The following is a 54435-nucleotide window of genomic DNA, read 5'->3' as shown; positions in this document are numbered from 1 at the left end:
CGCTGGCCGGTTTCCACGATGCCAAGCGCAAGGTGCACCGCCTGTTGCAGGAACTCGATCGCGAGAGCCGCGCGGTCATGAAGACCGAATGATAACCAGCCTCAGGCGCTGGGCTTGAGCTCCTGCGCGGCCGCATCGACGGGGGCGGGATGGTTGACCGGCGACTCCAGCGAGGTGCGCCGCCAGCGCCAGGTGAGCTCGAACTCGCGAATCTCCGAAGGCGCCATCGGCCGGGCGATGTGGAAGCCTTGCGCCTCGTTGCAGTCGAGCTGGGCCGCGAACTTCAGCGCATAGGCATCCTCGATGCCTTCGATCACGCAGTGCATCTCGAGATTCTGCGCGAGCTGCACCAGCGATCGCACGATGACCGCATTCTCCGCCGAGCGCTCGAGGTTGGTGACGAAGGAACGGTCGATCTTCAGTTCCGAGAACGGCATCTGCCGCAGGCGCACCAGCGAAGAATGGCCGGTGCCGAAATCGTCGATCGAGAGGCGGAAGCCCATCAGCCGCAGGCGGGTCATGGTCTCCATCGCCACCAGGTTATCCCGCTCCAGCGCGCGCTCGGTCATCTCCAGGATAATCGCGGTGTTGGGAACCTTGTGTTCGGCGCAGATCGCGGCCAGGCGGTCGGGCAGGTCGTTCTCGAAGGAGACGCTGGCGCAAAGATTGATGGCGACATCGAGCTCGCGCCCGCTTTCGCTCCACTGGCGGCGCTGCTCGACCGCCGCGCGGAAGATGCGGTCGTTGAGCGCGGGCATCAGCCCGGCTTCCTCGGCGATCGAGATCGCGAGCTCGGGTGAGACCGGCCGGTCGGCGGCGTCGCGGCAGCGCAGCAGCGCCTCGACGCCGATGAAGGCGGCATCGCTCAACCGGATCTTCGGCTGGTAGTGCAGGATCGGCGCATCGCCGTCGATGATCCCGCGCAGAGTGGCCGCCGAGAACGGCATGGTGGTGCTGTAGAGATCGGAGAGGGTGCGCCGGAGCTCCTCGAAGCGCACCGGCTTGTGCAGCACCGCGCCGATGTCGAGCCCGCGCTGCCGCGCGATCTCGGCGCTCACTTCCAGCAGGCGCGTGTCGGCGCCGGAGATGATCACGATCTTGGCCTGGATGCCGAGCCCGGCCAGGCCCTGGATCAGCTGCACGCCGTCGCCATTGGGCATCTGCATGTCCATGACGATGATGGTCGGCGAGAGGGTCTTCAGCTTGTTGAGCGCATCGCTGCCGGAAACCGCGCCCACGGCCTGCATGCCGACGGATTCGGCGACATGCTGGACGAAGTTCCGGATTCCCGGCTCGTCATCGACGATCAAGGTGATTGGACGATTCTGGCCGGCTGCTTCCATCGGGGACCCGCCTCGGTTGTCTTCGATGCGGGGTCCAGGCTAGGGGCGCGAATCTTAACAACTTCTTATCATCGATAGCATCGCCGAGGATCGTGCTCCTAGCGCGAAGCCTCGCGGATACCGATAAAATCCCCGAAGATTCGCGTCTGGAATCAACGCGAAAGGCTAACGCGCTGAGACTCCGCCGCTTTACCGGAACGCACAGTATTCGCGCGGCGCTGGCGTTAATCGGCCGCGCCAACCAAACGCCGCTGGCATGATGTGAAACAGCACAAATATTTATTTCGACGCGCGCGGAACCGGATTTCGCAGCGCCGAATGGTAGTAGAACTCAGCTCCCTGAGCGGTCAACCGTTCAGCTTGGCCAGATCCTCCTGGATCTCTTGCTTGCGGCCGGCATCGGCATCCTCGCGGCCAGGCCGGGCCGGCGCCTGCAGCGCCTTCTCGAGGAACTCCCGCGCCTTCGCTTTCTCGCCCTGCTCGATCATGAAGTCGCCGTAGAAGTAGTTCACGTCGAGCGCGCCGGGCGCGATGGCCAAGGCGCGGTCGAGATATTCCTTCGCCTTCTTGTCGCTGCCGAAGCCGATCGGCCAGCCCGGGACCTTGTAATAGAGCACGCCGAGCGAGGTGAGTGCGCCGGCGTCCAGCGCCTTCTCGTCGATCTTGACGGCGGCCATGGCGATGTCGCGCGCCTTTTCGGCGAGGTCGAGTGCCCCGAGCCCACCTTTCGCGCCGGCGTAGGAGCTGAGGATGATCGCCTGCCAGACCATCGGCTCGGCTTTGGCGGGATATTGCCGGGCCAGCGCGTCGGCCTGCGCGACCAGCGCCGGGTATTGCGCCTCTCGCTGCTTCTCTGGGGTCAGGTAATAGACTTTCGCCCAGGCATGGCCGAGATCGGAGATCGCGGTCCCCATCTCCTCGGCCGCGGCGGCGGCGCCGACCTGCAGCAACGTGGCCAGGCCGATTCCCGCCAGCAAAATGCGCTTCTTCATGCTCAGGCTCTCCTCTCGACAATCCCCCCGCTTCATCGGCATGGTCGAGCATGCGCCGATTGAGCGTGGCCAGGGAACGGTCCACAACGCCGGGCAGCAGCCCGTTGATGCGGACCAGCAGGCGCTCCATGGCGCCGATGGTGTGCTCGGTCTTGGCACCGAAAATGGCGGCGGAAATGGCGCCGGCCGCGGTCTCCGGTGCATCGGTGTTCATGCGCACGTCTTGCGCCATGCGGTCCATGGCTGCGGTGTTGAGCGTGGTCCGCGTGTAGCGCGGCGCCACATAGGCGACCGAGATCCCGCTGCCCTTGAGCTCGCGGCGCAAGGCTTCCGAGAAGCCGCGCAGGCCGAACTTGCTGGCGCAATAGACGCCGAAACCGGCAAAGCCGACACCGCCCATCACCGATCCCACGTTGACGATCCGGCCTCGGCCATGCGCCAGCATGCCCGGCAGCGCGGCGCGGCAGAGCTGGATCGGCGCCAGCAGGTTGGTCGCGATCAGCGCCTCGATCCGCTCCGGCGCGGCAAAGCTGAAGCGGCCGAAATCGTTGACGCCGGCGCAGTTCACCAGGACGTCGATCCCGCCCTGCATCTCCGTCGCCTGCGCGATTACCCGCGCCGCGGCCCCGGAAACGCCGAGGTCGGCGGCGATCACGGCCGTGCCGGCGGCGTGCGGCGCCAGCCGATCGGCCAGCCGCCGCAGCCGCGCCGGGTCGCGCGCGACCAGGGTCAGCCGGCTGCCTCTAGCGGCCAGGGCGCCGGCGGTCGCGGCGCCGATACCGCCGCTGGCGCCGGTCAGCAGGATATGCGGATGCGTCTCGGCCACGGCTCGGCTCATGCGATCGATCGAAAGATGTCGCCATAGAGCCGGAAGAAAGTCTTCGCCGAGCGGATCACATCTGCGCGATCGTCGTCGTCCTCCAGCCGGTTCATCAGCTGCGCGAAGTTGGCGGTGTGGTCGATATCCAGCACGCCGTGCGAGGTGAGATAGGTGAAGGCCTGGTCGGGCAGGCCGAGCGCCGCCTGCAGGGCGCCGGCGGCGCGGGTGGCGAGTGCCACGCTGGTGCCTTCCAGCACATGCGCCATGCCGAAGAAGCCGAGCGGATTGCGCCGCTGCACGGTGTCGAAGGCATAGCCGACCATCACGTCGGTGGCCATGCCGGGACCGCCGCGCTTTGTCGCGCCTGCATCGGCACCGCAGGCCGCGATGTCGGCGAGGATCCATTCGTCGTGGCCGATCTCTTCCTCGATATAGTCGACCGCCGCCTTGCGCAGCCAGTCCAGGCGCTCCGGCAGTCGCGCGGCGCAGAGCATCAGCAGCGGCACGGTGTGCCGCACGTGGTGATAAGCCTCGGTCAGAAACGCGATGTACTGGTCGCGCGTCACCTGGCCGGCGAGCGCCGCCTGGATGATCGGCGTCGCCAGCAGCGCATTCCGGTCCGGCGCCGTCTGCGTCACCAATTCGTCATGAAACATGGACTGCCTCGCCCTCATAAAGCCTCTCCAGCCGCGTGCGATAGCGCGCGAAGATCGCGTCGCGCCGCAGCCGGCCATTCGGCGTCGCCATGCCGTTCAGCGGCGAGAAGGCCTCGTCCGCGACGATCCAGCGACCGACCCTGGCATAGTCGGGCAGACTGTCATTCACCTTGCGGAGGTCAGCTTCCACCGCCGCGGTGAATGCGGCATTCCGCGGCACCAGCACGGCGGCGTTGAAGGGGCGCGCCTCGCCGAACACCGCGGCCTGCGCGATCGCCGGGCGCGCGGTCAGCTCGCTCTCGACCCATTCCGGCGCGACGTTGCGGCCGAAGGCGGTGATGAACATGTTGGTCTTGCGGCCGTCGAGATGCAGATAGCCGTCTTCGTCGAGATGGCCGATATCGCCGGTCGGCCAATAGCCGTCCGTCGTTTGCGCCGCCGCGCCGCCGACATAGCCTTCGAGCACCGCGCCCTTGGCCAGGATCTCGCCGTCGGCGGCGAAGCGCAGATCGGCATGCGGCAGCGGCTTGCCGACGCTCCCCAGGCGATTGGCGCCGGGGCCGTTGAAGGCGACCACCGAGCTCAGCTCCGATAGGCCGTAGCCTTGATAGACCGGGACGGCGAGCCGCTCGGCCTGCTGCAGCAGCGCCGGCGCGATCGGCGCGCCGCCGACCGCCACCAGGCGCAGCTGCTGCGGCTGCCGGCCCGCCTGGGAGATCGCGAACAGCAGGCCGGCCAGGGTCTGCGGCACGGTGACGATGCTGGTCGGCGCGTATTTCTCGATCGCGGTCAGCATGGCCATGGTATCGAGCTGCGACGAGCCGCCGAGGCCGACCTCCGCCAGGCTCGGGATGCAGGTCGCGGCGCCGGCCAGGATCGGCACGTCGATTCCGGCGATGTTCTCGAGCAAGGTCGCCAGAGGCAGCAGGCAGAGATGGCGGTCCTCGGCGCTGCCCTGGCTCACCTCGAGCAGCGACTGCGCCACCCGATCGGTCGCCGCATCGGCGAGGCAGACGCCCTTCGCCGCGCCTGTCGTCCCGGAGGTATAGGTCACCTTCGCGGTCCGTCCCGGCAGCACCGCGGAGCGCGCTGGCTGCAGCCGCAGGCAGGCGGCGCGCTGCCCGATCAGGCCGCCGATTTCCTCGCGCCGGATCGTCTCCAACTCCGCCAGCGGCCGGTCGGTGATCAGGGTGTCGATGCCCGAGCTTGCAATCACATGCGCAAGCTGCTGCGGGCTGAAGAAGGTCGGGATCGGCACCAGCGGCGTGCGGGTCCAGCGGGCGGCGAGATCGCAGACCGCCCAGCCGATGCCGTTGTCGAGCAGCAGACCGCAGCGGCGGGTGCGGCCGGCGAGCAGGGTGGAGGCGACGGCGAGCACCCGCTCGGCGAGGCCGGCATAGTCGAGCGCGCTGTCGCCGCCGATGATCGCCGTCGCACGCGGCCGCTCGGCGGCGTGACGGCGCAGCGCCTGCAGGACCGCGCTCATGGCGCGGTCGCCTCAGCCGCTGCGGCCAGCAGTGCGCGCGGCTGGCTGCGGAACAGCGCGCGGAAGCCGCTCGGCACATGCCCCGCCATCACGATCGGCCGGCTCTCGAAGTAGCGGCCCCAGGCGCGGCGCTCGCTCTCGCTGAGGCGCTCCGGCGTCGCCCGCGCGATCTCCAGCGGATGCAGTCCCAACCGATGGAAGGCGGAGCGGAGGCGCGCCACGCCGGTGAAGGTCACCCATTCGAAGTCCTGCTCGTAGAGATGCCGGGTCAGCAGCGCGATCATCGCCCGGGCGCCGCCCGGCCGCGAGGCGAGGTTGCCGGCCTCGACGATGCCCGCGCGCGCGACCGAACGTCCCGCGAGCCTGGCGATCCGCGCCTCGACCGGCTCGTCGAGATAGCATTCCATGAACAGCCGCGAATGTGCCGCCTCGCGCAGGCCGAAGCCGGCGATCATCTGCCCCGCTGCGCTGGAGAGCGAGAACAGCCGCGGCATCAGCTGCGTCAGCTGCGCCTGATGATCCTGCATGAAGCGGTTGCGGATGAACTCGGTCACCGCCGCGCGATCATGCGCGTGATGCTCGGCGAGGGTGAGATCGGACTGGGGTCGCGTTTTGCGGCGCATCGCTGCCATCATGTCGTTGTCGATGGCCAGGATGCTAACGGCGGGGACTTACCGCACACTGTCCCTGCGTCGGTACCGCGTCCTCTCGACGCTTGATCCGCGTCAGCCCTTGATCGGCATGGGGCGGCCGCTATGGTGGCGGCTCCTTCAGGTTGGCTTAAGGTTGGCATGACATCACTGCAGCATCGGCTCTTCCAACGCCTGCGCGGACCGGCCTCGCTGCTGTTCTCGCTGGCGGTGGTGGGACTTGCCTTCTATGGCCTGCATGGCGCGCTGCGCCATGTCGAGCCGGAGAAGGTGCTGCAGGCACTGCGCGGCCTGCATCTGCACGCGATCGCGGTCGCTCTGCTCTTCACCGGCGGCAGTTTCATTGCGATCGCCGGCCAGGAGTATTTCGCACTGAAGACCGCGCGGCGTCCGCTGGCCTTTCCGGTCGCGGCGCTCGGCGGCTTCATCGCGCAGTCGATCGGGCATTCCAGCGGTTTCTCGGTCGCGGTCGGCGGCGGCCTGCGCTATCGGCTCTATTCGATGTTCGGCGCGCGCTTCGCCGAGGTGGCGAAGGTGCAGGCCTCGTTCAGCGGCACGCTCGCGCTGGCGCTCTGTCTGCAGATCGCCGCGGCGATGATCCTGCATCCCGGACTGCTCGATCATGAGATCCTGTTGCCGCACAGCCTCACCCGCGACATCGGGATCGGCCTCGCGCTGATCGGCATCGGCCTGCTCGGCCTGACGCTGCGCGCGCGGCCGTTGCATCTCCTCGGTCGCCGGATCGAGACCCCGCCGTTCCGCACCGTGCTGCCGCAAGTGCTCTGCTCGGTGATCGACATCGCCTGCCTCGCTGCCGTCGCCTATGCGCTGCTGCCGGCGGACCTCAATGCCGACTATCCGAGTGTGCTCGGCATCGCCGTGGTCTCGCTCACCCTCGGCATCGCCAGCAGCGTGCCGGGCGGGCTCGGCGTCTTCGAATCCAGCGTGCTGCTGCTGATGGCGCCGTCGCCCGCTCTGGACGACGCAACGGTCGGCGCGCTGCTTGCCTTCCGCGCGCTCTACTATCTGCTGCCGCTGCTGCTCGGGCTGATCACGCTCGGCGTGGTCGAGCTGTGGCGGCGCAAGCGTCAGAGCCGGCCGGCCTGATAATCCGCGATCGCTTGGTGGATCTCCTCGGGCGTGTTCATGACGAAGGGGCCGTATTTCGTCACCGGCTCGCGCAAGGGCCGGCCGGCGACCAGGATCAGCCGCGCCGGCGCAGCTTCGGCGGTGACGCTGAAGACCTCGCCCTGTGAGAGCACGGCGAGCTGCTGCTTCTCCACCTCTTTGACACCGATCATCCCGGCGCCCTCGAACATATAGGCGAAGGCGTTGTGCTCTTTCGGCAGGCGGTGCGAGAAGCCGGCGCCTTTCTCGAGCGAAATGTCGAGATAGGTGGGGTCGGTGGCGACGCCGCCGATCGGGCCTTTAGTGCCCGCGACTTCACCGGCGATGACCTTCACCGAGACGCCGGGCGCGGGCTTGGCGACCGGGATCTTGTCCGGCGCGTATTCCTGGTAGCGCGGCGCGCACATCTTGTCCTTCGCCGGCAGGTTGATCCAGAGCTGGAAGCCGCGCATCAGCCCGTCTTCCTGCTCCGGCATCTCGGAATGCACCAGGCCGCTGCCGGCGGTCATCCACTGCACCGAGCCCGGGACCAGCAGGCCGGAATTGCCCTTGTTGTCCCAATGCCGCATCCGCCCGTCGAGCATATAGGTCACGGTCTCGAAACCGCGGTGCGGATGGTCGGGGAAGCCGCCGATATAGTCGGCGCCCTTCTCGGAGCCGAACTCGTCCAGCATCAGGAAGGGATCGAGGTCGGGGAGGGCGCGCTGGCCGATCACGCGGGTGAGCTTCACCCCGGCGCCGTCCGAGGTGGGCACGCCGCGGATCACCGCGACGACGCGGCGCTCGGTGCCGGTTTCGACTTCAGCCAGGTTGGTGCTCATTGCGTCGTCCTCATCGGTGTCAGCATGGCCGGGAAAATGCGCCCGGCACCCCGCCGGCGCCAGGGCCGGACAGCAAGATGGGCTGTTCGCGGCCGGTTAACAATGTCCGGGCCGGGGCCCGCTTGCACCTGTCTGCGTCCGTGTCCGTGTCTGCGTCGGGGAAGACAGTTTCTCGTCTGCGTCCTGTCTGGGTTGGTCGGTCGAAAAATCTTCTCGTTGCAATCGGTTAGGTGGCGTGGTCGACACAGACGCCGGGGGCAGGGCCTTCGCTGTGCGTTCCGCAGAATTGGATGGGCCCTGGTTCCGGTCTGCGTCCTGTCTGCGTGACCTGCGCCTTGCGCAGGGCTTCGCGTTCAGTCCTGCGAAAACAGATAGAGTCTTTTTCCGGTCGGGGCCCTGTCGGGGTTGATGCGTGCGGAAAATCTTCGGCCGGGGCTGGCGCGTTCTTACGCGGCGCGTGACGAAGATTTCACGGTGTCAATCAGCGCGCCGACTATACCACGATCGGCGCAGCTTGTCCGCGTGGCGCTGCGCGAATTCGAGTTTATTTCTGCAGCGGCCTACGTCGCCTTCCATTTGATCGAGCAGCCGATCGACGGCGTCTGCTCGGCGGGTTCGCGGCCGGCGGCGATGGCGCGCATCGCCTCGACCAGCTCGCGCTTGGCACTCGGCGCCGGGGTCGCGCGGCCGCCTTCGTCGAGCCGGCCGCGATACTTCAGGCGGCGCTCGGCGTCGTAGCCGAAGAAGTCCGGCGTGCAGACCGCGTTGTAGGCGCGCGCCACCGCCTGGGTCTCGTCGTGGAGATAGGGGAAGGTGAAGCCGTGCAGCCGCGCGAATTCCTTCATCTTCGGGAAGGAATCGTCGGGATGGGTGCGCGCGTCGTTGGCGCAGATCGCGGCGACGCCGATCCCCTCGGCCTGCAGCAGCCTCGCATCCGCCACCAGCCGGTCGATCACCGCCTTCACATAGGGGCAGTGATTGCAGATGAAGACGATCACCGTGCCGTTGGCGCCGGCGATGTCGTCGAGCGTGTAGCTCCGCCCGTCGGTGGCGGGGAGGGAGAAGGCGGGGGCGGGGGTGTTGAAGGCGATGTCGGTCGGGGATGAAGCCATGGGCGGGGTCCTTCGTCGGATGGCGACCGGAAAACGGGCTCCAGCATGCGCAGTCCGGGCGCCGCGATCAAGCCGGGCGGGACCCGACTTCGGAACGACGGCGCGGGCGCGGGGTTTTCTCTCATTCCAGAAACCGCAACGCCAGAGGTCCGCCCATGTCCTATGCCCGCTTCGCTGCGATGATCGCGACCTCGACCGTGATCATGTACGGCCTGATGTATCTCAACACCTTCGCGCTCGACCATGTCTGGTTCAGCCAGACGCGGGCTTGGATGGCGCTGCTGATGGGCGCGGTGATGGCGGTCGTCATGCTGGGATTCATGCTGAAGATGTACCCGAGCCGCCGCGCCAATGCCGGCATCGCCGCGGGCGCGGTCGTCGTCTTCGCCGCCTCGCTCTGGCTGGTCCGGAGCCAGGAGACGGTGGACGACGTCTCCTACATGAAGGCGATGATCCCGCACCACTCGATCGCCATCATGACCAGCGCCCGCGCCCATATCCGCGACCCCCGCGTGCGCAAGCTTGCCGACGGCATCATCGAAGCGCAGGTGCGCGAGATCGGCGAGATGGAGCAACTGATCGCCGACCTCCAGCGCAATCCAGTGCCGGCGGGGGCGGCGGATTTGCCGGCGACCGCAAGCACGGAGGGAAGGTAGGTATGGACCTTAGATTTTTCCGAGAAGGACTCGTGGTTGTGTTTCTGGTATAGATGTAGTGGGAGTGGCCAGAGTCATGGTTTAGGGTACGAGTCGTATCCGCCTTCGGGTCACTACTAGCTTCTCTGATCTGGCCACTCCCACCTCCTTAATTCTTGGTCACTAGCGTGGTGCACCAAAAGCCGTTACCGATTGACTTTGCAAAGCCCGCCAATATTTCGGAATTGGCGCTCTATATCGGTATCGATGTTGAAACACTCCACCATTTGACCAATCGCGACGAAAAGAAGGCGTTTTTTCTCCGGCATCGAATTCCCAAACGCAATAGAAGCCGCCTTGGGTCCTTCCGCGAAGTTTGGCAAGCCAGCACACTAATTGAGGACGAGTACAAGAGTTTTGGTCGCCGCTTCGATCTATATGCGCGCTGGAAAGATCCTCGGCACCCTCATCCTTCGTCCTACGGTTACGTGCGTGGCCGTAGTACGATTGAGAATGCAGGTCCGCACTGTGGCTCCCGCCGCGTCTTACATGCGGACATCAGAAACTTCTTTCCGACTATCAGCCTCAGCCGGCTCAAGCTTCGGTTTGAAGAACTTGGTGTTCAAAGTGGCGTCGCAGAGCTGCTGGCACGTTTCGTCTGTATCGACGATTGCCTTCCGTTGGGTCTTCCGCCTAGCCCAATGCTGGCCAACGTGGTTAGCCTCGACATGGATGGCAAGTTGAGCGCCTTAGCGAACCAATATGACTGCGTTTACACCCGCTATGCAGATGACATTACTTTCTCTGGTAAGAAAAGTATTCCTGACAAGATCGAAATCTCCAAGATACTAAGCGAATGTGGTTTCGAACTTAACGAACAGAAGTTTTACGTGTCTGTTCCGGGGCAATCGCACTATGTGACCGGTCTCAGCGTTTCTGACGGACGGGGCCCAAGAGCCCCGCGTCGGATGAAGCGAAGGCTTCGCCAAGAACTCTACTATTCTAGAAAGTATGGGATCATTGACCACATCGACCATATTGATCGCTTTCAAGATTGGCCCGAATACACGCCACAAATGCACGTCAATCGGATTGACGGGTTCGTCCGATATGTGTCGCACATCGAAAAAGAGTTCTGGCCCAAGCTGAAAGAAAACTGGGAAGAGCTACTCAAGAGAGACGATTGCGGGCCGAACTACGCGACAGTGCCAGGCCAAACCCCGCGTTTCATTGCGCTCTACTTAGATGAATCGCAGATAGCCTACCTGAACAAGCAGTACATGGCTGTTGCGATTGCGCAGACTGAGGATCCAAAAACTGTAAGACACTCAACGCTTACGATACTGCGGTCTTATCTGGCAGATCCATTTGCGGAGGCGAGAACAACAAAGCTTGAAAAGAAGGGCTTGCACTACACAGACGCCAATGAAGACCTGCGAAAGAAATACGTCGAAAAACTATCTACGCTACCTATCAAGGCGTATGTCGCCTACGGCGAACTCAAGTCGCCGGACAACTATGAGAACCTATACTTCCAATTGGTTTCGGCGCTCATGCGGGACCGCCTCATGGGTTGCGATGGAGCCTTCGTATCAGTTTTCGTCGAACAGAACAGCCAAGTGGGTGCGCAGAAACTTGAGAGCACGATCAAGACTTTGTTCGACAATCTAAGTGTCGCGAACAACCGACGCCCACAGAAGATGACGGTAACCGTCGGGAGCAAGGATGAATTTCCAGGTTTCTCCGTACCTGACTTCATGCTTGGCGTGTTTGGAGGCTACTCAACAGCGGTGGTCCGCGAGAATGCGGGAAGAGTCGCGATGTTCTTCGAGCGGCTTCGTGACAAGTACAGGGTGATCCTCGATGCCGATCGAGGCATCGTTTACTCGCGAAAGCGACCGTACGTTCCCTGGGGGAAACTCCAATAGCCCAGTGAAGCCCGCCCAGAGTTCCTCTCTGCGACGAAGGCGACCCAACCCCTTGCCCCGCCAGAAAAAACCCTAAATACTAAGGAGTTGCGCTCGGTCCCCCGGTCCGGGCGCCTTGATCTGCGCCCAGACCAAACCGCCGCTAACCCACTGACCAACCACCGAGATCGGACGCCGCTGCCTATGCATACTGCCAACGAAATTCGCCGCGTGTTTCTGGACTACTTCCGCAAGGAGGGGCATGAGGTCGTGGCCTCGTCGCCGCTGGTGCCGCGGAACGATCCGACCTTGATGTTCGTGAACTCCGGCATGGTGCAGTTCAAGAACGTCTTCACCGGGCAGGACCCGCGGCCCTATACGCGCGCCTCGACCGCGCAGAAATGCGTGCGGGCCGGCGGCAAGCACAACGACCTCGAGAATGTCGGCCATACCGCGCGGCATCACACCTTCTTCGAGATGCTCGGCAACTTCTCCTTCGGCGATTATTTCAAGGAGCGGGCGATCCCGCTCGCCTGGAACCTGCTGACCAAGGAATACGGGCTGTCGCCGGACAAGCTCACCATCACCGTCTATTCCGAGGACGACGAGGCGCGGGCGCTGTGGAAGAAGGTGACCGGCTTCCCGGACAGCCGCATCATCGGCATCTCGACCTCGGACAATTTCTGGTCCATGGGCGATACCGGGCCCTGCGGCCCCTGCTCGGAAATCTTCTACGACCATGGCGACAAGATTTTCGGCGGGCCTCCGGGTTCGCCTGATGCCGACGGCGACCGCTTCGTCGAGATCTGGAACCTCGTCTTCATGCAGTTCGAGCAGGTCACCAAGACCGAGCGCATCAACCTGCCCAAGCCCTCGATCGACACCGGCATGGGGCTGGAGCGGCTCGCAGCCGTGCTGCAGGGCAAGCATGACAATTTCGACATCGATCTGTTCCGCAAGCTGATCGAGGCCTCGGCGGAGATTTCCGGGACCGAGGCGGACGGCGTGCACAAGGTCTCGCACCGGGTGATCGCCGACCATCTGCGCGCATCTTCGTTCCTGATCGCCGACGGCGTGCTGCCCTCCAACGAGGGCCGCGGCTATGTGCTGCGGCGGATCATGCGCCGCGCGATGCGGCATGCGCATCTGCTCGGCTACAAGGAGCCGCTGATGTGGCAGCTGGTGCCGGCGCTGGTGCTGGAGATGGGCCAGGCCTACCCGGAGCTCGGCCGCGCACAGGCGGTCATCACCGAGACCCTGAAGCTCGAGGAGACCCGCTTCAAGCAGACGCTGGAGCGCGGGTTGAAGCTGCTCGACGAGGAGACCGCGGGGCTGAAGCCGGGGCAGAAGCTCAACGGCGAGACCGCGTTCAAGCTCTATGACACCTTCGGCTTCCCCCTGGATCTCACCCAGGACGTGCTGAAGGGGCAGAACCGCGAGGTCGACCAGGCGCAGTTCGACGCGGCGATGGAGCGCCAGCGCGAGACCGCGCGCAAGGCCTGGGCCGGCTCCGGCGAGGCGGCGACCGAGACCATCTGGTTCGACCTGAAGCAGAAGGTAGGCGCCAGCGAGTTCCTCGGCTATGAGACCGAGAGCGCGCAGGGCATCGTCACCGCTTTGGTCAAGGCCGGCAAGGAGGTCGATGCGGCGGGCAAGGGCGACGAGGTCGCGATCGTCACCAACCAGACCCCGTTCTACGGCGAGAGCGGCGGCCAGATGGGCGATACCGGCCGCATCACCACGGCAGAAGGCGGCGTCATTGAAGTCCATGATGTGCAGAAGAAGCTCGGCGAGCTCTTCGTGCATCTGGGCAAGGTCGTGCAGGGCTCGATCTCGAAGGGTGAGGCGGTGGAGATGAAGGTCGACGGCAAGCGCCGCTCGGGCCTGCGCGCGCATCACTCGGCGACGCATCTGCTGCATGAGGCGCTGCGGCGCCGCCTGGGCGAACATGTGACCCAGAAGGGCTCGCTGGTGGCGCCCGACCGGTTGCGCTTCGACTTCAGCAACAACAAGGCGCTGACGCCCGAGGATATCGCCTGGATCGAGCATGAGGTGAACCGCCGGATCCGCGCCAATGCCGATGTCGGCACGCGGCTGATGACTCCCGATGCCGCGATCGAGGCCGGCGCGATGGCGCTGTTCGGCGAGAAATACGGCGAGGAAGTGCGCGTCGTCTCCATGGGCGGCCGCGATGAGGAAGAGTTGAAGGAATTCTCGACCGAGCTTTGCGGCGGCACCCATGTGCGGCGGACCGGCGATATCGGCTTCCTGAAGATCGTCGGCGAAAGCGCGGTCGGCGCGGGGCTGCGCCGCATCGAGGCGGTGACCGGCGCCGCGGCGGAGAAATTCGTCGAGGAGCAGCAGAAGATCGTCCATGAGGCGGCGGCGGCCCTGCGCGCGACGCCGCAGGATCTCTCCGCCCGCATCGTCTCGCTGCTGGAAGAGCGCAAGAAGCTCGACCGCGAGCTGGCCGAGGCGCGCAAGCAGATCGCGACGGGCGGAAGTTCTTCGAGCGGCGGCGACACCAAGAGCGTCAACGGCGTGAAGCTGGCGGCGCGGCTGCTGCCTGACGTGCCGGCCAAGGAACTGAAGAGCATGGCCGACGCGCTGAAGAAGCAGCTGGGCTCGGGCGTGGTGGCGCTGATCGCCACCGCGGACGGCAAGGCCAGCGTGGTGGTCGGCGTCACCGACGACCTGACCGCGAGACTCTCGGCGGTCGACCTGGTGAAGGCGGGCAGCGCGGCTTTGGGCGGCCAGGGCGGCGGCGGGCGACCCGACATGGCGCAGGCCGGCGGTCCCGACGCGGCCAACGCGCAGAACGCCATCGCCGCGATCGAAGCCGCGATCGGCGACCGCATCAAGGCGGCTTGAGGTTGGCGGTGGCGGCGCGCTGGATACGGGACGCTCAGGCTGCATCAACCCCCTCCCTAGCCCTCCCCCGATCTCGGGGGAGGGGACTCTGTGATGATGCAGCGGCCCGAGAACGCGAAGGCTGCATAAGAATGCGAAGGTTCCAACTCTCTTCCCTTCCCCAAGATTGGGGGAGGGTGAGGGAGGGGGTTGATGCAGCCGTGATGCATTTGATCCAGCGCTGGGGTCCTTCCTGCGTGAGAAGGATCTGACGCACTTTGCCCCATCCCGCCGCCTTTCCCCCGATCCTGGCCATCGTCGCGGTGCTTGCCTGCGCCGGGTTGTTCATCTGGTTCTATCAGGCGCTGTTTCCGCGGCCGGCGCGGTGGCTGCTGGTGGGGCTGGCCTTTCCGTTGGGCATCGGGGTCACGGCGCTCTACGTCTGGCTGCTGGCACCGCGTGCCGCGGGGCTGGGCGCGATCACGGATACCTGGAGCGCCTTGCGCATGATGGTGCTGGCCGCCGGCCTGCCGGAGGAGGCCGTGAAACTCACCGCGACGGCGGCGGCGATGCTGGTCTGCTTCCGCGGACTGCGACCGGCGGAGGCGTTCCAAGCGTCGCTCTTCGCGGCGCTGGGATTTGCGGCGATCGAGAATGCGCATTACGCGCGGATGTTCCCGGAGATAGCCCTGCCGGTCGCCATCGGCCGCGGCATCGCTGCGAGCTTCGTGCACAGCATGATGGGCATGATGCAAGGCTTCTTTCTGGCCGAGCTGGTGCGTAGCGGCTGGCGCAGATGGCATCTGCCGGTGCTCGGCTATCTGGTCGCAGCGGTGGCGCATGCGCTGTTCAATTGGGGCTTGATACGGCCGGTGCTCGAATATCTGCAGACCAAGCAGATGCGTATCGAGACCATCACGCAATCACTGTGGGTGGCCGTGCCCTGCATACTCGCCGTCATCGCGCTGTCGATCACGCTGTTCTGTTGGGAGCTGCGCCGCAGCGCCCGTGAGGATCCGATCACCAGCGAGGCCGCGCATCAGAAGAAGGTGGCGCGCTGGCACCGCACCGGGGACGTCATGATCGTCGTCGGCGGCATGGGATTCATCGGCTCGCTGGTTCTGGCGTTCTTCATGGCGCGCGCGCTGGAAGGCCAGCCGCAGCCGACCGAACTCGCCGACGTGACCCCTGAGAACCTGCGAGCAAGTGCCATCATGACGGTGGCTGTCGCCGTTTCGCCGGTGGTGGCGTTGTTCGGCGTGCTGGTGCGCAACAAGCAGTAGCCCGCCCGTGCTGGTCCTCGCCACCTTCCTGACAGCGACTTTCCCGCCGCTGCTGCTGACCGCGTTCTTCCTGACGCATTACCGGCACCGCCTCGGCTTCCGGCTCGGCATCAAGTCGTTCGGGCTCGGCCTGGTGGCGGCGGCGCTGGCGATCCTGATGGGAAGCGCGCTGGAGGCGGCGGCGATCCTGCCGCGCTATGCGATCGACGACGGGCTTCAGGGCGCGCTCTGGCAGGCGCTGATCGATGCCGGCGGCCGCGCGGCGATCCCGGAGGAGATCGCGAAGTTCCTGATGGTCTGGCTGGTGATCCGCCTCAGCAAGGACTGCGATTCCGGCGGCGATCTGTTCTGCGGCGCGATCCTGGTGGGCTTGGGCTTCGCCGCCCTGGAGAACGTGCTCTACGTCGCGCGGGCCAGCGGCAACTGGGCGGTGATCGGCACCATCCGCGGCATGATGGCGATCCCCGGCCATACCATCGACGGCATGTTCATGGGCTATTTCCTGGCGCTCTGGTGGCGCAAGGCACTGCCCGCCGTGATCGCCGTGCTGCTGGCGCTCATCCTGCCGATCGCCGCGCATACGCTCTACGACTTCCCGCTGATGGCCCTGGACAACGTAGCGCTGCTGGTGGTCCGCACCGGGCTTGCGCCGGAGCCGCTGGAATACCTGCGCTTCATGCAGTTCGGCGTGATGCTGGTCTCGGCGCTGGGTGCGATCTGGGTGGCGCGGCAGGAGCTGATCGAGGTCTGGCGCACGCCGACGCCCGACGGCGATCTCCATCCCGCCGATCCGATCGCGGTCGGCTGGTGGCGCCGCGCCGGCTGGGCGCTGGCCGGCTTCGGCGCCGCGGTGGCGGCGCTCGGCATCGCGCTCTGGATCACCGACACGCAGTTGCTGCCGGCGGCGCGCGGCGTGCTCGACGATCAGTCGTTGCAGAGCTTCGGCCGCTGGCTGGTCTGGCTGTTCAACCGCCAGACCGGGCAGTTCCTGTTCGGCCTGGCGCTGTTCCCGCTGGCCTTCGCCGCGATCCTGCAGATGCGCGCGCCGAAGCGGATTGGGAATCCTTTCGCAATCTGGCCGAGCCGGCGGCCCTGGGCGTGAGGCCGGGCGTGTCGGCATGGCCGAACGCCTTGCGTTGAGCATGCTGCGTGCCGATAGCCGCTTGCGCCTCCAGCGCAGGACAGCTTAAAAGTTCAATCGAATCATCGAAGAGGGCTCGCCGCATGAAGATCCGGAACTGGCTGTTCGCGCTGGGCGCGTTGGCACTGGCGTTCACGTCGCAGAAGCCAGCGGCTGCATCCACCATCGACTACACGGTCAATTTCGGCGCCTCCAATTTCAGCGCCTTCAACGGGAATCCGGTGCCGGCGAATTTCGTGCTCGGCCAGTTCACCCTCACCTTGGATCCCAGCGCCGCAGTCTTCGACGCCGGGACGATCGCGCTCGATTTCCTGACACCCCTGGGCTCGAGCTCGCCGCTGCTCTTCTCCTATAACCCGGCGTCGGACGTGCTGAATGTCGGTGCGCTGGGTTCGGCGGGCGGGCTGACCTTCGGGACCTCCGATTTCTATCTCCGGATCAGCAACTTCACGTCCGGCACCCCGACCTTTGCCCAATTCCTCTACTCGATCTCGGGCACGACCGACGCGTTTACGACCAGCTTCGGCCTGGTTTACGTGACCTCGGTTGCGACGACGCCGATCCCGGCCGCACTGCCGCTGTTCGCCGCGGCGCTGGGCGGGTTGGGCCTGGTCGGCTGGCGGCGACGGAAGTCCGCCGCCTGACGCCGCCGCCCGGCGTTCCTGCATATCGCCGAGCCGGGCTGCGCCGCGATCCTGCGGAGGCATTCGCACGCAGGATTGAAGACCTGTTCGCGCTCCGGTCGTCGATAAGCGCCTGTGATGGATGGCCCAGGCGTTCGGCGCTGCCGACCTTAACCCTGTTTCGCGGACGCCTTCACCTCATTGCGGTTGTTGCAGCCTGGGGTTGATCTTAAGATCCGCGCCGGCATTTGAATCAAATGGGATGAATCGATGATCAGGCGTCTGCTGCTGGCGATTGCCGGCATCGTCCTGCTGGCTGGCGCGGCGCGCCCGGCGGCGGCCACCACCATGGACTACACGGTGACCATTTCAGCCTGGGACTTCACCGACGTTCTCGGCGGCGCCGACCCGTTGCCCGCCCCGGCCGTGCTGGCCGAGTTCAAGTTCACGGCCGACCTGGTGAACTTCGCGAGCGGCGCGGTGGACGCGAGCTTCATCAACCTCAACGTCGGCACGCTGGGATACCGCTACTTCTTCGACCAGCTGCGGATCGGCGGGCTCGCCAACGGGGCCGGCGTGAACGGCATCCATGTCGGCACCGACGACCTGGTCTTCGATATCTCCAACTTCTCGCTCGGCGGTTTCCAACCGATCTACGCGATGTACATGCAGGCGGGATACGGCGGCCTCTACGAGACCTATCACGGCATCGCGCATATCACGGCCACGCCGGTCGCCGTCGCGACGACGCCGCTGCCCGCGGCGCTGCCGCTGTTCCTCTCGGCGATCGGCGGAATGGGATATCTCGGCTGGCGGCGGCGGAAGTCCGCCGCCGCCTGAGCCGGCGCTACTGCATATCGCCGAGCGTCGCCTTCAGGAGCTTGTCCGGGTCGTCGACCACGCCGTTGTTCTCGCGGGTGCCGGCCTTGATCTTGTCCACGACCTCCATGCCCGCGGTGACTTTTCCGAAGGCGGTGTACTTGCCGTCGAGATAGTCGTTCCGCGCGAACATGATGAAGAACTGGCTGTCGCCGCTGTTCGGGTCCTCGGTCCGCGCCAGGCCGACCGTGCCGCGCTCGAACGGGGTCGGGCCGAACTCGGCGGGGACGGTGGTGCCGGAGCCGGGGCCGCCGCCGGTGCCGGTCGGGTCGCCCATCTGCGCCATGAAGCCGGGGATGACGCGGTGGATCGGCGTGTTGGTGTAGAAGCCCTTCCGGACCAGGTCCTGGATATGCGCGACGGTCTTCGGCGCGGCGACCGGATCGAGCTGGATCGTCACGCGCCCGTCCTTGAAGTCGAGATAGAGCGTGTTGGCGTCGGCGCTTTGCGCAAACGCAGAGGGGGCAAATGCGGGTGCCGCCGCGCTGAACATCAGCGCGGCGGCAATCACGAAGCGGCGGGTGACGTTCATGACGCTCACCCCATCGCCTTCTTCAGGTTCTCGTCCAGCTTATCGAGGAACTGCTCGGTGGTCAGCCACTTCTGGTCGGGGCTGATCAGCAGCGCCAGGTCCTTGGTCATGAAACCGCTCTCGACGGTCTCGACGCAGACCTTCTCCAGGGTCTCGGCGAAGGTCTGCAGTGCGGCATTGCCGTCGAACTTGCCGCGGTAGTAGAGGCCGCGGGTCCAGGCGTAGATCGAGGCGATCGGGTTGGTCGAGGTCGGCTTGCCCTTCTGGTGCTCGCGATAATGCCGCGTCACCGTGCCGTGGGCCGCTTCCGCTTCGACCGTCTTGCCGTCCGGCGAGAGCAGCACCGAGGTCATCAGGCCCAACGAGCCGAAGCCCTGCGCGACGGTGTCGGACTGCACGTCGCCGTCGTAGTTCTTGCAGGCCCAAACGAAGCCGCCGGACCATTTCAGCGCCGAGGCCACCATGTCGTCGATCAGGCGGTGCTCGTAAGTGATCTTCTTCGCCTTGAACTCACTGGCGAATTCCTGGTCGTACACCTCCTGGAAGATGTTCATGAAGCGGCCGTCATAGACCTTGAGGATCGTGTTCTTGGTCGAGAGATAGACCGGCCAGCCGAGCGAGAGCCCGTAGTTGAAGCAGGCGCGCGCAAAGCCACGGATCGAGTCATCGAGGTTGTACATGCCCATGGCGACGCCGGCGCCGGGGAAGTTGAAGACTTCCTTCTCGATCGGCGCGCCGCCGCCTTCCGGCACGAACTTCATGGTGAGCTTGCCCTTGCCGGGCACGATGAAGTCGGTGGCGCGATACTGGTCGCCGAAGGCATGGCGGCCGACCACGATCGGCTGGGTCCAGTTCGGCACCAGGCGCGGCACGTTCTTGCAGATGATCGGCTGGCGGAACACGGTGCCGTCGAGGATGTTGCGGATCGTGCCGTTCGGCGACTTCCACATCTGCTTCAGCCCGAACTCCTTCACCCGGCCTTCGTCCGGGGTGATGGTGGCGCATTTGACGCCGACGCCGTATTGCTTGATCGCGTTCGCGGAATCGATGGTGATCTGGTCGTTGGTCTCGTCGCGCTTCTCGACGCCGAGGTCGTAGTATTTCAGGTCGATGTCGAGATAGGGCAGGATCAGCTTCTGCTTGATGAAGGCCCAGATGATCCGGGTCATCTCGTCGCCGTCCAGCTCCACCACCGGCGTCTTGACCTTGATCTTCGCCATCTCGATATCCTCCGTTTGAAGAACTAAATGCGTTCCGGGTGTTCTGTGACCTGGATGTCGGCGGGCTGCTCGAGCAGATCGAACATCCGCCCGACCGAGTTCACCACCGAGAAATACTGCCGCGAATCCTCGCGCGCGAAGCCTTCGCCGATCAACTGGTCGATCAGCTTCTGGAAGGGATCCCAGTAGCCGTCGATGTTGAGCACCACGACCGGCTTGTCGTGCAGCTTCAGCATCCGCCAGGTCACGATCTCGAACAGTTCGTCCAAGGTGCCGTAGCCGCCGGGCAGCACCGCGAAGCCGTCCGAGAGATCGAACATCAGCTTCTTGCGGACATGCATGCTCTCGACGACCTTCAATTCGGTGATGCCCGAATGGCCGACCTCGCTGGTCTGCAGATGCTCGGGGATGACGCCGATCACCTCGCCGCCGTTCTTCATCACGGCGTCGGCGACCTCGCCCATCATGCCGATGCGGGCGCCGCCGTAGATGAGGCGGATCTTGCGCTCGGCCATGGCTTCGCCGAGCTCGCGGGCGGCGGCGACATAGCGCGGCGAGCGGCCGCGCGCCGAGCCGCAATAGACACAGATGGATTTAATCAAGGTCATGGGTGTGGAGAGGCCCGTTTGGCCCCGGTCCAATGGAGCCGGGAAGGGAGGGGTTTTTAAACCTTTTCAATGCGGCTGTTTTGGGGCCTATTCCGCATGCCGTCAACCCGATATTGCGCCGCGGGAGACCCAGGAAATGGCTGGGTAAAGTGCCGGCGGAGCTGCCTACGGGAAGCCCCTTGATTGCGCGGATTCGGGTTCCGCATTACGGTGTGACGGAACTGTAATGAGACGAATCGAGCGATTTTCATGAACCGGCTGACCTTGGTCGCAACCATCGGTGCCGTCCTGGTTGCGGCGATCCTGGGCCTGATCTACGCGGTGTCGAAGCAGGACGTGGACGAGACTCCCGAGCCGCCCGCCGCCCAGACTTCCGGCGCGCAGCCGGCGGCCCCGGCCACCACCACGCCGCCCGCCAATCCGGCCCCGGCCGAGCAGCAGCCCGCGGCCAGCTCGAGCGAAGCGCCGGCCACGCCGCCGGCCGCCGCCGAGCAGCCGGCACAGCAATCGACCATCACCGGCGCGACCGAGCCGCAGCCGATCAACCCGCCGCAGACTCCAGCGACGACCACCGAGACTCCGGCCGTCCAGGCTCCGGCAGCCCAGACCCCGGCAGCCCAGACCCCGGCGGCAGGCGGCGAGCAGGTCGCCGCGGCCGCGCCGACTCCGACACCAGCACCCGCGCCGGAAGTGAAGCCGAGCTTCGACGTGGTGCGCGTCAACCCGAACGGCGATGCGGTGATCGCCGGCCGCGCCGCACCCGGCACCAAGATCACGCTGCTCGACAACGGCCAGCCGGTCGGCTCGGCGGAGGCCGACGATCGCGGCGAATGGGTGCTGCTGCCGGATTCCGCGGTCGATCCCGGCCAGCACAAATTCTCGGTGCGCGCCACCGACGAGGGCGGCAAGAGCCTCGATTCCGAGAAGGAAGTCATCGTCGTGGTGCCGAAGCCGGCCGAGGACATCGCCGGCCAGCCGGTGACCAAGCCCTCGGGCGCGCTGGCGCTCGAGGTGCCGAAGGACGGCGAGGGGCCGACCCAGCTCTTGAACTCGCCGGGTGCCGCTTCGGCGACGCCGCCGGCGCCGGTCACCGCGGCCGCGCAGGAGGGTTCCGCGGCGCCCGAGCCGCAGGCGCCGCCGTTGAGCCTCGACACCATCGACTACACCCAGGACGGCCGCGCCATGCTGAGCGGGCATACCCTGCCCGGCGGCGATCTGCTGCTCTATCTCGACAACGGGAGCATGGGCAACGCCAAGGCCGACAGCGCCGGCCGCTGGACCTTCGTGCCGGAGCAGAAGTCGCCGGCCGGCGACCATAAGCTGCGCGTCGATCTGGTCGACGGCAGCGGCAAGGTGCAGGCCCGGGTCGAGGTGCCGTTCTCGCAGCCGGATTTCTCGAGCGTCGCCCTGACCGACGACAGCGTCATCGTGCAGCCGGGCAACAGCCTCTGGCGCATCGCGCGCCGCACCTATGGCAACGGCGTGCAGTACACGGTGATTTACGAGGCCAACAAGGATCACATCCGCGACCCGGATCTGATCTATCCGGGCCAGATATTCAACCTGCCGAAGAAGCAGAACTGAGGTTCAGTGCGCCTTCAGGGGGCGCGGCGGCAGGGCTTCCTGCAGCATGACGAGATAGGGTTTCACCTCGAGCACCAGCCGGGTGGCCGCGGTGATGACGTCCTGCGGCTCCCAGTTGCCCGGCAGTGCCGCCTTGCCGATGCAATAGATCCAGCGGTGCTTGCTGATCACCAGCCGCGCCTCGTGCAGCGTCTGCGACGCATCGATGATGGCGACGACGGCGCGCCGCGTGGCGACGCCTTCGGCCGAATAGGGCAGCGGCGCGATCTCGGCCGCGAGCTGCACCACGGTGCCGTGAGCGGTCGGCCGCGTGTTGGCCTCGAAGATGATGCCGAGATAGTTGAAGGCAAACTCGATCTGGCCGTCCTTGCGGCCGATCTGCAACGAGCCATCGGCATTGATCCGCAAGCGCGGCTCTTCCGGTGGCAGCTGTTGCAGCTTCAGCAACGGGAGGGCTTTCAGGTTCACGAGGGTATGCCGGGTCCTAATTCCTGGGCTGGGAAAGTACCCCGGACCCTCTTAACGATCTGTAAAGCGCGTTGGCGTTACCCGGAAGATCCGCCCAGTCTGGGGTGACCGGTGGGGCGAAGTGTGGCATTTGAAGGACTTGGGGGCGCTCCCCATATTCCTGACAGCCCAGACCACCGATCCGAAGAGGCGCCATTGTTCGAGACTGTGTTAACCCCGATCCACCGCAAGGGCTGGCCCCTGATCGCGGTCTTCGCCGCAGCGACCGTCCTGCTCTGGTGGCTCTGGACGCCGCTGGGCCTGCTGGGCCTGGTGCTGACCGCCTGGTGCGTCTATTTCTTCCGCGATCCGGACCGGGTGACGCCGACCCGCGCCGGGCTGGTGATCAGCCCCGCCGACGGCGTGGTGCAGATGATCCAGCCCGCTTCGCCGCCGCCGGAAATCAACATGGGCGGCCGCCCGTTGATGCGGATCAGTATCTTCATGAATGTGTTCAATGTTCATGTGAACCGGATTCCGGTCGATGCCGAGGTGGTGACCTTGGCCCACCGGCCGGGCAAGTTCGTCAACGCCTCGCTCGACAAGGCAAGCGAGGAGAATGAGCGGCAATCGGTGCACCTGCGCCTCCCCGACGGCCGCGATGTCGGCCTGGTGCAGATCGCCGGCCTGGTGGCGCGGCGCATCCACTGCGACCTGACCGCCGGAAGGCGGGTGCGGGCCGGGGAGCGGTTCGGTATCATCCGCTTCGGCAGCCGGGTCGATGTCTATCTGCCGGACGGCGTCCAGCCGCTGGTGGCGGTGGGACAGACCACGCTGGCCGGCGAGACCGTGATCGCCGACCTGAATTCCGAGGAGCCCGTAAGGCTCGGTGAACGCCGCTGACGCGGCTGGAGAAGTGACGATGCGCAAGGACGGATTGATGCGGATGCGGCGCAACCGGTTGAAGGATCACTCGATCAACCGGCTGATCCCGAACATGCTGACCCTGTTCGCGCTCTGCGCGGGCCTGACCAGCATCCGTTTCGCCATGGACCAGCGCTGGGAACATGCGGTGCTGGCGATCCTGTTCGCCGCGGTGTTCGACGCGCTCGACGGCCGGATCGCGCGGCTGCTCGATTCCTCCTCCAAGTTCGGCGCCGAGCTCGACTCCCTGAGCGACTTCGTCAGCTTCGGCGTGGCGCCCGCGGTGGTGCTCTTCATGTGGACCATGCAGGACGTGAAGGGCATCGGCTGGGCGCTGACCCTGCTGTTCAGCGCCGGCATGGCGCTCAGGCTCGCGCGCTTCAACACCAAGCTCGACAATGCGGATCTCCCGGCCTGGCACAGCCGCTTCTTCACGGGCGTCCCGGCGCCGGCCGCGGCCGGCCTGGTGCTGCTGCCGCTGGTCGCCTCGTTGCAATTCCCGGATCTCGAGATCCTGCGCAGCCCCTATGTGGCCGGCCCGGTCATGCTGGCGGTTGCGGGGCTGGCGGTCAGCCGCATCCCGACCTTCTCCTTCAAGCGGCTGAAGATCAGCCAGGCGCTGGTGCTGCCGACCATGATCGTGGTCGCGGTGCTGACCGCGCTCGCCCTGGCCGAGCCCTTCGCGACGCTGCTGCTGATCCTGGTCGCCTACATCTGCAGCATTCCCTTGAGCGTTGCATCACATCGCCGCCTGCAGCAGCAGCGCCCGATGCCGAGCGCCGCGGCACCGGTCAACGACGCGGACGCGGATCATCTCTGATCGCGGCGGCGCTGGATCTTCCAGCGCGCGTAGGCCGAGGCACCACGGCTGCATGCCCCCACCCAACCCTCCCCCTAAAGGAGGGAGGGCTTTTTCATCGAGCCGCTGCACGATCGCACTCCTTCCCCCTTCAGGGGGAAGGTCGGGATGGGGGTACGTGCAGCCGGTGATGGTTCAGAAATCGCGCTGAGGGAAGATCCAGCGACCGCAGCAATCAGCGGTGCAGGTGGTGGGCCTGCAGCGATTGGACGATCTCTTCCAGCTTCGAGCGGTCCATGATGTAGAGGTTGCGGCCTTTGCGCTTCAGCACGCCGCTGTCATAGAGCTGGCTGATCGCGCGGTTGACCGTCTCGCGCGTGGTCGAGGTCATGCTGGCGATCTCGTGCATCGGCGGCAGCGGCCGCACCACGAACAGGCCCGGCACCGCGGCGTCGGGCTGCGCCATGCGCAACAGCTCGGCATAGACGCGCTGGGCCGCCTGCAGGGTGGAAAGCTCCAGGATGCGCAAGCCGCTCGCCCGCACCATGCGCGCCAAGCGCTGCATCAGCTGGAAGGCCACCGTCGGATGGCCGCGCACGACCTCCAGGAACATCTCCGGCGGCATGATCGCGATCTCGCTCTTCTCGATCGCGGTCACGCTGGCGGAGCGCGGCTGGCCGTCGATCGCCGCCAGCTCGCCGAAGAAGTCGCCGGCCTTGACCGCCGCCAGGGTGACTTCGCGCCCGGCCGGCGAGAAGGTGATGACCGAGACCGAGCCCTTCAGGACGAAGAAGACCTCGCGGCTCTGCGAGCCCTTGTCGAGGATGGTCTCGTTGCGGGAATAGGTGCGCTTGTGACAGCGCTGCTCGATGCCGCGCTTCTCCTGCTCGTTCAGCTCCTCGAGCAGGCTGAAATCCCCCAGCCGTCGGCTGGCCTCCGGCGTTGCTGCAATCGTCCCCATGGCACCCACCCTAGCAGAAATTCACCTTAACGGAACCGCTGCAAACAGCCAATCACCGCGGATTCATGCAACGGGCGGCGCCGCAATTTAATCCTTGGCGCGGAATTGCACAAAAGAAGCAAGGATATAGGCCGGACTTGTCTCCGGCGGGGCTTTTTGGCAAAGGGGTTTGGGAAGATAAGGAGTGCAGGGCGCGAATGGCCAGCGAGACCAACGCCGCCGCCGATGATGACGAAGAGACCGAGTCGGTCCCCGGCGGCAAGAACTACATCACCCCGGACGGGTTCGAGCGGCTGAAGACCGAGCGCCGCCAGCTCTGGTCCGTGGACCGGCCGGAAATCGTCCGGGTGGTCGAATGGGCCGCCGGCAACGGCGACCGCTCGGAGAACGGCGACTATATCTACGGCAAGAAGCGGCTCCGCGAGATCGACCGCCGCCTGCGCTTCCTGGACAAGCGGCTGGCCGCCGCGGTCCCGGTCGATCCCGCGCGCCAGACCCGCCGCGACCAGGTCTTCTTCGGCGCGACCGTGACCTATGTGCGCGAAGACGACAGCGAGACAACCGTCACCATCACCGGCATCGACGAGACCACCTTCGCGCCCGGCCGGATCAGCTGGACCTCGCCGGTCGCCCGCGCGTTGATGCAGAAGCGGGTCGGCGACACCGTCAACGTGCGCACGCCGTCGGGCCCGGAACAGCTCGAGATTCTGTCGATCGTGTATCCGGACTGAGCGCTACTGCACCACGCCGCAGGCGATGCGCGGGCCGCCGCCGCCGAGCGGCTTCGGCTGGTCCGAATAATTGTCGCCGCCGGCATGGATCATCAGCGCATGGCCGATCATGTCGGCGAGCTTGAGATGCGGTGCCGTCAAGGTGCCGGTGGCGCTGCCGTCGTCGGCCACCTTCAGCACCGGCAGGTCGCCCTGATGCCCATCGCTTGCCGTGGGACCGAGATGCTTATGCGTCTCGTGCGGATCGAAATGGCCGCCGGCGGCGATGCCCGCGGCGATCTTGCCGTCCTGCTCGCCCGGCGCGCAGCTCGGGTTGGCGTGGAGATGGAAGCCATGCTCGCCCGGCGGCAGGCCTTTGAGGTTCGGCTTCAGGATCAAGCCATCGCCGGAATCCTCGAGCGCGATCGTGCCGATCGGGGCGCGGCCGCCTTCCGCCGAGATCAGGTTCATGGAAACCGTCTTGGTCTCCGCATGGGCGAGGCCGGTGCCGGCGGCGAGGAGGATGGCGCCGGCGGCAAGATGGCGGAATCGGGTCATTCGGATCTCCGGATGTTTCCGTTTGAGAGCAGGACCTGCACATCGTCCCAGATGATGATCTGGTTCCGTGACCGCCAGAGCGGTCCAGGATCGATGTAGGAACCCGCCAGCCGTCCGCCAAGTTTCAAATAGAAGTCGATCGCCGATTGATTGCCCTCGACCACGCCGAGGGCGACGCGGTCGTAACCCTGCGCCTGCAAGGCTTGCGCAAGATGGCGCATCAAAGCGCGTCCAATCCCCGCGCGCGCATAGGTGGAGTCCACGTAGAGATAGAGAATCTCGCCGTGGCCGCCGAGCTCCGGCACGGTCGCCGCGCCCGCGGTGCCGATGCCGACGATCCGACCATCGCGCTCCCCCACCAGCACGCTGCGTTCGGCTCTCGCGATCATCTCGACCCAGCGCGGCAGGCGCTTCGAGACGTCGAGGGCAACCATGACTTCGGGCGGCGCGAGATCGCGATAGGCCTCGCGCCAGACGGCGACATGCAACTCGGCGATGGCGCGCGCGTCTTCCAGCCGCGCAACGCGGATCGTCACCTCAGCGCCGCTCACGCGTGGTCGTCTCACGCGTCGCACGGGCGAACCAGATGACCGAGAGCACCTGCACCGCCAGCATCGACCCGAGCACGGTGGTGTAGCGGATCTCGGCCCCGGCGCCGAAGCCGATTGCGTCCAGGAGGTCGAGGGCCCAGCCGATGCCGGATTGGATCAAGGCCGCGGCCAGGAACAGCAGCAGGTTGAGGCTGGTCTGCGCCCGGCCCGCCAGCGCCGGGCCGAACTGATCGCCGAGGGTCACATAGGCGAGGTTGGAGCCCGAACCCGCCAGGCCCAGCACGCCGACCAGCAGCCAGGCCGGCAGGGCTACGTCGAGGATGATGCCGAGCTCGGCGCAGGCGAGGATCACGAAGCAGCCGATCATCACCGCCTTCAACCCGATGCCGTTGCGGTGCGCCCAGTCGGCGACGAAGCCGGTGATCAGCGAGCCGCCGGAGAAGGTGATCGCCATCGCCATCAGGTCGAAGGCGACATCGGCGCGGTCGAGGACGCGGACGTCGGTCAGCCAGCGCGCGATCCACAGACTCTGGATCGCGATGAAGCCGCCGGTGACGAAGGCGACCATCGGCGCGATGCCCCAGAAGGTTGGGGTGCTGAGGATCGGCCCGATGTCTTTCAACTGCGCGCGCCAGCCTTTCGGCGCGGCGGTCGCGTGTTCCGGCTGGCCGTTGCCCTGCGGTGCGAGCCAGTAGACCAGCACCGCCGTCAGCAAGGTCACCGCCGCCAGCAGATAGAACAGGCTGCGCCAGCCGAACTGGCTCGCCACCCAGTCCGACGGCCCGGTCGCGGCGAAGACGCCGAGCCCGCCGAAGGCGACGACGATCGAATTGGCCAGCGGCACCCGCGCGGCGGGCAGCCAGAGCGCATTCGCCTTGAAGGCCGCCATCAATCCGCCGGAAAGCCCGATGCCGATCACCGCGCGCGAGAGCGTGAGGGTGAGCGGATCCGGCCCGATGGCGAACAGCAGGCTGCCGAAGGCCGCGATGGCGAGCAGCACCGCATGGGTCCGTCGCGGCCCGTAGCGGTCGAGCAGCAGCCCGAGCGGCAGCTGGAACAAGGTGAAGGCATAGAGATAGGAGGAGGTGATGAGTCCGAGGCCGGCCTCGTCGAGGTTGAGCTCGGCGATCAGGTCCGGCGCGATCACCGAGTTCACGGTGCGGAAGAGATAGGAGATCAGATAGCCGCAGGAGAACGGCAGGATCACGCCGGCGATCAGGCGGGGGGTGATTTTGGCTTGATGGTGTTGATGCGTGATCATGCTTGAAGCTGCGTGAGGCTTCCCCGCGTCGCTTTCCGCGTCACCGCTATCAAACCGACCCGCCGACCGGGCTCTTCGCCAGGCTGCGGGCGGCGCGGCTGGCGCGGGCCATGTCGTAGAGCGTGTTGCCGGCGACCGCGGCCAAGGTGAGCGCGCCGCCGATCAGTGCCTGCGCGCCCGGGTCCTCGTCGAGGAACAGCCAGACCCAGAGCGGGCCCAGCACGCATTCGAGCAGGCCCAGCAAGGCCGCTTCGCCGGCGGGAATCAGCCTGGCGCCGGTCGAGAACCAGATGAGACCGATGGCAAGCTGGATGGCGCCGAACAGGAACAGCAGGCCGATATCGTTGATCGAAACCGGCAGCGGGTCGGGGCCGACGGTATAGCGTCCGACCAGTCCGACGCTCATCAGGATCGTCGCCGCGATGCACATCGCCGGAGTCATGCGGATCGAATGGTAGCGGCGCACCATCACGGTCGCGAGGCCGATGGCGAGCGCGATCACGCAGGAGAGCGCGATGCCGAGCGGGGTGCCGCGGCTTTCACCGCCGGACACCATGTACCAGACGCCGAACAATGCGACGAGCATGGCGAGGCTGCGGATCCAGCCCGGCGATTCCCGCATCCAGATCCAGGCGATGACGGCGGCGATGAACGGCGCGGTGCTCTGGATCACCAGGATCAGCGCCACGGTCGTCTCCCCCAGCGCAATCACGAAGGAGATCGACGCGGAGGCGAAGCAGCAGGCCACGACGAGCCCGGGAATTCCCAGCGCCTTGAACAGGGACCAGGTGTTTCGTCCGTCACGCACCAGCAGGAAGAGGAAAAGCGTGATCGCGGCGAAGAAGCCTCGCCCCGCGACCTGGGTCCAGACGTCGGCCTCGATATGCCGCGCGATCAGGCCACCGCTGCTCCAGCAGAAGGCCGCACCCAGAACCAGAATGGCACCCTTGCGATGCGCCTCGATCGCGCCCGACATCTTTCACCCCTGCAACGTCGCCGCGGAGATTAGCAGGGGAGGGGCGTGGGGCCGCAAGCGGCGGCGGCTCATGGCTGATATGCGAAGCGCGGTCGCGCGCGGTCGACGACTGGAGCTATTCCTGCACCGCCGCCAACCATTCCAAAAACACCAGGAACGGTGTTTCCTTCTCCGCGCCCGGGCGGTGGATGACATACCAGGCGCGCCGTTCCTCTTCGACGGTGAGCTCGAACGGCTTGACCAGTCGCCCCGCGGCGAGGTCGTCGGCTACGTAAGGCGCCCGCGCCAAGGCGACGCCCAATCCATCCAGCGCCGCCTGCAAGGCAAAGGCCGAATAGTCGAAGGACAGGCGCCGCCGGAGCTTGGCCGGATCGACCCCGGCCGCCGCCAGCCAGCGCGGCCAGTCCTGCGGCGAATGCTCGACCTCGAGCAGGGTCTGGCGCGCGAGATCGGCCGGCTTCTTCAACTGCGCCGCCAGCGCCGGTGCGGCGACCGGGAACAAGGCGGCGGTGAACAGCTGCCGGCCGGCATGGCCGGCGCCCGGCCCGTCGGCCAGGCGGATGGTCGCGGTCCAATCGGGCCGGAGCTCGGTCGGATCGCCGATCGCGGTCACCACCCGGACTTCGATCCCGGGATGGGCGCGCTGGAAGCCGGGCAGGCGCGGGATCAGCCAGCGCATCGCAAAGGTCGGCCCGACCGCGATGGTCACCGCGGGTCCGCCCGGCCGGCGCTGCAGGCTGGAGACCGCCGCCTCCAATTCGCGAAAGGCGTCGGAGAGCCGCGGCCCGAACACGCGTCCGGATTCGGAAAGCTCCAGCGTGTTGGCGCGGCGCTCGAACAGGCTGTGGCCGAGCCAGAGCTCCACTTCGCGCACCAGCCGGCTGATCGCGGTCTGGGTGACGTTGAGCTCATCCGCCGCCCGGGTGAAGCTGCCCAATCTGATGGCGGCCTCGACTGCTCTAAGTCCCTTTAAACTTGGAAGATTCATCAGTCTGTCCAACTTTTCCTCGGGCTATTCTGCCATAACCGCGCTGGCGGGCAAGCAGCGCGACGGGCAACACTCCGATCCGAACTTGGATGGGGTCGGATCATGGCTTCGATCGGGGTCTCGCTCGGAATGCTGCTGGGCGCGGTCTTTCCCAGCGTGCTCGCGACATCGTTCCTCTCCGGCATCTTCGGCATGGTGGGCGGGCTGATCCTGATGGGGATCCTGCTGATGGTGCTCCCGGTGCCGCTGGCGATGAGCCTGCACGCGATCACCCAGATGGCCTCGAACGGCTGGCGCGCCTTCCTCTGGCGCGCGCATGTGAAATGGAGCGTGCTGCCGGGCTATCTCGCCGGCTCGGGGGCGGCCTTCGCGCTCTTCGCCTGGATCGCGCTCTCGCCGCCGACGGAAGCGGTCTACATCGCGCTCGGCATGCTGCCTTTCGCCACCGCGGCGCTGCCGCAGCGTTGGTCGCTCGACATCGAGCGGCGCGGCGCGCCGACGCTGGTCGGCTTTCTGGTGATGGGCCTCAGCGTCTTCGCCGGCGTGTCCGGTCCGGCGCTCGACGTCTTCTTCGTGCGCACGGCGCTCGACCGCCGCACCATCGTCGCCACCAAGGCAATGACCCAGACCCTCGGTCATTGCTTGAAGTTCGCCTATTTCGCGCTGGTGATCGGCAGCGATCCCGCGGATCCGGTCCTGCCGCTGGCGGTCTATGCCGCGGCGGTCGGAACGGCGTTCATCGGCACCAGCTCGGCCCGGATCGTGCTCGATCGCCTGTCCAACCAGACCTTCCTGCGCTGGAGTCGTCGCCTGGTCCTGGGCGTCGGCGCCGCCTATCTCGGGCGCGGCCTCTGGCTGGTATTCGCCCATGGTTTTTAGCGATGATTCCAGACTATTCTGCCTGCCTTGGGAGTCGACCGGGAAGAAGGGTTCCGATGCGAAAGATTGCACTGCTTGGCGCGCTGCTGCTGCTCGCCGCCTGCGCCACGCAACAGCCGCCGGCGCCGGTGCAGCCGGCCGGGCCGATCCCCGCCAAGGACCGCTACGCCTTCACCAAGATCGACCAGCAGAGCTGCCCGACCGAGGCCAAGAGCTTCCTCGAATGGGTCGAGCGCTATGAGGCCTTCGCCTACAAGAACGGCCAGCCGAAGGAGCTGATCGCCGACGCCTTCGAGCAGGTGAAGGAGAATCCCGACATCACCGTGAAGCAGTCCAAGCAGCCGGAATTCGTGACCCCGGTCTGGACCTATCTCGCCAAGGCCGTCTCCGAGGACCGGGTGGCGCGCGGCCAGCAGCAATACATGCTGAACCGCGCCGTGGTCGACCAGGCGGCGCGGCAATACGGCGTCGATTCCGGGACCCTGATGGGGATCTGGGGCATCGAGACCGATTTCGGGCGCAACTTCGGCGACGTCAACGTGTTCGAGGCGCTCTCCAACCTCGGCTACGGCGCCAAGCGCACCGACTTCGCCTGCAAGGAACTGGCGGCGGCGCTGACCATCGCCAACCGCGACAAGATTCCGGTTTCGAAGATGGTCGGGTCCTGGGCCGGGGCGATGGGCCACAGCCAGTTCCTGCCCAGCAACTATATCGAGCTCGGCGTCGATGCCGATCGTTCGGGTGCCCCGGACCTCTGGACCTCGATGCCGGACGTCTTCGCCTCGACCGCGAACCATCTGACCAAGGCGGGCGGCGGCTGGATCGCCGGCGTGCCCTGGGGCATGGAAGTGAAGCTGCCGGCCGGCTTTCCCTATCAGGAGGCCGAACTCGACCTCGAGCAGCCGATCGCGCATTGGCGCCAGCTCGGGGTGAAGACGGTGGGCGGCATGAGCTTGCCGGAATATCCCGGCGGCACCTCGATCATCGTGCTCACGGGTTACAAGGGGCCGGCGTTTCTCATCACCAAGAACTTCAAGGCGATCCTGCGTTACAACAACTCGACCTCCTACGCGCTGTCGGTCGCCTATCTCGGCCAGCGCATCCTGGGCGGGCAGGGCGTGCAGGCGGCCTGGCCGACGGCGGAGCCGCCGCTCAACCTCGCCGAGCGCGAGGAGCTCCAGACGCGGCTTGCCGCGCAGGGCTTCGACGTCGGCAAGGTCGATGGCGTGCTTGGCTTGAAGACCCGCAAGGCCGCGCGCCTGTTTCAGGCCAAGGTCGGCCTGCCGCAGGACGGCTATGCCAACAAGGCGCTGCTGGAAGCCTTGCGCCGGCAGCCTTCCGTCTGATGAGCACCGCGGCGACCGTCGAGCGCATTCTCGAGCGGATCGGTCACCGCCAGCCGAAACTCGCGATCGTGCTGTCGACCGGCCTGCAGGCGGTGGACGGCGATGTCGAGGACCCGACCATCTTCGCCTATGCGGAGCTGCCCGGCTTTCCGAAGAGCGCCGTCGCCAGCCATCGCGGCCGCCTGCTGCTCGGCAAGCTCGCCGGCCACAGCGTGGCGCTGCTGGAAAGTCACGAGGACTACTATCGCGCCGGCCGGGTCGATGCGATGCGTGAGCCGCTCGAGGTCGCTTCCGCACTAGGCTGCGGCAAAGTCCTGCTCACCGCGGCGGCGCATTCGCTGCGCACCGATCTCGGTCCTGGACGCCTGGCGCTGGTGACCGGACATGCCATGCTCGGCGACCCCATGTCCTTGAGCCAGGGCTTCGGCACGCGCTATCCGATCGACTGGCATGCCGCCTATGAGCCCGTGCTGACCGAGCGGCTGGTCGCGGCCTCGGCGCGGGTCGAGGTGCCGCTGGCCTCCGGCTGCTTCGGCTGGGGCGCGGCGTCGCCCGCGGCGGCGCGCGACCAGGGCGCCGAGATGGTCGGCGTCTCGCTGATCCCCGAGGCAATCATCGCCCGCGCGCTCGGCATGCGCAGCGTCGCCATCGCCAATATCCTCGACTGGGCGCCCGGCGCCGCACCCGCCGGTATCTCGCCGGACCTCGCCCGCCAGCGCGCCGATTTCGGCGCCATCCATCTGCGCCGCATCCTCGCCGATTATCTGCAGCACGGCGGCGCCGACTGACGTCCCTTGACGCGGCCAGTCCGCGTTAACACTTCCGTCATCTGCGTTGCTTTTCCAGGACTGATCGGTATAGTCCCGGCCGCGGCGTCCGCGCCCGGGTTCCGCCAACGATATGGGATGAAAAAATGTTTGTTTCCGAGGCTTTAGCGCAGACCGCCGGTGCCGCCGCCCCGGCCAGCCCGCTGGGCGATATCGGCTTTTTCGTGCCGCTGATCCTCGTCTTCATCGTCATGTGGTTCTTCATGATCCGGCCGCAGCAGAAGAAGCAGAAGGCCCACCAGGCCATGGTCCGGGCCGCCAAGCGCGGCGACCGCATCGTCACCTCGGGCGGGCTGATCGGCACCATCTCCAAGGCCAACGAGGCCGACAACGATGTCGAGGTCGAGATCGCCAAGGACGTGAAGATCCGCGTCATGCGCCACGCCATCGCCGACATCATGAACCGCAACCCGGAAGCGGCGAAGCCGGCGGCCAAGGAAGCCAAGGAAAGCCCTAAGGATTCGAACAAGGAGGGTGCGAACGACGCCTGATTTAAGGCCAAGCTCGCAGTTCCGAAAACACGCCCGATGCTCCAGTTCTCGAAATTCAAAGTCACCATCATCCTCGGCATCATCCTGCTGGGGATCATCTTCTCCGCACCCAACCTGGTGCCTGAGGACAAGCTCGAAAGCTTGCCGGGCTGGCTGCCGAAGACGGTGATCAGCCTCGGCCTCGACCTCCAGGGCGGCTCGCACCTGCTCTACGAAGTCGATACCGGGAAATTCCTGAAGGAGCGCCTGGACGCCGTCGAGAACGACATCCGCGACAAGCTGACCAAGGGCGAGACCAAGTTCGGCTATCTCAATCTGCAGGCGAGCGCCGACACGGTGTCGCTGACCTTGCGCGATCCGACCCAGATCGACGCCGCGCGGCCGCTGCTGCAGCAGGCCACCACCGACATGGACCTGCAGATCGGGAGCGACGGCAAGGTCGTCGCCAAATACACCGACCAGACCCTGGCGCGCCTCAAGGCCCAGCTGATCGAGCAGTCGATCGAGGTCATCAGGAAGCGCATCGACGAGACCGGCACCAAGGAACCGACCATCATCCGCCAGGGCGAGGACCGCATCGTGGTCCAGCTGCCCGGCGTGAAGGAGCCGGAGCGCATCAAGGCGATCATCGACAAGACCGCCAAGATGACTTTCCACATGGTCGATGAAGCGGCCGAAGTGAGCGGCCAGCCCGGACCGACCGACATGGTGGTGAAGGTCCGCAACCCGCGCGACGACGGCGCCGCGCAGCTGATCGTGCAGAAGGTGCCGCTGCTCTCGGGCCAGAACCTGACCGATGCGCAGCAGACCTTCGAAGGCGGCGGCCAGCCGGTGGTGTCTTTCAAGTTCGACAGCATCGGCGCCAAGAAATTCGGCCAGATCACCTCGCAGAACGTCGGCAGGCGCTTCGCCATCATCCTTGACGGCGAGATCGTGACCGCGCCGGTGATCAAGGACGCGATCCTCGGCGGCAGCGGCATCATCAGCGGCAGCTTCACCGTGCAGACCGCCGGCGACCTGGCGCTGCTGCTCCGCGCGGGCGCGCTGCCGGCCGACCTGACCGTGATCGAGGAGCGCACCGTCGGCGCCGACCTCGGCGCGGATTCGATCGCCGCCGGCAAGAAGGCCTGCCTGATCGCGATCGTTCTCATCGTGGTTGCGATGCTGGTGCTCTACGGCTTCTTCGGGTTGATCGCCAACGTGGCGCTGGTGCTGAACGCGGTCCTGATTTTGGCCGGCCTCTCCGCGCTCGGCGCAACGCTCACCTTCCCCGGCATCGCCGGCCTGGTGCTGACTCTGGGCATGGCGGTCGATGCCAACGTGCTGATCCTGGAGCGCGTGCGCGAGGAGATGCGCCACGGCCGCTCGCCGGTGACGGCGATGGAATCCGGCTATCGCGAGGCCCAGGCCACCATCATCGACGCCAACGTCACCCACGTGATCGCGACCCTGTTCCTGTTCTGGTTCGGCTCCGGGCCGATCAAGGGCTTCGCCATCACGCTGCTGATCGGCGTCGTCACCTCCTTCTTCACCTCGGTCTACGTGACCCGGCTGATGACCTCGCTCTGGCTGCGCCGCGCGCGGCCCAAGGCACTGCCGCTCTGAGGCCAGGACCCATGTACAAGCCCATTCACCTCGTCCCCGCCAACACCAAGATCGACTTCATCCGCTTCCACAAGCCGGCGCTGCTGCTTTCGGTCATCATGGTGGTGGGCAGCGTCATCCTGCTGTTCACCAAGGGCCTGAACTACGGCATCGACTTCGCCGGCGGCGTGCTGATGGAAGTGCAGTCGAAGCAGGAGCAGGTGGTCGATCTCGGCGCGATGCGCGGCAAGCTCGACAGCCTGGAGATCGGCGAGATCGTGCTGCAGACCTTCGGCGCGCCGAACACCGTGCTGATCCGCATCCCGCAGCAGCATGGCGGCGAGGGCGCCACCCAGGAAGCCGTCGGCAAGGTGAAGACGGCGCTGGGCGACCAGTGGGATTACCGCCGCACCGAGACCGTCGGCCCCAAGGTCGGCTCGGAGCTGAAGTCGAGCGCGGTCTGGGCCTCGATCCTGGCGATCCTCGGCATCATGGGCTACGTCTGGTTCCGCTACGAATGGCAGTTCGGCATCAACGCGGTGCTGGCGCTGGCGCATGACTGCCTGACCACGGTCGGATTCTTCTCGCTGACCGGGCTGGAGTTCAACCTCACCACGGTCGCCGCGGTGCTGACCATCGCCGGATACTCGGTGAACGACACGGTCGTGATCTACGACCGCATCCGCTACGAGATGCGGCGCTACAAGACCATGCCGATGGCCGATCTCATCAACCTGTCGCTGAACACGACCTTGAGCCGCACCACGGTCACCAGCGGCCTCACCTTGCTCTCGGTGCTGGCGCTGGCGCTGTTCGGCGGCGAGGTGATGTTCGGCTTCTCGGTCGCGATGATCTGGGGCATCGTCATCGGCACCTATTCGACCATCTGCGTGGCCTCGCCGCTGCTGCTCTACATGCACCTCCACCGCATCCGCGAGAAGGACAGCAAGCCGGGTTCGGATCAAAAGAAAACGGATAAGCCCGCGCAGCAGGGCGCCTGATCCGGGATGGATCTGACCCCGCTCGTCCCGCAGGGCCGGCAGATCATCGAGAGCTACGGCGACGGCCGCTTCCGCGTCACCGGCGCCCTGCACCAGGGCTCGGTCCTGGTCTATCCCGACAAGACGGTGGCCTGGGAGGTCACGACCAGCGCCGCGCTCAGCGAGGAGAGCCTCGCCGGCATCGCCGCCGCGGGTGACGCGGGCATGATCGAGCTGCTGCTGATCGGCTGCGGCCCCCGGATGACCCTGATCCCGCCGAAGCTCCGCGCCGCGCTCCGGAGCCACGGCGTGGTCATCGAGCCGATGGATACCGGTGCCGCCGCCCGCACCTACAACGTGCTGGCCGCCGAGGGCCGCAAGGTCGCCGCCGCGCTGATCGCGGTCTGAGGTCGATAAGGCCTTGGAAATGGGCCATTCTCGACCAGCTCTCGAAGTCGAGGCGGTCCTATGCCAGTATCTAGGCAAAGCTGCTCCGGAGAAGCCCGATGGGCCAGGAAGACAAGCGCGACAGAGACGAAATCCTGCCGGAATTCGGCGTCACCCGGCGCGAGTTGGAAGCGGACGTCAAACGACGCATTGCTTCGCTCGATGCCGGAGCGGGAAAGACCACCCAGCAGCTCCGAGACGAGTTGCGCCAGCGGCAGCGTGATCGTGCCAAGGCGAAAGGACGCCGGCTGAGCTCACGCTGACGTGGCGACTTGGTCACCCGAAGCGCAGATGGATCTCGATGCCATCTGGCAGCATCAAGAGCGTTGGAACAGCCCCGATCGGGCGGACGAAGTCTGCCATTGGCTGCTCGAATTTGCTGACACGATAGAACCACGACGCTGGCCGGAGGCACCGATTGCGGGTGCCCGGAAGGTGACCAAAGAAGGCTATATCTTCCTCGTTCGTGACGCTGGACAGGAGGTCCAGATCATCGGTGTGTTCGGTCCGGGCATGAATTGGACGCTTCACGCTCGGGAACGGTAGGGATTGCTACTGCCAAACGAAAAACGGCGCCTTTCGGCGCCGCTTCCGCAGTCGGTTGAGACCGGCATCAGCCCATCTTCTGCATCACCATGCAATAGAGCATGGGGATCGAGAGCATGGTGTTGGTGCGCGAGGCGAGCATGGCGAGACGCGCGGCGGCAGTCTTCTGGTCCGCGGTGGCCTCGACGATGCCGAGCGCCTTCTTCTGGTTCGGCCAGATCACGAACCAGACATTGGCGGCCATGATCAGCGCCAGCCACATGCCGATGCCGATCGTCGCGAAGCCGCTCTGGAAGGAGAGCGCCTCGACGATGTAGCGGTTGGCGCCGGCGGTCAGGATGCCGAACACCACGGTCAGCAAGGCGGCCCAGCGGAAGAAGAACAGGGCGGCGGGCGCGATGTGCTTGCCGACGGCGGGTTTGAGCTCGGCCGGGATCTTGGGCATGGTCGGGATCTGCACGAAGTTGAAGTAGTAGAGCAGGCCAATCCAGAGGATGCCGAAGAAGACGTGGACCCAGCGCATGATGCCGGCCCAATAGGCCTCGGTCGCCAGATAGTCGGGATGGCGCAGAACCGCGACGATGATCGCCAGCACCAGGCCCAGGCCCAAGGTGCGGTGCAGATTTTCCAGAATCTTACCCATGTGACTCCCCCTTGATGGCGCATTCGCCGCCCGAGAATCTTATGGAGTCGGGCGCGGCAGGCGCTCGCCGCATTCTACAGAATGGGCTAAGGGTGACAACGGGATTACGGAAATCCCCTGGTATTTTAGGGCTTTGCGCGTGACCCCCAGAAAAACCAATGGCGACAAAACCAATGACGACTCCGGCATCGAATACTGCCTGGCGCAGATCCGGCGCTACGACCGCGACCGCACCCTGACGGTGCTCGCGGCGCCGCGGGCAGCCGCGGCCGACCTCGCCGTGCTCTATGCCTTCAACCTGGAGATCACGCTGGTGCGCGACTCGGTGACCGAGCCGATGCTGGGCCGCATCCGCCTGCAATGGTGGCGCGAGGCGCTGGCGGAGGTCTACGCCGGCCGCCCGCGCCGCCACGCCGTGCTGGAAAGCCTCGCCGCCCTGCATGCACGCGCACCGCTCAGCCGTCAGCATTTCGAGCGCCTGATCGACGCCCGCGAGACCGAGTTCGACGAGGTCATTCCGGCAGATCTCGCAGCGCTCGAATCCTATGCCGATGCGACTTCCGGCGATCTCCTGCGCCTGGCCGCCGAAGCCGCGGGAATCGATCCCGTCTCGGGGGATGCGGCAACTCTCATCCGCCACGTCGGCATCGGCTTCAGCCTCACCGGGATTGCGCGGGCGACGCTCTACCTCGCGCGGCGGCGCCACACGCTGCTGCCGCAAAGCCTGCTGGCGAAGCATGGCGTCTCGCTCGACCGGCTCTACGAGCTGAAGCCGCAGCCCGGATTGAACGCGGCCATCGCCGAGCTCGCCGCGGCCGCGCGCGGCCATCTCGACGCCGCGCGCCGACTGCCGGCGCCGTCGCCGCTGCTGCCCGCCCTGCGGATCGGCACCCTGGCGCGGGCACATCTCGCGCGTCTCCGACATCGCGACCACGATCTCTTCGACCCGCGCAGCATCGAGGCAAGCCCGCGCGACATCTGGCGTATCGCCGGCAAGCGTCTGATCGGTTCCTGGTAGCGAGAACTAGTTCGCCGCACCCACGGTGGGCGTGGAGGAGAAGGCGGCGGCGGCGTCGATGCGGCCCCAGCCGAACTCGGGATCCTTCTTCGGCGCGCCGAGGTCGGTGGCGCTGCTCTCCATGATGCGTCGGATGTCGATCGAGGTGAGCTTGGGATCGGCCGAGAGCAGCACCGCGGCCAAGCCCGTGGCATAGCCGGTCGCCATCGAGGTGCCGGTGAAATAATCATAGGCGCTGGCGCCGCCCTTGCCCGGCTTGGCGGCGATCACCGCGACACCCGGTGCGGCGACCGCGATATAGTCGCCGCGATTGGCGCCGTCGAACAGGCGGTCCTTGTCGTCGGTCGCGGTCACCGCGATGACGCCGCGCTGCGCCGCCGGATAGCAGGGCGGCGCATCGGGCCCGGAATTGCCGGCCGCCGCGATCACGATGACGCCGGTCAGCACCGCCTGCTGCACCACCATCCGCACCAGCGGATCGTTCGGCCCGCCGATGCTCATGTTGATGATGCGCGCCTTCTTCTCGAGCGCGACCGAGATCGCCTGCGAGACGTGATAGGAGTCCGAGGTCGAGGCGCCGGTCTTCGGGTCGATTTCGCTGAAGGCGCGGATGGCGAGGATGTTCGCCGCCGGGGCCAGGCCCTTCACCTTGCCGGAGCCGGCGATGATACTGGCGACCACGGTGCCGTGGGTCTCGCCGGGCGGTGTCTTCTTCTCATCGACCAGATCGATCGCGGTGATGTTGTCGCGGTTGAGGGATTCATGCTCCAGCGCGACGCCGCTGTCGATCAACGCCACGCTGACGCCCTGGCCGCGCGCCGCCTGAGGCAGGGAATCGGCGCGGATCTTGGCCAGCGCATATTGCTTGCTCGCCGCGGCGTTGGAACCCTCCATCGTCCGGTGCGCGAAGTCGAACTGCACCCAGAGCGGCCGGCGGTCGTTGCTCGCCTGCTGCAGGATCGTGTCGGCGTTGCCGCCGGCGGGGATCCGCAGCAGGAAGACGCGCAGGCCGAGGCCCGCCATCTCATAGTTTCGCTCGATCTCGAGGTTGAGCGATTCCGCGAAGGCATTCGGGGTGTCGTCCGGCGTATCCGGCCGGAACACCGCGATCAAGAGATCCGGCGCATGCGGCGCGTTGCCGTTCGGCTGTCCGCCCGGGGTGCCGCCACCGCCCGGAAGGCCCGGCAGTTCATCGCCGATCAGCGGCGTGGTCGGCAGCCGCGGCGCCATGCCGGCGTCCCCGCCGCCGCCGCGCGGCTGCGCCTCGGCGATTCCAGCCGACAGCCACAAAGCCGCGGCCGCGATCAGCAGCAGTCCCAACCGCTTCGTCACGGTCGGCGCGCCGCGCATCTCTCTAGGATCCCTGATCGACGCCGGCCACCAGGTCGGCATGGCCGCGCAGCACCGTCATCGCCGCATTGGGATCGGCATCCTTCTGCAAGGCGATCACGAAGGCGCCGTCCGGCATCGGTCCCTTGACCACCGTGGCGTCGAGATCGGAGAGCAGCATGGTGATGGCGCTCAACTTCGCGTCGGGCTGGAACTGCACGATGAGCTGCGGCCCGGTCGCCGCTTCCGGCGCGGCGGCGGTCTGGTAGCCCGCCTGCTCGCCGCCGGTGGCGAGCTTCAGCAGTGCGGCACTCTCGGCGACGATCAGCAGGCAGGCGGCGACCATGGCGAAACGCAAGGCCGGCGTCGGGGTGAAGCCGAACAGGCGCGCGAGAAAGCCCGGCGCCTTCTCCGCGTCGTCGCGGGCGATCGGCTGCAGCTGCCGCACGCCGTCGAGCTGGCCCAGCATCTGGTTGAGGAGCTCCGGGTCGGGCTCGCCCAGCGCCTTCACGCTCTCGACCGAGACCTGCTTCTCCCGGCGCACTAGGTTGAGCTCGGCCTGCAGCCGCGGACTTGCGCTGAGCTTCTGCTCGATCGCCGCGGTTTCGGCCGCCGTGGTCTTGCCGCTGGCATACCAGGGCAGCAGCTCCAGCACGTCCTCGTCGGTCAGGGATTCGGCTCTTGCGGTCTGTTGGGTCATGCCACCATTCCCTCGACGCCGGATTTCTCGAGCAGCGCCTTCAACCGCTGGCGCGCATAGAACATCCGCGTCTTCACCGTGTTGGCCGGCAGGTCCAGCGCGTCCGCGATCTCCTGGACCGAAAACTCCTGATAATAAGCGAGATGCAGGATCTCGCGGTGCTCGAACGAAAGCTGCTCCATCAGCGCGCCGATCAGCCGGCTCATGTCGCCGCTCATCGCATTCTGGTCGGGCGTCGGCGCGTCGTCTTCGATCGCCGCTGCCTGCTCTTCGTCCAGGGCGGTCTCACGCTTCTTGCGCAGGCGGCTGACCGCGCGGTGATGCGCGATCGAGAATACCCAGGTATTCACCGAGGCGCGGCCCTCGAACCGCGCCGCCTGGCGCCAAACCTCCATCATGGTCTCGTTGAGGACGTCCTCGACCATCTCCCGCTCCCGTACCAGCTTCATCAGGTAGCCGAAGAGCGGCCGCTGCAGGCGGCGGTAGAGCTCCGAAAAGGCGTTGCGGTCTCCCGCCGCGACCCGCTGCAGCAGCGCGACATCGGCGACGCCGTCCCCGCTTTTCCCCCGCGATCCGGCCATCTTCATTATGTCCGTCGCCCGAACCGGCGATCCGGTTCCGGAAAATGTAAGCTTTGCCGGAATTTCTTCATAAATGCCTGATATGCCTGGGTTGCAGGTGGTTCATCGCCCCTGCCCGGAACCCAGAGAAGCTAGCCGAGGGCCGGGGTCTTGTCCATTTTTTGGCCGGTTTGCCGTGGTCTTAACCGGCTTGCCGTCGTCTCGGGGCTGGGTTAATGACCGGCCAGTAACGCCGTCCTGCGGAGCCCTGCCATGGCCACTGTCGTCAACTGCGCCGCCTACGAGAACGGCCGCCGGGTCACCGACCTCGACATCAACGATCCGGAGCAGATGAAGCCCAGGGCCGGGCGGGTGATCTGGATCGGCCTGCACGAGCCGACCCAGGACGTGCTGATCAAGCTGCAGGGCTATTTCGGCCTGCACGACCTGGCGGTCGAGGACGCCTACCGCGCCCACCAGCGCCCGAAGCTCGAGGTCTACGGCGAAACCCTGTTCGTGGTCATGAAGACCGGCCAGTTCGTCGGCGAGCATGTCGCCATGGGCGAGACCTGCTTCTTCATCGGCAAGGGCTACGTGATCTCGGTCCGCCACGGGCCCTCGATGGGCTATGCCGACGTCCGGGCCCGCTGCGAGAACGCCCCGGAGAAGCTGAAGAAGGGCGAGGACTTCATCGTCTACGCCCTGATGGATTTCATCGTCGACCGCTACTTCCCGATCATCGACCACCTGGAAGAGCTGGTCGAGGACCTGGAGGAGCGGGTCTTCTCCGGCACCGAGGAGCGTGACGCGCTGGAGGAGATCGCCGAGCTCCGCCGCGACCTCTTGGAGATGCGCCATGCGGTGGCGCCGCTGCCGGAAATCTGCCAGCGGCTGATGCGCTACGACGTGCCGATCATCGACGCCAATACCCATCCCTATTTCCGCGACGTGTTCGACCACAGCCATATCCTGCTGGAGCGGATCGACGCCTTGCGCGAAATGGTGAAGACGGTGGTGGAATCGAAGATGCTGCTCAACGCCATGAAGCAGAACGAGGTGATGAAGAAGCTGGCGGCCTGGGCCGCCATGCTGGCGGTCCCGACCGCCGTCACCGGCATCTACGGCATGAACTTCGTCCACATGCCCGAGCTCGACTGGACCTACGGCTTCTACGCCACCATGGTCTTCATCGCGATCATCTGCGCCGGGCTCTACTGGCGGTTCAGGAAGGCCGGCTGGTTGTAGTTTTACCCATACTTCCGAAGCAGCCTGCGAAACTGGTGGTAGCCCAGGCCGAGTGCCTGAGCGGCCTCGCTCTGGCTGCCGCCGGTCGTTGCCAGCGCGCGCCGCACCAGGTCGCTTTCGAACGCAGCAACTGCCGCAGCGAAGTCCTTCGGTAGCCGCACCTCGGCCTGCTCCGTCGCAACGGCAGCTCCAGGCCGCCAGGGTGACTCGAAGGGATCGATCGCGATCGTCTCGATCGGGCCCTCGCCCTCGGCGCGATAGACCGCGCGTTCCACCACGTTCCTGAGCTCGCGCACATTGCCCGGCCAGGCGTAGTCGAGCAGCTTCGCCTCGCAGGCGTGCGAGAAGCCGGGGAACAGCGGCAGGCCCAGTGCCTTCGCCATGGCGAGGCCGAAGGCGTTGGCGAGATCGAGGATATCCGCCGGCCGCGCCCTGAGCGGCGGCAAGGTCACGACGTCGAAAGCCAGGCGATCGAGCAGGTCGGCGCGGAACTCGCCCTTGGCGGCCATCGCCGGCAAGTCCAGGTTGGTGGCGGCGATGACGCGCACATCGGTGGTCATCACCCGCTCGCCGCCGACCCTTTCATATTCGCCGTATTCGATCACCCGGAGCACCTGCTCCTGCACCCTTGCTGAGGCGGTGGCGATCTCGTCCAGGAACAGGGTACCGCCGTCCGCGCGCTCGAACCGGCCGCGATGCCGATTGCGCGCGCCGGTGAAGGCGCCAGCCTCATGGCCGAACAGCTCGGTCTCCAGCAGGGTTTCCGAGAGCGCCGCGCAATTGACCTTCACGAACGGCCCCTCCCAGCGCTTGGAGAGGAAGTGCATGCGCTCGGCGATCAGCNCCTTGCCGGTGCCGCGCTCGCCGATCACCAGGGCCGGGCGGTCGAGCGGGGCCAGGCGCGAGACCTGCTCCAGCACTTCCAGGAAGGCCGGATCGGAGCCGATCAGGCTCGGCGGCTGCTGCAGATTGTCGACCATAATGGCGATATTCGCCAAATATGGCGAAATAGTCCATCGAATATCGCTATCCGTATTTCGGCAGTTGGGTTAAGTGGTTGAAATTGCTACGAACAGGACTTGGCACGACTTCTGCCAATAGAAGCGCGTCTTTCACCTGGAGAGCATCATGACCGACGAGACGCGCCACTACCGCTACTACCGCTTCGCCAATGACGCCGACAGCTTCATCGACCGGGTGCGCGGCTATCTGAGCCGCCGGACCGCCGCCGACTGGGGCTTCTTCGCCGTCGGCATCGTGCTCGGCGCGATTCTGTTCTAAGCAGCGCCGCACCCTCCCCAGATCCGCATCCGATATCCCCGAAGGAACCGACCGCCATGGGCATTTTCTCGCGCCTCACCGACATCATGAACGCCAACATCAACGCGCTCCTCGACCGCGCCGAGGATCCGGAGAAGATGGTGAAGCTGATGATCCAGGAGATGGAGGATACCTTGGTCGAGGTGCGCTCGGCCGCGGTCCGCACCATCACCGAGAAGAAGGAGATCCAGCGCCGCCTGGAGCAGCTCGCCGCCGCCGAGGCGGACTGGGCGGAGAAGGCGGAGTTCGCCATCGGGAAGGGGCGCGACGATCTCGCCAAGGGCGCATTGCTGGCCAAGCGCAAGCTTTCCGAGACGGCGCGGCAAATGGAGGGCGAGCAGAAGGCGGTCGAGGAAGCGCTGGCCCGCCACGACGAGGATCTCGCCCGCCTGCAGTCGAAGCTCGCCGAAGCCAAGGCCAAGGAGAAGGCGCTCACCATCCGCATGGCGACCGCGAAGAAGCGGGTGCAGATGCGCCAGTCTTACGCCGACGGTCGCGTCGATGACGCGCTGGCGCGGTTCGAGGCGCTGCACCGGCGGATCGACGAGCTCGAGGGCAAGGCCGAGGTCTTCGACATGGGCAAGGCCAGGTCGCTGGAGGAGGAGTTCGCCACCCTGGAGGCGGAAAGCGGCCTCGAGGCCGAACTCGAAGCCCTGAAGCAGCGGCTGAACCGATAATCGCGGCTGCTTGAACCGGGTTCCAGGCCGATCCATTTTAGGGGGGCCTCTATGATGGCGCGCCTGGTCTGGTGGGGACCTGTAGAGTTCTTAAGGATTGCAGATGGCTCAACTGCTCGAATTGCTGTTCGTCCCGGCCGTGTTGTTCATGGTCATCGTGGCGCCGCTCTGGCTGATCTTCCATTACGTCACCGTCTGGAAGACCCAGCGCAATGCCGGCCGCGCCGACCAGGGCGCCATGAACACGATGTGGGAAACCGCGCGCCGCCTGGAGAACCGGGTGGCCGCCTTGGAAAAACTGCTCGACGCCGAGGCGCCGGGCTGGCGAGGGAAGGCATTATGAGCCGCAAGCATTGGCAGCGTCACGGGTCCGGTTGCGGCTGGCACGGCGGCCCCTGGAATCGCGAGGGTTCGTCTTCCGCGACTTGGGGTGAGGGCGGCTTCGGCGGCCGCAACTTCCGGATCCTGAGCGGTCTCCGGCGCGATCCCTATCGCGGCCGGGTGAGCGGCGTCTGCGCCGGCATATCCGGTTATTACGGGATCAACTTGACGCTGATCCGCGTCGCCATGGTGATTGCCGGCCTGATCAATCCGTTCCTGACCATCGGCGGCTATGCGCTGGCGACCTGGCTGATCAAGCCGATGCCGGAGCCTCGCCCCGACGGCGGCGCGTCGGAAGTGAATGCCGGCAGTTCCGCGCAGCGTGCCGAACGCGAGAAGGCGGCGGAAGAAGAGCTGCCGCCGGAGCTCCGCTTCGCCGCCCTCAAGGACAAGTTCCGCGAGCTGGAGGAGCGCACCGGCGCGGCCGAGACCCTGGTCACCTCCTCCGAGTTCCGCCTGCGCCGCGACTTCAAGGCGATGGGCGAGGGCAAGGACGCGGACGGCGGCACGCCGGGCCCGCGCTTCGGCGCCGGCCCGAGCGCCCGCCCGCCGATGATGGGGCTGGTCGGCTGAGCCCGGGCCTGCAACACGCCTGCAACAATTCTTTCAAACTTCACCGCACCGTCATCATCTCGTCAGAATCCACCCGATCGGCTATTCTAGGAACGCGATCAGAGTCGCGGCTTCTGGAGAACCGGCGAAATGCGGGGCTCAAGCGGGCGTTGGGTGGTGGCGGTCTTCGCTGTCGGATTTGCCTGCATAGCGGCATGGTCGGGCGCGCGCGCCGACACCTATCGCAGCGGCAGCTATGTGTTCACGATCGACGGCCTTTCGCTCGACCGCGTCCAGGATGAAGTGCTGAATGCGGTGCGCCTGCCGCTCACCCTGCGCGGCGTCAGCCAGGTCGCGCGCTGGTCCGAGACGCCCTGCTACAAGATCGGCAATGCGCATGGCATCGTGGGCGAGGCGACGCTGAGCAGCGTGATCGCGGCGCTGAATGCGCGGCTGCCCTATCGGATCGAGCCCTGCCTCGCGCGGGACAAGCCGGCGATCACCTATTTCCTGATCGGCAATGCCATCGATCCCGCCGACTGGCGGGCCTTGACCCAGGCCGCGCTGCCGCAGGCGCAGATCGACTGCGACTGGCGGCAGACCGCCACCGACCCGGAGACCGGGCTGATGACCGATGCCCTGGTGGTGGTGCGCTCGACCGCGACGCGGACCAAGCGGGTCAGCGACTGCCTGATGCGCAACACCACGGACGCACTCGGTGTCGGCTGGCCGACGGCACGGCTCGATCCGGACGCGCCCACTGCAGAAGCTGATGCCCGCGAGATCAACCTGCTCTCGCTTTACATCCGCTACCGGATCACGCTGGAACTGCCGAGCTTCAAGAGCCTGTTTCAGGTCGAAGACCGGATCGCCGCTTTGGTGGCGGAAATGCACCAGGCGGGTATACTGGCGCAGAGCCAATAAGCAACCACCGGAATGCCCTGGACCCTGGTCGAGTCCGCGAACCACGCGGATACGCAGCTCGAGCTCTACGCCAAGGACGGGATCTATATGATCCGTGCCAATGGCCTGGAGTTGATGAACGGCTTCAATCATGACTCCGAGACCGCCTTCGGTCGTCTTGCCGCCGAGCTTGCGCCCGGCGCATCGCCCCGGATCCTGATCGCCGGCCTTGGCCTTGGCTATACGTTGGCAGCCGCCAGCGAAGAACTCGCTGCGAGCGGAACAATTTCCGTCGTGGAGTTCTCCGCGGCGGTGATCGGCTGGTTCGAGCGGCACGTCCGCGCTTCCGTGCTGCCGGAGATGCCGAAGAACGTCGTCATCCGCGAGTCCGATGCGATCGCGCATCTCCAGTCCGGCGCGCGCTATGACGTCATCCTGCTGGACATCGACAACGGGCCGGAGCCGTTCACGCAGGCCTCGAATGCGACGCTCTATGATCGCGCGGGTTTGGACCTACTGCGCGGGGCGCTGGCCGAGAACGGCCGCGTGCTGCTGTGGTCCGGCTTTCGGTCGGAAAGCTTCGAGGCGCTGGCGCGCGCGGCCGGTTTCGCGGTGACGCGCCGGTTGGTTGCGAACGGGCCGCGGCCCGACCTCGACCACCATATCTACATTCTGAGCTAGAGCAATTTGCCGGCGAAGGGGATCTTGCCGCTGCGGTCCTCGATCTCGACCACCCAGAGATCGGGGTCGCGCGCGGTCTGGCGGGCGATGTAGTCGTCGGCCTCGGTCTCGTTGAGGACGGCGCCGTCTTTTGCTTGAAGCCAGGCGATGTTGCCGTCGATGTCGCGGCTCTGGGTCAGCACCTTGAAGCCGGGGCCGAGCAGGTTCAGCTTCACGATCACCGCGCCGCCCCAGTCGTCGCCGCGCTTGACGACGGTCGCCATGATGCCCTGGGCGCTGCACTGGCGGATATGCGCCATCACCCAGAGCTCGGTGGCGATGCGGCCTTCGCTCATTTGGCCTTGAGGGCGTTGGCGCGGATCTGCGAGAGGCCGAGCCGCGGCGTGAGCGCCTCGGGATCGAGCTGGATCTCGATCAGCGACGGCTTGCCCGCCTTGAGGCAGCGCTCGAAGGCCGGCGCGAACTCAGGTGTCTCCTTCACGGTCTCGCCATGCGCGCCATAGGCGCGGGCGAGGGCGGCGAAGTCCGGGTTCTTCAAGTCGGTGCCGGAGACGCGGCCGGGATATTCGCGCTCCTGGTGCATGCGGATGGTGCCGTACATGCCGTTGTTGACCACCAGGAATATGACGTTAGCATTGTGCTGCACGGCGGTCGCGACTTCCTGGCCGTTCATCAGGAAACAGCCGTCGCCGTTGACCGAGACCACGATCCGCTCCGGGTGCACCAGCTTCGCGGCGACACCCGCCGGCACGCCGTAGCCCATCGAGCCGTTGGTCGGCGCCAGCTGGGTGCGGTAGGAGCGCCAGCGGTAGAAGCGGTGCCACCAGGTCGCGTAATTGCCGGCGCCGTTGGTGACGATCGCGTCCTTGGGAAGCTTGTCGCGGAGATAGGCGAGGATCTCGCCCATCTGCACCGCGCCGGCATTGGCATCGTGCTTCTGCCAGGCCTCGTAGTCGGCGCGGGCCTGCTTGGTCTCGGTATCCCAGGCCGCATGATCGACCGGCTTCATCACCCGCGCCATCTTGGCGAAGCCCTGCATGCCGGAATTGATCGGCAGCGCGGCCTGGTAGACCCGGCCCAGCTCCTCGGGCGCGGCATGCACATGGACGAGATCCATCTGCGGCACCGGCGGCTCCAGCAAGGTGTAGCCGGAAGTCGTCATCTCGCCCAGGCGTGCGCCGACCACCAGCAGCAGGTCGGCTTTCTTCACCCGCTCGGCGAGCTTCGGGTTGATGCCGATGCCGACATCGCCGGCGTAGTTCTTGTGGTCGTTGTCGAAGAAATCCTGGCAGCGGAAGGAGGCGCCGACCGGGAGGTTGTTGTTCTCGGCGAAGGCCTGGATGTCGGCGACCGCTGTCGCATCCCAACCGCCGCCGCCCAGGATGACGAAGGGCCGCTTCGCCTTGGCGAGCCGGTCGCGCAGCTCGGCCATCTGCTCGGCGCTCGGGTTGCCGCGGGCGGTGATGTAATGGCCGGCGTCCCTCACCTCGATCTTGTCGGTCAGCATGTCTTCGGGGAGTGCCAAGGCCACCGGGCCGGGGCGGCCGTTCATGGCGCGGTGGAAGGCCTGGCTCATATATTCGGGGATGCGGCGAGCGTCCTCGATCTGCGCGGTCCATTTGGTGACTTGGCCGAACAGGCGGCGGAAGTCCACTTCCTGGAACGCCTCGCGCTCGGCCTGGTCGCGGGCGACCTGGCCGATCAAGAGGATCATCGGCGTCGAATCCTGGAAGGCGGTGTGGAGGCCGACCGTCGCGTTGCTGGCGCCGGGGCCGCGGGTCACCAGGCAGATGCCGGGCTTGCCGGTCAGCTTGCCATAGGCCTCGGCCATATAGGCGGCGCCGCCTTCCTGGCGACAGGTGATGAGGCGGATCTGGTTGCTGGCGTCATGCAGCGCGTCCAGCACCGCCAGATAGCTCTCGCCCGGCACGGCGAAGGCCATATCGACGCCGTGGTTCTTCAAGGCATCGACCAGCACCTGGCCGCCGGTCCTCAATCCAGACATGATCCGCTCCCACAGTCTCTGGCGCTGAATTACCGCGCCTCTCGGACGGGGTCAAATCGCCAAGGGCTAAATCGGCGGTCTTTGCTGGGCCCAGGGCTGGCGTTTTTCCAGTACCGCGGCGATATCGATCGGGGTCAGGTCGTCGAAGCGCCGGCCGATCACCTGCAACCCGATCGGCAGCCCGTCCTTTGTCAACCCGGCCGGGATCGTGAGGGCCGGGCACTGGCTGACGAAGTTCCAGCAGGAGGTGACGTCGAGCGCCATGTAGCGGCCCTGGTCGTCCAGCCGCCAGAAGTCCTGGTCGCTGCGGCCATGGGTCGGCGCCGGCTGCGCCATGGTCGGGCAGAGGATGGCGTCGAACTTCTGCAGGATCGGCGACAGCTCCTTCCACATCTCGGTGCGGCCGAACTCCAGCTGCTTGAACTCGACCGCCGACTGTTTCAGGCCACGCTCGATCACGCCGCGCACGATCGGGTCCATCTTCTTGCCGAACTCCGGCAGCACATGGCCGAAGAAAGTCGCGAGATAGACTTCCCAATGCTTGGACCAGAGCTCGTCCTGGTCGAGGCTCCAGGACATCGAGATCTCCTCGATCTCGGCGCCGGCCTGGCGCAGGACTTCGGCGCCGCGGCGGATCGCCGCCTCGACATCCGGATGCCAGACCCTTTTACCGAAATCGAGCAGCAGGCCGAGCCGCTTGCCCTTGAGGTCGGCGGGCTTCGGCTGCAGGAAATCGAGCGCGGGCTTCAGCGACTGGATGTCGCGCTCGTCCGGGCCCTGGGTCACCTGCATGAACAGGCAGAGATCCTGGACGCTGCGGGCCAGGGGGCCGAAATGCGAGATCTGATCGAACTGGCTGGGCAGGATGGTGAAGGGGATGCGGCCGAACGAGGGCTTCAGCCCGAGCACGCCGCAGAAGCTCGCCGGGATGCGCACCGAGCCGCCCATGTCGGAGCCTTCCGCAAACGGCACGCAGCCGGTGGCGACGGCGACGCCCGATCCGCCGGAAGAGCCGCCGGCGCAGCGTTCCGGATTCCAGGGGTTGCGGGTGATGCCCCAGAGCGGGCTCTCGGTGAAGCTCGAATAGGCGAATTCCGGCGTGGTGGTCTTGCCGATCATGATGCCGCCGGCATTCTTCAACGCCTCGACGATCGGCGCGTCGTAATCCGGCACCCAGTGCTCATAGGCATAGGAGCCGAGCGTGGTGCGCTTGCCCTTGGTCGGTGTCAGGTCCTTGATCGCGAAAGGGATGCCATGCAGCGGCCCGCGGAACTTGCCGGCCTTGGCCTCGGCTTCCATCGCGCGGGCGAGGTCCAGCGATTCCTCGGGATAGACGAAGCAGAAGCAGTTCAGCTTCGCGTTGACGGTCTTGATCCGGTCGAGCGCGTTCTCGACGACGGTGACCGGGCTCAAGCTGCCGTTGCGGATCCGCGCCGCCAGTTCATGGGCGGGCGTGTAGCTCAGGTCGAGATCGGCCATGATTTCCCTCTTTGCGATGCGGCATCATGGCGGGCGGAACGCGCCTTGCCAACCACCCAGCGGCCGGTCATCCTCGCCGTTGAGGGAAAGCGGGAGGCCGTCTGTGATCGACCAGCTCACCGAAGAACAGGTCGCGCAATTCAACGCCGACGGATTCCTGATCCTGCCGAAGCTGATCGAGCGGCACGAAGCCGAAGCGGTGGCCGGGCGTTTCGAAAGCCTGTTCAAGGGCAAGTTCGAGACCGGGCTCTATCCGGACGAATGGAACTGGCAGGAAGGCCGCGACCGCCCGGACCGCGCGCGCCAGATCTGCAACGGCTGGAAATCCGACCGCACCGTGGCTTCGCTGGTGCTCAGGCGCGAGATCGGCCGGCTCTGCGCCCAGCTCGCGGGATGGCCGGGCGCGCGGATCGCCCAGGACAACGTGATCTGGAAGCCGCCGGGCGCGAAGTCGCTCGGCTATCACCAGGACAATTCCTACAACGACTGGATCGACCCGCCGAACATGCTGACCTGCTGGATCGCACTCGACGACACGAGTGCTTCCGGCGGCACGATCGAATACGTGAAGGGCTCGCACAAATGGGGCCGCTTCCCGCCAGCGAAGCAGTTCCACGCGCCCGAGGACTATCGCAAGGAAATGGTCGCGGCTGCCCACAGCCTGGGCAAGGAACCGGAGATCGCCTTCGTCGAAGTGCCGGCCGGCGGCTGCGCCTTCCACCACGGCTGGTGCTGGCACGGCTCCGGCGCCAATGCGGCGGAGCGCCCGCGCCGCTCGGCGGTCACGCATTGCATGTCGTCGGAAGCGAAGTTCCACCCGACGAAGATTTCCTACATCTACAACCGCTACAAGCGCGTCGGCGACACCGCGATGGACGAGAGCTATTTCCCGATCCTGTGGCGCGAGGACGGCTATCGCACGCCCTGGCTGGATGAGTATGTGCGGGCGAAGGTGCCGGCTTGAAGCGGATCAGAACGTCGACAGGTCCAGCCCCGGATCATACTCCCGGTCCGGCACGTCCTTGGTGATCGCCTGGCCGCAGACCACGCGCTTCTGCTCGGCGTCATAGGTCAAGCTCGGCGGACCGTAGAGGAACCAGCCCTTGTTCAGCGCCGCGGTGATGCGGTGGCAGAAGGCGGCGTCATCGGCGCCGGTCAGATAGCGGTAGAGAATCATCAGTGATGGCCGCCCTCGTGCAGGATCTCGTCGCGCATGCCGGTTTCGTAGCTCAATCCCTCCGGCGTGATCTGGCAGGCCTGCGGCCAGAACGATTTCACCAGCCCCTTGCGCTCGAGCGCGATCCAGGCGCTCTCGTTGGAGAGGCCGGAAGCGTCCTTGGACGAGAGCACGTAATTGCCGAGGTGGAAGTGGTTGCCGTGCGGACGCGGCATGCCGGTGATCATGATATGGCCGGGCTCGTCGGCGGGCTTGGCGAAGCCCTCGAGCTTGGCGAGCTCCTGGAACAGGGTCAGCGTCTTCAGCTGGAGCGCGTTCAGGTTCAGCGGATTCTTCTTCGGCATTTCTCTCGTCTCTTCAGTCGCGGAAATTCACGTATTGCAGCGGCTGCTCGATCTTGAGGCCGCGGACCAGGGCGATCGCGTCCTGCAGGTCGTCGCGCTTCTTGCCGGTGACCCGGAGCTCGTCGCCCTGGATCGCCGCCTGGACCTTCAGCTTGGCGTCCTTGATTGCCTTCACGATCTCCTTGGCGAGCTTCTGGTCGATGCCCTGCTTGACCACGACCTGCTGACGCACGGCGTTGCCCGAGGCCCGTTCCGGGTCCTTGAACTCCAAGGCCCCGGCATCCAGCTTGCGGCGGGTCACGTAGCCCTTCAGCAGCTCCTGCATCTGCTTGTGCTTCATGTCGTCGTCGGCAAACAACGTGATGGTTTCTTCCTTCCGCTCGATCGTGCATTTCGAGCCCTTGAAGTCGAACCGGGTGTCGATCTCGCGACGCGCACCGTTGATGGCGTTGTCGATTTCGTTGAGATCGGTCTTGGAGACGATGTCGAAGCTTGGCATGTCGGACCTTGGGGGATGGACCTCAGTGCAGCGGCCGGGGACTCTGCCACAAAGCGGCTTAGCTTGCCAACGAGGCCGGAATCCGGCGGTACCAGAGCGCCAGCGGCAGGGCGCGGATCCCGAAAAACAGGGTGAGGGCCGCCCACAATCCGGCATTGCCGTCGAACCAGAAGGCGCATTGCAGCGCGATCAGCCCGAGCGCGGCCGAGATCAGCATGCCGTCGCGCAGCTCCCGGCCACGGGTGGCGCCGATGAAGACGCCGTCCAGCAGGAAGCACCAGACCGAGACGATCGGCGCCACGATCACCCAGGGGAAGACCTTCTCGGCCGCTGCCACCACCTCGGCATTGGCGCTGAAGACCGGAAGCATGAAGGCGCCGACCGGCCAGAGCAGGACGGCGAGCAGGGCGGCGAGGCCGAGGCTCCAGCCGAGATTGGCCCAGAGTGCGGCGGAGAGGCGCTTCCTGTCCTTGGCGCCAACCGCCTCGCCGACCAGGGTCTCGGCCGATTGCGCGAAGCCGTCGAGGGCGTTGGCGATCAGGCCCAGAAAGCCGATCAGGATCTGGTTGGCGGCCAGCGTCACCTCTTCCTGCCGGGCGCTCAGATGGATGAAGTAGTTGAAGACCAGCATCAGCGCGAGGGTGCGGATGAAGATGTCGCGGTTGATCCGGGCGAGGCGCCCCAGCATCTCGAAGGCGAAGGTGGTGCCGCGCGCCAGCACCGGACCGAGCTTGCGCGAAATGCCCCGGGTCCAGAGGAAGCCGACCAGCGCGGTCGTCGCCTGCGCCAGCGCCGTCGCCGCGGCGACGCCCATCACGTCATAGCCGAGCTCGACGACGAAGAGGTAGCAGAGCGCGATGTTGAGGCCGTTCAGCAGGAGCTGCAGCGCGAACATGACGCGGGCACGCTGCATGCCGATCAGCCAGCCCATCATCGCGTAGAGCGAAAGGTCGAAGGGCGCCGCCAGCAGGCGGATGTGGAAATACTGCGCGGCGTAGTCCTGCACCTGCGCCGGGCCGCCGTAGATCGGCAGGCCGAGCGCGGCCAGCGGAAAGGCGGCCAGGATCAGCAGCAGTCCGATGCCGACGGCCAGGACCAGCGACCAGGTCAGCGCCTCGCGCATTTCCCGGAGATCGCGGGCGCCGTTGGCCTGGGCGGTTATGCCCGTGGTGCCCATGCGCAAGAAGCCGAAGGCCCAGAGCGTCAGGGCGGTGAAGGCCGCGCCGAGCGCGACGCCGGCCTGCTCGACCGCATCGCCGCTGCGGCCGATGAAGGCCATGTCGCAGAGGCCGGGAAGCACGGTGGTCAGGTTGGCCATGATCGCCGGGAAGGCGATCGACCAGATCCGCCGGTTCAAGGACGGCGGTACGGCCTGCC

At 66.2% G+C, this 54435-nt stretch carries 60 protein-coding genes and 1 pseudogene (2 of these 61 cut by a window edge); 31 read left to right on the top strand and 30 right to left on the bottom strand.

From position 1 onward, the window contains the following. Positions 1-92: the 3' portion of an FGGY-family carbohydrate kinase gene (locus tag ACH2CY_RS07330; protein WP_395017656.1), read on the top strand. The gene continues 1558 nt to the left of window position 1, outside the view; only the last 92 of its 1650 coding nucleotides appear in the window; its start codon lies off the left edge, out of view; its stop codon occupies positions 90-92. Between the two features lie 9 nt (positions 93-101). Here the strand turns inward: ACH2CY_RS07330 and ACH2CY_RS07325 are convergent, their stop codons facing one another. From ACH2CY_RS07325 to ACH2CY_RS07300, 6 genes and pseudogenes are all read right to left on the bottom strand, one after another. Further along, entirely contained in the window at positions 102-1343 is a 1242-nt protein-coding gene (locus ACH2CY_RS07325; RefSeq protein WP_395017653.1) for an EAL domain-containing protein, read from the bottom strand. 347 nt (positions 1344-1690) lie between these two features. Then, entirely contained in the window at positions 1691-2335 is a 645-nt protein-coding gene (locus ACH2CY_RS07320; RefSeq protein ID WP_395017651.1) for a tetratricopeptide repeat protein, read from the bottom strand. 121 nt (positions 2336-2456) lie between these two features. Continuing rightward, positions 2457-3173, bottom strand: a pseudogene (locus ACH2CY_RS07315) (SDR family oxidoreductase); the annotation flags it as partial. After that, entirely contained in the window at positions 3170-3811 is a 642-nt protein-coding gene (locus ACH2CY_RS07310; protein WP_395017649.1) for a TenA family transcriptional regulator, read from the bottom strand. The gene ACH2CY_RS07310 and the pseudogene ACH2CY_RS07315, both read right to left, overlap by 4 nt. Further along, positions 3801-5297 carry an AMP-binding protein gene (locus ACH2CY_RS07305; RefSeq protein WP_395017647.1) on the bottom strand — a complete coding sequence of 499 codons (1497 nt, stop codon included), beginning with the start codon at positions 5295-5297 and terminating at the stop codon, positions 3801-3803. The genes ACH2CY_RS07310 and ACH2CY_RS07305 overlap by 11 nt, the downstream gene beginning before the upstream one ends. After that, complete coding sequence (locus tag ACH2CY_RS07300) at positions 5294-5920, bottom strand: thermostable hemolysin (RefSeq protein ID WP_395017645.1); 627 nt, start codon at positions 5918-5920, stop codon at positions 5294-5296. Before ACH2CY_RS07300 ends, ACH2CY_RS07305 begins: the two co-directional genes overlap by 4 nt. Before the next feature lie 168 nt (positions 5921-6088). Between ACH2CY_RS07300 and ACH2CY_RS07295 the strand changes: the two genes are divergently transcribed. Beyond that, a complete protein-coding gene (locus ACH2CY_RS07295; protein WP_395017642.1) occupies positions 6089-7054 on the top strand; it encodes a hypothetical protein in 966 nt (321 codons plus the stop codon). Here ACH2CY_RS07295 and ACH2CY_RS07290 read toward each other — a convergent pair. Together ACH2CY_RS07290 and ACH2CY_RS07285 are read right to left on the bottom strand one after the other, a co-directional pair. After that, positions 7036-7896 carry a pirin family protein gene (locus ACH2CY_RS07290; RefSeq protein WP_395017640.1) on the bottom strand — a complete coding sequence of 287 codons (861 nt, stop codon included), beginning with the start codon at positions 7894-7896 and terminating at the stop codon, positions 7036-7038. The genes ACH2CY_RS07295 and ACH2CY_RS07290 overlap by 19 nt on opposite strands. Before the next feature lie 560 nt (positions 7897-8456). Then, positions 8457-9008, bottom strand: coding sequence for a thioredoxin family protein (locus tag ACH2CY_RS07285; protein WP_395017637.1), 552 nt, complete (start codon positions 9006-9008; stop codon positions 8457-8459). 155 nt (positions 9009-9163) lie between these two features. On the opposite strand from ACH2CY_RS07285, the gene ACH2CY_RS07280 reads away from it, so the two are divergent. The 7 genes from ACH2CY_RS07280 to ACH2CY_RS07250 all read left to right on the top strand — a co-directional run bounded on the left by ACH2CY_RS07280 (position 9164) and on the right by ACH2CY_RS07250 (position 18287). Further along, positions 9164-9664, top strand: coding sequence for a DUF305 domain-containing protein (locus tag ACH2CY_RS07280; RefSeq protein ID WP_395017634.1), 501 nt, complete (start codon positions 9164-9166; stop codon positions 9662-9664). A 167-nt stretch (positions 9665-9831) separates the two neighbouring features. Beyond that, on the top strand, positions 9832-11571 hold the full coding sequence (locus ACH2CY_RS07275; protein ID WP_395017632.1) for a reverse transcriptase family protein: 1740 nt from the start codon (positions 9832-9834) through the stop codon (positions 11569-11571). Between the two features lie 183 nt (positions 11572-11754). Further along, positions 11755-14421: an alanine--tRNA ligase gene (gene alaS, locus ACH2CY_RS07270; RefSeq protein WP_395017630.1), complete on the top strand. Its 2667-nt coding sequence runs from the start codon at positions 11755-11757 to the stop codon at positions 14419-14421. A gap of 257 nt (positions 14422-14678) precedes the next feature. Continuing rightward, positions 14679-15683, top strand: coding sequence for a PrsW family glutamic-type intramembrane protease (locus ACH2CY_RS07265; RefSeq protein ID WP_395017628.1), 1005 nt, complete (start codon positions 14679-14681; stop codon positions 15681-15683). A gap of 7 nt (positions 15684-15690) precedes the next feature. Continuing rightward, positions 15691-16785, top strand: coding sequence for a PrsW family glutamic-type intramembrane protease (locus tag ACH2CY_RS07260; RefSeq protein WP_395017626.1), 1095 nt, complete (start codon positions 15691-15693; stop codon positions 16783-16785). A gap of 122 nt (positions 16786-16907) precedes the next feature. Then, on the top strand, positions 16908-17468 hold the full coding sequence (locus tag ACH2CY_RS07255; RefSeq protein WP_395017625.1) for a hypothetical protein: 561 nt from the start codon (positions 16908-16910) through the stop codon (positions 17466-17468). A gap of 249 nt (positions 17469-17717) precedes the next feature. Beyond that, positions 17718-18287 (top strand): PEP-CTERM sorting domain-containing protein, encoded by a 570-nt coding sequence (locus ACH2CY_RS07250; RefSeq protein ID WP_395017623.1) that lies wholly within the window; start codon positions 17718-17720, stop codon positions 18285-18287. A 7-nt stretch (positions 18288-18294) separates the two neighbouring features. On the opposite strand, the gene ACH2CY_RS07245 is transcribed toward ACH2CY_RS07250, so the two are convergent. The 3 genes from ACH2CY_RS07245 to ACH2CY_RS07235 are packed head-to-tail and all read right to left on the bottom strand — an operon-like array spanning position 18295 to position 20686. Further along, on the bottom strand, positions 18295-18858 hold the full coding sequence (locus ACH2CY_RS07245) for a peptidylprolyl isomerase (RefSeq protein ID WP_395017620.1): 564 nt from the start codon (positions 18856-18858) through the stop codon (positions 18295-18297). A gap of 5 nt (positions 18859-18863) precedes the next feature. After that, on the bottom strand, positions 18864-20078 hold the full coding sequence (locus ACH2CY_RS07240) for an NADP-dependent isocitrate dehydrogenase (RefSeq protein WP_395017617.1): 1215 nt from the start codon (positions 20076-20078) through the stop codon (positions 18864-18866). Between the two features lie 23 nt (positions 20079-20101). Beyond that, entirely contained in the window at positions 20102-20686 is a 585-nt protein-coding gene (locus ACH2CY_RS07235) for a TIGR00730 family Rossman fold protein (protein WP_395017615.1), read from the bottom strand. Between the two features lie 249 nt (positions 20687-20935). Between ACH2CY_RS07235 and ACH2CY_RS07230 the strand changes: the two genes are divergently transcribed. Further along, entirely contained in the window at positions 20936-22270 is a 1335-nt protein-coding gene (locus tag ACH2CY_RS07230) for an Ig-like domain-containing protein (RefSeq protein WP_395017613.1), read from the top strand. A 3-nt stretch (positions 22271-22273) separates the two neighbouring features. Here ACH2CY_RS07230 and ACH2CY_RS07225 read toward each other — a convergent pair whose 3' ends face one another. Beyond that, positions 22274-22738 carry a hypothetical protein gene (locus ACH2CY_RS07225; protein ID WP_395017610.1) on the bottom strand — a complete coding sequence of 155 codons (465 nt, stop codon included), beginning with the start codon at positions 22736-22738 and terminating at the stop codon, positions 22274-22276. 195 nt (positions 22739-22933) lie between these two features. On the opposite strand from ACH2CY_RS07225, the gene ACH2CY_RS07220 reads away from it, so the two are divergent. Both ACH2CY_RS07220 and ACH2CY_RS07215 read left to right on the top strand, forming a co-directional pair. Further along, positions 22934-23620: a phosphatidylserine decarboxylase gene (locus ACH2CY_RS07220; protein WP_395017608.1), complete on the top strand. Its 687-nt coding sequence runs from the start codon at positions 22934-22936 to the stop codon at positions 23618-23620. Between the two features lie 19 nt (positions 23621-23639). Beyond that, the gene (locus tag ACH2CY_RS07215) at positions 23640-24461 is read left to right on the top strand and encodes a CDP-alcohol phosphatidyltransferase family protein (RefSeq protein WP_395017605.1); all 822 of its coding nucleotides are present in this window, start codon (positions 23640-23642) and stop codon (positions 24459-24461) included. A gap of 214 nt (positions 24462-24675) precedes the next feature. On the opposite strand, the gene ACH2CY_RS07210 is transcribed toward ACH2CY_RS07215, so the two are convergent. Then, on the bottom strand, positions 24676-25401 hold the full coding sequence (locus ACH2CY_RS07210) for a Crp/Fnr family transcriptional regulator (RefSeq protein WP_395017602.1): 726 nt from the start codon (positions 25399-25401) through the stop codon (positions 24676-24678). Between the two features lie 197 nt (positions 25402-25598). On the opposite strand from ACH2CY_RS07210, the gene greB reads away from it, so the two are divergent. Then, entirely contained in the window at positions 25599-26132 is a 534-nt protein-coding gene (gene greB / locus ACH2CY_RS07205; protein ID WP_395017601.1) for a transcription elongation factor GreB, read from the top strand. Positions 26133-26135: 3 nt separating this feature from the next. Here greB and sodC read toward each other — a convergent pair whose 3' ends face one another. The 5 genes from sodC to ACH2CY_RS07180 form a co-directional block, all read right to left on the bottom strand. Next, complete coding sequence (sodC, locus tag ACH2CY_RS07200) at positions 26136-26669, bottom strand: superoxide dismutase [Cu-Zn] SodC (protein WP_395017599.1); 534 nt, start codon at positions 26667-26669, stop codon at positions 26136-26138. After that, entirely contained in the window at positions 26666-27220 is a 555-nt protein-coding gene (locus ACH2CY_RS07195) for a GNAT family N-acetyltransferase (RefSeq protein WP_395017596.1), read from the bottom strand. The genes sodC and ACH2CY_RS07195 overlap by 4 nt, the downstream gene beginning before the upstream one ends. Then, positions 27207-28481: a nitrate/nitrite transporter gene (locus tag ACH2CY_RS07190; RefSeq protein ID WP_395017594.1), complete on the bottom strand. Its 1275-nt coding sequence runs from the start codon at positions 28479-28481 to the stop codon at positions 27207-27209. Before ACH2CY_RS07190 ends, ACH2CY_RS07195 begins: the two co-directional genes overlap by 14 nt. A 49-nt stretch (positions 28482-28530) precedes the next feature. Further along, positions 28531-29457 (bottom strand): DMT family transporter, encoded by a 927-nt coding sequence (locus ACH2CY_RS07185; protein ID WP_395017591.1) that lies wholly within the window; start codon positions 29455-29457, stop codon positions 28531-28533. A gap of 115 nt (positions 29458-29572) precedes the next feature. Further along, positions 29573-30445, bottom strand: a complete 873-nt coding sequence (locus tag ACH2CY_RS07180) for a LysR substrate-binding domain-containing protein (RefSeq protein ID WP_395017588.1) — start codon at positions 30443-30445, stop codon at positions 29573-29575. 102 nt (positions 30446-30547) lie between these two features. Here ACH2CY_RS07180 and ACH2CY_RS07175 point away from each other — a divergent pair, with 102 nt between their 5' ends. The 9 genes from ACH2CY_RS07175 (at position 30548) to ACH2CY_RS07135 (ending at position 37545) form a co-directional block, all read left to right on the top strand. Continuing rightward, positions 30548-31324, top strand: a complete 777-nt coding sequence (locus tag ACH2CY_RS07175) for a TSUP family transporter (protein WP_395017586.1) — start codon at positions 30548-30550, stop codon at positions 31322-31324. Positions 31325-31380: 56 nt separating this feature from the next. Further along, positions 31381-32670: a lytic murein transglycosylase gene (locus tag ACH2CY_RS07170; protein ID WP_395017583.1), complete on the top strand. Its 1290-nt coding sequence runs from the start codon at positions 31381-31383 to the stop codon at positions 32668-32670. Further along, positions 32670-33458, top strand: coding sequence for a hypothetical protein (locus tag ACH2CY_RS07165; RefSeq protein WP_395017580.1), 789 nt, complete (start codon positions 32670-32672; stop codon positions 33456-33458). The genes ACH2CY_RS07170 and ACH2CY_RS07165 overlap by 1 nt, the downstream gene beginning before the upstream one ends. Positions 33459-33583: 125 nt before the next feature. Continuing rightward, complete coding sequence (yajC, locus tag ACH2CY_RS07160) at positions 33584-33988, top strand: preprotein translocase subunit YajC (protein WP_395017578.1); 405 nt, start codon at positions 33584-33586, stop codon at positions 33986-33988. Between the two features lie 36 nt (positions 33989-34024). Beyond that, on the top strand, positions 34025-35593 hold the full coding sequence (gene secD / locus ACH2CY_RS07155) for a protein translocase subunit SecD (RefSeq protein WP_395017575.1): 1569 nt from the start codon (positions 34025-34027) through the stop codon (positions 35591-35593). 11 nt (positions 35594-35604) lie between these two features. Continuing rightward, a complete protein-coding gene (gene secF / locus ACH2CY_RS07150) occupies positions 35605-36573 on the top strand; it encodes a protein translocase subunit SecF (RefSeq protein WP_395017572.1) in 969 nt (322 codons plus the stop codon). A gap of 6 nt (positions 36574-36579) precedes the next feature. After that, a complete protein-coding gene (locus tag ACH2CY_RS07145; protein WP_395017569.1) occupies positions 36580-36960 on the top strand; it encodes an Mth938-like domain-containing protein in 381 nt (126 codons plus the stop codon). Positions 36961-37058: 98 nt separating this feature from the next. Next, entirely contained in the window at positions 37059-37262 is a 204-nt protein-coding gene (locus ACH2CY_RS07140; RefSeq protein WP_395017566.1) for a hypothetical protein, read from the top strand. Positions 37263-37290: 28 nt separating this feature from the next. Then, positions 37291-37545 carry a hypothetical protein gene (locus ACH2CY_RS07135; RefSeq protein WP_395017564.1) on the top strand — a complete coding sequence of 85 codons (255 nt, stop codon included), beginning with the start codon at positions 37291-37293 and terminating at the stop codon, positions 37543-37545. 67 nt (positions 37546-37612) lie between these two features. Here the strand turns inward: ACH2CY_RS07135 and ACH2CY_RS07130 are convergent, their stop codons facing one another. Beyond that, on the bottom strand, positions 37613-38188 hold the full coding sequence (locus tag ACH2CY_RS07130) for a urate hydroxylase PuuD (protein WP_395017562.1): 576 nt from the start codon (positions 38186-38188) through the stop codon (positions 37613-37615). Positions 38189-38327: 139 nt separating this feature from the next. Between ACH2CY_RS07130 and ACH2CY_RS07125 the strand changes: the two genes are divergently transcribed. Beyond that, on the top strand, positions 38328-39206 hold the full coding sequence (locus ACH2CY_RS07125; protein ID WP_395017559.1) for a squalene/phytoene synthase family protein: 879 nt from the start codon (positions 38328-38330) through the stop codon (positions 39204-39206). A gap of 6 nt (positions 39207-39212) precedes the next feature. Here ACH2CY_RS07125 and ACH2CY_RS07120 read toward each other — a convergent pair whose 3' ends face one another. Genes ACH2CY_RS07120 through ACH2CY_RS07110 form a run of 3 tightly spaced genes read right to left on the bottom strand, consistent with a single transcriptional unit; the run spans position 39213 to position 41816 of the window. After that, a complete protein-coding gene (locus ACH2CY_RS07120; RefSeq protein ID WP_395017556.1) occupies positions 39213-40556 on the bottom strand; it encodes a S8 family serine peptidase in 1344 nt (447 codons plus the stop codon). A 4-nt stretch (positions 40557-40560) separates the two neighbouring features. Continuing rightward, positions 40561-41235, bottom strand: coding sequence for a hypothetical protein (locus tag ACH2CY_RS07115; RefSeq protein ID WP_395017553.1), 675 nt, complete (start codon positions 41233-41235; stop codon positions 40561-40563). Then, the gene (locus ACH2CY_RS07110) at positions 41232-41816 is read right to left on the bottom strand and encodes a sigma-70 family RNA polymerase sigma factor (protein ID WP_395017550.1); all 585 of its coding nucleotides are present in this window, start codon (positions 41814-41816) and stop codon (positions 41232-41234) included. Before ACH2CY_RS07110 ends, ACH2CY_RS07115 begins: the two co-directional genes overlap by 4 nt. Positions 41817-42068: 252 nt before the next feature. Here ACH2CY_RS07110 and corA point away from each other — a divergent pair, with 252 nt between their 5' ends. Then, on the top strand, positions 42069-43040 hold the full coding sequence (corA, locus tag ACH2CY_RS07105; protein ID WP_395017548.1) for a magnesium/cobalt transporter CorA: 972 nt from the start codon (positions 42069-42071) through the stop codon (positions 43038-43040). 2 nt (positions 43041-43042) lie between these two features. Here the strand turns inward: corA and pspF are convergent, their stop codons facing one another. Beyond that, positions 43043-44020 carry a phage shock protein operon transcriptional activator gene (pspF, locus tag ACH2CY_RS07100; protein WP_395017545.1) on the bottom strand — a complete coding sequence of 326 codons (978 nt, stop codon included), beginning with the start codon at positions 44018-44020 and terminating at the stop codon, positions 43043-43045. A gap of 148 nt (positions 44021-44168) precedes the next feature. On the opposite strand from pspF, the gene ACH2CY_RS07095 reads away from it, so the two are divergent. The 6 genes from ACH2CY_RS07095 to ACH2CY_RS07070 all read left to right on the top strand — a co-directional run bounded on the left by ACH2CY_RS07095 (position 44169) and on the right by ACH2CY_RS07070 (position 47554). After that, positions 44169-44321 carry a hypothetical protein gene (locus ACH2CY_RS07095; RefSeq protein WP_395017542.1) on the top strand — a complete coding sequence of 51 codons (153 nt, stop codon included), beginning with the start codon at positions 44169-44171 and terminating at the stop codon, positions 44319-44321. Positions 44322-44377: 56 nt separating this feature from the next. Then, a complete protein-coding gene (gene pspA / locus ACH2CY_RS07090; RefSeq protein ID WP_395017541.1) occupies positions 44378-45037 on the top strand; it encodes a phage shock protein PspA in 660 nt (219 codons plus the stop codon). Between the two features lie 103 nt (positions 45038-45140). Continuing rightward, the gene (pspB, locus tag ACH2CY_RS07085; protein ID WP_395017538.1) at positions 45141-45380 is read left to right on the top strand and encodes an envelope stress response membrane protein PspB; all 240 of its coding nucleotides are present in this window, start codon (positions 45141-45143) and stop codon (positions 45378-45380) included. Further along, on the top strand, positions 45377-45991 hold the full coding sequence (locus ACH2CY_RS07080; protein WP_395017537.1) for a PspC domain-containing protein: 615 nt from the start codon (positions 45377-45379) through the stop codon (positions 45989-45991). Before pspB ends, ACH2CY_RS07080 begins: the two co-directional genes overlap by 4 nt. 156 nt (positions 45992-46147) lie before the next feature. Further along, positions 46148-46894, top strand: coding sequence for a hypothetical protein (locus tag ACH2CY_RS07075; RefSeq protein WP_395017534.1), 747 nt, complete (start codon positions 46148-46150; stop codon positions 46892-46894). Positions 46895-46906: 12 nt separating this feature from the next. After that, positions 46907-47554, top strand: coding sequence for a hypothetical protein (locus tag ACH2CY_RS07070; protein WP_395017531.1), 648 nt, complete (start codon positions 46907-46909; stop codon positions 47552-47554). On the opposite strand, the gene ACH2CY_RS07065 is transcribed toward ACH2CY_RS07070, so the two are convergent. From ACH2CY_RS07065 to ACH2CY_RS07055, 3 genes are all read right to left on the bottom strand, one after another. Beyond that, positions 47551-47889, bottom strand: coding sequence for a DUF1491 family protein (locus ACH2CY_RS07065; protein ID WP_395017528.1), 339 nt, complete (start codon positions 47887-47889; stop codon positions 47551-47553). The two genes, ACH2CY_RS07070 and ACH2CY_RS07065, sit on opposite strands and share 4 nt — an antisense overlap. After that, entirely contained in the window at positions 47886-49559 is a 1674-nt protein-coding gene (locus ACH2CY_RS07060) for a thiamine pyrophosphate-binding protein (protein ID WP_395017526.1), read from the bottom strand. Before ACH2CY_RS07060 ends, ACH2CY_RS07065 begins: the two co-directional genes overlap by 4 nt. Positions 49560-49625: 66 nt before the next feature. Further along, on the bottom strand, positions 49626-51038 hold the full coding sequence (locus ACH2CY_RS07055) for an amidase (protein WP_395017523.1): 1413 nt from the start codon (positions 51036-51038) through the stop codon (positions 49626-49628). Between the two features lie 103 nt (positions 51039-51141). Between ACH2CY_RS07055 and ACH2CY_RS07050 the strand changes: the two genes are divergently transcribed. Beyond that, positions 51142-52002: a phytanoyl-CoA dioxygenase family protein gene (locus ACH2CY_RS07050; protein ID WP_395017522.1), complete on the top strand. Its 861-nt coding sequence runs from the start codon at positions 51142-51144 to the stop codon at positions 52000-52002. Positions 52003-52008: 6 nt separating this feature from the next. Here ACH2CY_RS07050 and ACH2CY_RS07045 read toward each other — a convergent pair whose 3' ends face one another. The 4 genes in view from ACH2CY_RS07045 to ACH2CY_RS07030 are tightly spaced (at most 58 nt apart) and all read right to left on the bottom strand, a layout consistent with a single transcriptional unit that may run on beyond the window. Beyond that, entirely contained in the window at positions 52009-52215 is a 207-nt protein-coding gene (locus ACH2CY_RS07045) for a DUF1737 domain-containing protein (RefSeq protein WP_395017520.1), read from the bottom strand. Beyond that, entirely contained in the window at positions 52215-52559 is a 345-nt protein-coding gene (locus tag ACH2CY_RS07040; RefSeq protein ID WP_395017518.1) for a hypothetical protein, read from the bottom strand. The genes ACH2CY_RS07045 and ACH2CY_RS07040 overlap by 1 nt, the downstream gene beginning before the upstream one ends. Before the next feature lie 13 nt (positions 52560-52572). Next, positions 52573-53058, bottom strand: a complete 486-nt coding sequence (locus ACH2CY_RS07035; protein ID WP_395017516.1) for a YajQ family cyclic di-GMP-binding protein — start codon at positions 53056-53058, stop codon at positions 52573-52575. Between the two features lie 58 nt (positions 53059-53116). Next, positions 53117-54435, bottom strand: partial view of an MATE family efflux transporter gene (locus ACH2CY_RS07030; RefSeq protein ID WP_395017514.1) — the 3' portion only. The gene runs 55 nt beyond the window's last position; the window shows 1319 of its 1374 coding nt (coding positions 56-1374); the start codon falls outside the window, past its right edge; the stop codon is at positions 53117-53119.

The organism is Dongia sp., from assembly GCF_041905885.1.
GTDB lineage: Bacteria > Pseudomonadota > Alphaproteobacteria > Dongiales > Dongiaceae > Dongia.
Note: the sequence above shows the minus strand (reverse complement) of the source record. Positions and strands in the feature narration are given on the sequence as shown.

Bases quoted from the DNA above. Each gene is read 5' to 3' on its own strand.
- ACH2CY_RS07325 (WP_395017653.1), bottom strand. From the start codon at position 1,343: ATGGAAGCAGCCGGCCAGAATCGTCCAATCACCTTGATCGTCGATGAC.
- ACH2CY_RS07320 (WP_395017651.1), bottom strand. From the start codon at position 2,335: ATGAAGAAGCGCATTTTGCTGGCGGGAATCGGCCTGGCCACGTTGCTG.
- ACH2CY_RS07310 (WP_395017649.1), bottom strand. From the start codon at position 3,811: ATGTTTCATGACGAATTGGTGACGCAGACGGCGCCGGACCGGAATGCG.
- ACH2CY_RS07305 (WP_395017647.1), bottom strand. From the start codon at position 5,297: ATGAGCGCGGTCCTGCAGGCGCTGCGCCGTCACGCCGCCGAGCGGCCG.
- ACH2CY_RS07300 (WP_395017645.1), bottom strand. From the start codon at position 5,920: ATGCGCCGCAAAACGCGACCCCAGTCCGATCTCACCCTCGCCGAGCAT.
- ACH2CY_RS07295 (WP_395017642.1), top strand. From the start codon at position 6,089: ATGACATCACTGCAGCATCGGCTCTTCCAACGCCTGCGCGGACCGGCC.
- ACH2CY_RS07290 (WP_395017640.1), bottom strand. From the start codon at position 7,896: ATGAGCACCAACCTGGCTGAAGTCGAAACCGGCACCGAGCGCCGCGTC.
- ACH2CY_RS07285 (WP_395017637.1), bottom strand. From the start codon at position 9,008: ATGGCTTCATCCCCGACCGACATCGCCTTCAACACCCCCGCCCCCGCC.
- ACH2CY_RS07280 (WP_395017634.1), top strand. From the start codon at position 9,164: ATGTCCTATGCCCGCTTCGCTGCGATGATCGCGACCTCGACCGTGATC.
- alaS (WP_395017630.1), top strand. From the start codon at position 11,755: ATGCATACTGCCAACGAAATTCGCCGCGTGTTTCTGGACTACTTCCGC.
- ACH2CY_RS07255 (WP_395017625.1), top strand. From the start codon at position 16,908: ATGAAGATCCGGAACTGGCTGTTCGCGCTGGGCGCGTTGGCACTGGCG.
- ACH2CY_RS07250 (WP_395017623.1), top strand. From the start codon at position 17,718: ATGATCAGGCGTCTGCTGCTGGCGATTGCCGGCATCGTCCTGCTGGCT.
- ACH2CY_RS07245 (WP_395017620.1), bottom strand. From the start codon at position 18,858: ATGAACGTCACCCGCCGCTTCGTGATTGCCGCCGCGCTGATGTTCAGC.
- ACH2CY_RS07240 (WP_395017617.1), bottom strand. From the start codon at position 20,078: ATGGCGAAGATCAAGGTCAAGACGCCGGTGGTGGAGCTGGACGGCGAC.
- ACH2CY_RS07235 (WP_395017615.1), bottom strand. From the start codon at position 20,686: ATGACCTTGATTAAATCCATCTGTGTCTATTGCGGCTCGGCGCGCGGC.
- ACH2CY_RS07230 (WP_395017613.1), top strand. From the start codon at position 20,936: ATGAACCGGCTGACCTTGGTCGCAACCATCGGTGCCGTCCTGGTTGCG.
- ACH2CY_RS07215 (WP_395017605.1), top strand. From the start codon at position 23,640: ATGCGCAAGGACGGATTGATGCGGATGCGGCGCAACCGGTTGAAGGAT.
- ACH2CY_RS07210 (WP_395017602.1), bottom strand. From the start codon at position 25,401: ATGGGGACGATTGCAGCAACGCCGGAGGCCAGCCGACGGCTGGGGGAT.
- greB (WP_395017601.1), top strand. From the start codon at position 25,599: ATGGCCAGCGAGACCAACGCCGCCGCCGATGATGACGAAGAGACCGAG.
- sodC (WP_395017599.1), bottom strand. From the start codon at position 26,669: ATGACCCGATTCCGCCATCTTGCCGCCGGCGCCATCCTCCTCGCCGCC.
- ACH2CY_RS07190 (WP_395017594.1), bottom strand. From the start codon at position 28,481: ATGATCACGCATCAACACCATCAAGCCAAAATCACCCCCCGCCTGATC.
- ACH2CY_RS07185 (WP_395017591.1), bottom strand. From the start codon at position 29,457: ATGTCGGGCGCGATCGAGGCGCATCGCAAGGGTGCCATTCTGGTTCTG.
- ACH2CY_RS07180 (WP_395017588.1), bottom strand. From the start codon at position 30,445: ATGAATCTTCCAAGTTTAAAGGGACTTAGAGCAGTCGAGGCCGCCATC.
- ACH2CY_RS07175 (WP_395017586.1), top strand. From the start codon at position 30,548: ATGGCTTCGATCGGGGTCTCGCTCGGAATGCTGCTGGGCGCGGTCTTT.
- ACH2CY_RS07170 (WP_395017583.1), top strand. From the start codon at position 31,381: ATGCGAAAGATTGCACTGCTTGGCGCGCTGCTGCTGCTCGCCGCCTGC.
- ACH2CY_RS07165 (WP_395017580.1), top strand. From the start codon at position 32,670: ATGAGCACCGCGGCGACCGTCGAGCGCATTCTCGAGCGGATCGGTCAC.
- yajC (WP_395017578.1), top strand. From the start codon at position 33,584: ATGTTTGTTTCCGAGGCTTTAGCGCAGACCGCCGGTGCCGCCGCCCCG.
- secD (WP_395017575.1), top strand. From the start codon at position 34,025: ATGCTCCAGTTCTCGAAATTCAAAGTCACCATCATCCTCGGCATCATC.
- secF (WP_395017572.1), top strand. From the start codon at position 35,605: ATGTACAAGCCCATTCACCTCGTCCCCGCCAACACCAAGATCGACTTC.
- ACH2CY_RS07145 (WP_395017569.1), top strand. From the start codon at position 36,580: ATGGATCTGACCCCGCTCGTCCCGCAGGGCCGGCAGATCATCGAGAGC.
- ACH2CY_RS07140 (WP_395017566.1), top strand. From the start codon at position 37,059: ATGGGCCAGGAAGACAAGCGCGACAGAGACGAAATCCTGCCGGAATTC.
- ACH2CY_RS07135 (WP_395017564.1), top strand. From the start codon at position 37,291: ATGGATCTCGATGCCATCTGGCAGCATCAAGAGCGTTGGAACAGCCCC.
- ACH2CY_RS07130 (WP_395017562.1), bottom strand. From the start codon at position 38,188: ATGGGTAAGATTCTGGAAAATCTGCACCGCACCTTGGGCCTGGGCCTG.
- ACH2CY_RS07120 (WP_395017556.1), bottom strand. From the start codon at position 40,556: ATGCGCGGCGCGCCGACCGTGACGAAGCGGTTGGGACTGCTGCTGATC.
- ACH2CY_RS07115 (WP_395017553.1), bottom strand. From the start codon at position 41,235: ATGACCCAACAGACCGCAAGAGCCGAATCCCTGACCGACGAGGACGTG.
- ACH2CY_RS07110 (WP_395017550.1), bottom strand. From the start codon at position 41,816: ATGGCCGGATCGCGGGGGAAAAGCGGGGACGGCGTCGCCGATGTCGCG.
- corA (WP_395017548.1), top strand. From the start codon at position 42,069: ATGGCCACTGTCGTCAACTGCGCCGCCTACGAGAACGGCCGCCGGGTC.
- ACH2CY_RS07095 (WP_395017542.1), top strand. From the start codon at position 44,169: ATGACCGACGAGACGCGCCACTACCGCTACTACCGCTTCGCCAATGAC.
- pspA (WP_395017541.1), top strand. From the start codon at position 44,378: ATGGGCATTTTCTCGCGCCTCACCGACATCATGAACGCCAACATCAAC.
- pspB (WP_395017538.1), top strand. From the start codon at position 45,141: ATGGCTCAACTGCTCGAATTGCTGTTCGTCCCGGCCGTGTTGTTCATG.
- ACH2CY_RS07080 (WP_395017537.1), top strand. From the start codon at position 45,377: ATGAGCCGCAAGCATTGGCAGCGTCACGGGTCCGGTTGCGGCTGGCAC.
- ACH2CY_RS07070 (WP_395017531.1), top strand. From the start codon at position 46,907: ATGCCCTGGACCCTGGTCGAGTCCGCGAACCACGCGGATACGCAGCTC.
- ACH2CY_RS07065 (WP_395017528.1), bottom strand. From the start codon at position 47,889: ATGAGCGAAGGCCGCATCGCCACCGAGCTCTGGGTGATGGCGCATATC.
- ACH2CY_RS07060 (WP_395017526.1), bottom strand. From the start codon at position 49,559: ATGTCTGGATTGAGGACCGGCGGCCAGGTGCTGGTCGATGCCTTGAAG.
- ACH2CY_RS07055 (WP_395017523.1), bottom strand. From the start codon at position 51,038: ATGGCCGATCTCGACCTGAGCTACACGCCCGCCCATGAACTGGCGGCG.
- ACH2CY_RS07045 (WP_395017520.1), bottom strand. From the start codon at position 52,215: ATGATTCTCTACCGCTATCTGACCGGCGCCGATGACGCCGCCTTCTGC.
- ACH2CY_RS07040 (WP_395017518.1), bottom strand. From the start codon at position 52,559: ATGCCGAAGAAGAATCCGCTGAACCTGAACGCGCTCCAGCTGAAGACG.
- ACH2CY_RS07035 (WP_395017516.1), bottom strand. From the start codon at position 53,058: ATGCCAAGCTTCGACATCGTCTCCAAGACCGATCTCAACGAAATCGAC.